Annotated in this window: 55 protein-coding genes; 14 read left to right on the top strand and 41 right to left on the bottom strand. The window is 62.3% G+C overall.

From position 1 onward, the window contains the following. Positions 1-72: 72 nt before the first annotated feature. The 4 genes from RXV90_RS22095 to RXV90_RS22080 all read right to left on the bottom strand — a co-directional run bounded on the left by RXV90_RS22095 (position 73) and on the right by RXV90_RS22080 (position 3631). Entirely contained in the window at positions 73-1443 is a 1371-nt protein-coding gene (locus RXV90_RS22095; protein ID WP_316651909.1) for a glutamate--cysteine ligase, read from the bottom strand. 59 nt (positions 1444-1502) lie between these two features. Then, complete coding sequence (locus RXV90_RS22090; protein WP_316651908.1) at positions 1503-2018, bottom strand: hypothetical protein; 516 nt, start codon at positions 2016-2018, stop codon at positions 1503-1505. A 96-nt stretch (positions 2019-2114) separates the two neighbouring features. Continuing rightward, positions 2115-2909 (bottom strand): hypothetical protein, encoded by a 795-nt coding sequence (locus RXV90_RS22085; RefSeq protein WP_316651907.1) that lies wholly within the window; start codon positions 2907-2909, stop codon positions 2115-2117. Next, positions 2906-3631, bottom strand: a complete 726-nt coding sequence (locus tag RXV90_RS22080; protein WP_316651906.1) for a 16S rRNA (uracil(1498)-N(3))-methyltransferase — start codon at positions 3629-3631, stop codon at positions 2906-2908. The genes RXV90_RS22085 and RXV90_RS22080 overlap by 4 nt, the downstream gene beginning before the upstream one ends. A gap of 13 nt (positions 3632-3644) precedes the next feature. Between RXV90_RS22080 and ubiA the strand changes: the two genes are divergently transcribed. From ubiA to RXV90_RS22065, 3 genes are all read left to right on the top strand, one after another. Next, entirely contained in the window at positions 3645-4628 is a 984-nt protein-coding gene (ubiA, locus tag RXV90_RS22075; protein ID WP_316651905.1) for a 4-hydroxybenzoate octaprenyltransferase, read from the top strand. Between the two features lie 65 nt (positions 4629-4693). Beyond that, complete coding sequence (locus RXV90_RS22070; protein WP_316651903.1) at positions 4694-6577, top strand: OmpA family protein; 1884 nt, start codon at positions 4694-4696, stop codon at positions 6575-6577. Further along, positions 6564-6893, top strand: coding sequence for a hypothetical protein (locus tag RXV90_RS22065; protein WP_316651901.1), 330 nt, complete (start codon positions 6564-6566; stop codon positions 6891-6893). Before RXV90_RS22070 ends, RXV90_RS22065 begins: the two co-directional genes overlap by 14 nt. A 78-nt stretch (positions 6894-6971) precedes the next feature. Here RXV90_RS22065 and RXV90_RS22060 read toward each other — a convergent pair whose 3' ends face one another. From RXV90_RS22060 to argH, 8 genes are read right to left on the bottom strand one after another with little or no spacing between them, the layout of a single operon-like run. Then, positions 6972-7412, bottom strand: coding sequence for a molybdenum cofactor biosynthesis protein MoaE (locus RXV90_RS22060; protein WP_316651899.1), 441 nt, complete (start codon positions 7410-7412; stop codon positions 6972-6974). Between the two features lies 1 nt (position 7413). Further along, positions 7414-7659, bottom strand: a complete 246-nt coding sequence (gene moaD, locus RXV90_RS22055) for a molybdopterin converting factor subunit 1 (RefSeq protein ID WP_316651897.1) — start codon at positions 7657-7659, stop codon at positions 7414-7416. Continuing rightward, on the bottom strand, positions 7659-8339 hold the full coding sequence (gene pgsA / locus RXV90_RS22050; RefSeq protein WP_316651895.1) for a CDP-diacylglycerol--glycerol-3-phosphate 3-phosphatidyltransferase: 681 nt from the start codon (positions 8337-8339) through the stop codon (positions 7659-7661). The genes moaD and pgsA overlap by 1 nt, the downstream gene beginning before the upstream one ends. Positions 8340-8398: 59 nt before the next feature. Next, positions 8399-10921 (bottom strand): TIGR02302 family protein, encoded by a 2523-nt coding sequence (locus RXV90_RS22045; RefSeq protein ID WP_316651893.1) that lies wholly within the window; start codon positions 10919-10921, stop codon positions 8399-8401. Between the two features lie 35 nt (positions 10922-10956). Continuing rightward, positions 10957-12222: a diaminopimelate decarboxylase gene (lysA, locus tag RXV90_RS22040; protein ID WP_316651891.1), complete on the bottom strand. Its 1266-nt coding sequence runs from the start codon at positions 12220-12222 to the stop codon at positions 10957-10959. Next, positions 12222-12539: a DUF2834 domain-containing protein gene (locus RXV90_RS22035; RefSeq protein WP_316651889.1), complete on the bottom strand. Its 318-nt coding sequence runs from the start codon at positions 12537-12539 to the stop codon at positions 12222-12224. Before RXV90_RS22035 ends, lysA begins: the two co-directional genes overlap by 1 nt. Further along, the gene (locus RXV90_RS22030) at positions 12539-12688 is read right to left on the bottom strand and encodes a hypothetical protein (RefSeq protein ID WP_316651887.1); all 150 of its coding nucleotides are present in this window, start codon (positions 12686-12688) and stop codon (positions 12539-12541) included. Before RXV90_RS22030 ends, RXV90_RS22035 begins: the two co-directional genes overlap by 1 nt. Then, on the bottom strand, positions 12685-14076 hold the full coding sequence (gene argH, locus RXV90_RS22025) for an argininosuccinate lyase (RefSeq protein ID WP_316651885.1): 1392 nt from the start codon (positions 14074-14076) through the stop codon (positions 12685-12687). Before argH ends, RXV90_RS22030 begins: the two co-directional genes overlap by 4 nt. 23 nt (positions 14077-14099) lie before the next feature. Here argH and RXV90_RS22020 point away from each other — a divergent pair, with 23 nt between their 5' ends. The 3 genes from RXV90_RS22020 to RXV90_RS22010 all read left to right on the top strand — a co-directional run bounded on the left by RXV90_RS22020 (position 14100) and on the right by RXV90_RS22010 (position 15879). Next, positions 14100-14669, top strand: a complete 570-nt coding sequence (locus RXV90_RS22020; RefSeq protein WP_316651882.1) for a TlpA disulfide reductase family protein — start codon at positions 14100-14102, stop codon at positions 14667-14669. Positions 14670-14755: 86 nt separating this feature from the next. Next, positions 14756-15343, top strand: coding sequence for a YceI family protein (locus RXV90_RS22015; protein WP_316651880.1), 588 nt, complete (start codon positions 14756-14758; stop codon positions 15341-15343). Then, positions 15343-15879, top strand: a complete 537-nt coding sequence (locus tag RXV90_RS22010) for a cytochrome b (protein WP_316651878.1) — start codon at positions 15343-15345, stop codon at positions 15877-15879. Before RXV90_RS22015 ends, RXV90_RS22010 begins: the two co-directional genes overlap by 1 nt. On the opposite strand, the gene RXV90_RS22005 is transcribed toward RXV90_RS22010, so the two are convergent. Beyond that, complete coding sequence (locus RXV90_RS22005) at positions 15876-16445, bottom strand: DNA-3-methyladenine glycosylase I (protein WP_316651876.1); 570 nt, start codon at positions 16443-16445, stop codon at positions 15876-15878. The two genes, RXV90_RS22010 and RXV90_RS22005, sit on opposite strands and share 4 nt — an antisense overlap. A 121-nt stretch (positions 16446-16566) precedes the next feature. On the opposite strand from RXV90_RS22005, the gene RXV90_RS22000 reads away from it, so the two are divergent. The 5 genes from RXV90_RS22000 (at position 16567) to gcvA (ending at position 21589) form a co-directional block, all read left to right on the top strand. After that, complete coding sequence (locus tag RXV90_RS22000; protein ID WP_316651874.1) at positions 16567-17364, top strand: EAL domain-containing protein; 798 nt, start codon at positions 16567-16569, stop codon at positions 17362-17364. A 183-nt stretch (positions 17365-17547) separates the two neighbouring features. Then, the gene (locus RXV90_RS21995; protein WP_316651872.1) at positions 17548-18723 is read left to right on the top strand and encodes an acetyl-CoA C-acetyltransferase; all 1176 of its coding nucleotides are present in this window, start codon (positions 17548-17550) and stop codon (positions 18721-18723) included. A gap of 39 nt (positions 18724-18762) precedes the next feature. Further along, entirely contained in the window at positions 18763-19602 is an 840-nt protein-coding gene (locus RXV90_RS21990; RefSeq protein ID WP_316651870.1) for a patatin-like phospholipase family protein, read from the top strand. A gap of 18 nt (positions 19603-19620) precedes the next feature. Beyond that, on the top strand, positions 19621-20346 hold the full coding sequence (gene phbB, locus RXV90_RS21985; RefSeq protein ID WP_316651867.1) for an acetoacetyl-CoA reductase: 726 nt from the start codon (positions 19621-19623) through the stop codon (positions 20344-20346). A gap of 295 nt (positions 20347-20641) precedes the next feature. After that, a complete protein-coding gene (gcvA, locus tag RXV90_RS21980) occupies positions 20642-21589 on the top strand; it encodes a transcriptional regulator GcvA (protein WP_316651865.1) in 948 nt (315 codons plus the stop codon). Here gcvA and RXV90_RS21975 read toward each other — a convergent pair. The 13 genes from RXV90_RS21975 to RXV90_RS21915 form a co-directional block, all read right to left on the bottom strand. Next, positions 21586-21753: a YdcH family protein gene (locus RXV90_RS21975; RefSeq protein WP_316651862.1), complete on the bottom strand. Its 168-nt coding sequence runs from the start codon at positions 21751-21753 to the stop codon at positions 21586-21588. The genes gcvA and RXV90_RS21975 overlap by 4 nt on opposite strands. Positions 21754-21881: 128 nt before the next feature. Further along, entirely contained in the window at positions 21882-22928 is a 1047-nt protein-coding gene (locus tag RXV90_RS21970; RefSeq protein WP_316651860.1) for an ABC transporter ATP-binding protein, read from the bottom strand. Then, positions 22928-24196 (bottom strand): MGH1-like glycoside hydrolase domain-containing protein, encoded by a 1269-nt coding sequence (locus tag RXV90_RS21965; RefSeq protein ID WP_316651858.1) that lies wholly within the window; start codon positions 24194-24196, stop codon positions 22928-22930. The genes RXV90_RS21970 and RXV90_RS21965 overlap by 1 nt, the downstream gene beginning before the upstream one ends. Next, complete coding sequence (locus tag RXV90_RS21960) at positions 24193-25422, bottom strand: carbohydrate ABC transporter permease (protein WP_316651856.1); 1230 nt, start codon at positions 25420-25422, stop codon at positions 24193-24195. Before RXV90_RS21960 ends, RXV90_RS21965 begins: the two co-directional genes overlap by 4 nt. Further along, positions 25419-26651, bottom strand: coding sequence for a carbohydrate ABC transporter permease (locus tag RXV90_RS21955; protein WP_316651854.1), 1233 nt, complete (start codon positions 26649-26651; stop codon positions 25419-25421). The genes RXV90_RS21960 and RXV90_RS21955 overlap by 4 nt, the downstream gene beginning before the upstream one ends. A 57-nt stretch (positions 26652-26708) precedes the next feature. Then, positions 26709-28067, bottom strand: a complete 1359-nt coding sequence (locus tag RXV90_RS21950) for an ABC transporter substrate-binding protein (RefSeq protein ID WP_316651851.1) — start codon at positions 28065-28067, stop codon at positions 26709-26711. A gap of 28 nt (positions 28068-28095) precedes the next feature. Continuing rightward, complete coding sequence (locus tag RXV90_RS21945) at positions 28096-29169, bottom strand: LacI family DNA-binding transcriptional regulator (protein WP_316651848.1); 1074 nt, start codon at positions 29167-29169, stop codon at positions 28096-28098. Between the two features lie 184 nt (positions 29170-29353). Further along, positions 29354-30535 (bottom strand): UxaA family hydrolase, encoded by a 1182-nt coding sequence (locus tag RXV90_RS21940; RefSeq protein WP_316651847.1) that lies wholly within the window; start codon positions 30533-30535, stop codon positions 29354-29356. A gap of 11 nt (positions 30536-30546) precedes the next feature. After that, positions 30547-30837 carry a UxaA family hydrolase gene (locus tag RXV90_RS21935; RefSeq protein WP_316651845.1) on the bottom strand — a complete coding sequence of 97 codons (291 nt, stop codon included), beginning with the start codon at positions 30835-30837 and terminating at the stop codon, positions 30547-30549. A gap of 17 nt (positions 30838-30854) precedes the next feature. After that, positions 30855-31823, bottom strand: coding sequence for an alcohol dehydrogenase catalytic domain-containing protein (locus tag RXV90_RS21930; RefSeq protein ID WP_316651843.1), 969 nt, complete (start codon positions 31821-31823; stop codon positions 30855-30857). After that, the gene (locus tag RXV90_RS21925; protein WP_316651840.1) at positions 31820-32590 is read right to left on the bottom strand and encodes an SDR family NAD(P)-dependent oxidoreductase; all 771 of its coding nucleotides are present in this window, start codon (positions 32588-32590) and stop codon (positions 31820-31822) included. Before RXV90_RS21925 ends, RXV90_RS21930 begins: the two co-directional genes overlap by 4 nt. Next, entirely contained in the window at positions 32583-33890 is a 1308-nt protein-coding gene (gene hisD / locus RXV90_RS21920) for a histidinol dehydrogenase (protein WP_316651838.1), read from the bottom strand. The genes RXV90_RS21925 and hisD overlap by 8 nt, the downstream gene beginning before the upstream one ends. Before the next feature lie 166 nt (positions 33891-34056). Beyond that, the gene (locus tag RXV90_RS21915) at positions 34057-34977 is read right to left on the bottom strand and encodes a LysR family transcriptional regulator ArgP (RefSeq protein WP_316651836.1); all 921 of its coding nucleotides are present in this window, start codon (positions 34975-34977) and stop codon (positions 34057-34059) included. A gap of 209 nt (positions 34978-35186) precedes the next feature. Between RXV90_RS21915 and RXV90_RS21910 the strand changes: the two genes are divergently transcribed. Next, entirely contained in the window at positions 35187-36134 is a 948-nt protein-coding gene (locus RXV90_RS21910; RefSeq protein WP_316651834.1) for a fatty acid desaturase family protein, read from the top strand. Between the two features lie 173 nt (positions 36135-36307). Here RXV90_RS21910 and RXV90_RS21905 read toward each other — a convergent pair whose 3' ends face one another. From RXV90_RS21905 to RXV90_RS21835, 15 genes are all read right to left on the bottom strand, one after another. Further along, positions 36308-36778 carry a hypothetical protein gene (locus tag RXV90_RS21905; protein ID WP_316651832.1) on the bottom strand — a complete coding sequence of 157 codons (471 nt, stop codon included), beginning with the start codon at positions 36776-36778 and terminating at the stop codon, positions 36308-36310. Between the two features lie 398 nt (positions 36779-37176). Beyond that, complete coding sequence (locus tag RXV90_RS21900) at positions 37177-37644, bottom strand: prepilin peptidase (protein WP_316651830.1); 468 nt, start codon at positions 37642-37644, stop codon at positions 37177-37179. A 12-nt stretch (positions 37645-37656) separates the two neighbouring features. Then, complete coding sequence (locus tag RXV90_RS21895; protein WP_316651828.1) at positions 37657-38487, bottom strand: helix-turn-helix transcriptional regulator; 831 nt, start codon at positions 38485-38487, stop codon at positions 37657-37659. A gap of 231 nt (positions 38488-38718) precedes the next feature. Next, a complete protein-coding gene (locus RXV90_RS21890) occupies positions 38719-39711 on the bottom strand; it encodes a type II secretion system F family protein (RefSeq protein WP_316651826.1) in 993 nt (330 codons plus the stop codon). Between the two features lie 11 nt (positions 39712-39722). Next, entirely contained in the window at positions 39723-40694 is a 972-nt protein-coding gene (locus RXV90_RS21885) for a type II secretion system F family protein (protein WP_316651824.1), read from the bottom strand. Between the two features lie 4 nt (positions 40695-40698). Continuing rightward, positions 40699-42078: a CpaF family protein gene (locus tag RXV90_RS21880; protein ID WP_316651822.1), complete on the bottom strand. Its 1380-nt coding sequence runs from the start codon at positions 42076-42078 to the stop codon at positions 40699-40701. An 11-nt stretch (positions 42079-42089) separates the two neighbouring features. After that, positions 42090-43316, bottom strand: coding sequence for an AAA family ATPase (locus RXV90_RS21875; protein ID WP_316651820.1), 1227 nt, complete (start codon positions 43314-43316; stop codon positions 42090-42092). 21 nt (positions 43317-43337) lie between these two features. Next, the gene (locus RXV90_RS21870; protein ID WP_316651818.1) at positions 43338-44015 is read right to left on the bottom strand and encodes a TadE/TadG family type IV pilus assembly protein; all 678 of its coding nucleotides are present in this window, start codon (positions 44013-44015) and stop codon (positions 43338-43340) included. Beyond that, a complete protein-coding gene (locus RXV90_RS21865) occupies positions 44012-44527 on the bottom strand; it encodes a TadE/TadG family type IV pilus assembly protein (protein WP_316651816.1) in 516 nt (171 codons plus the stop codon). The genes RXV90_RS21870 and RXV90_RS21865 overlap by 4 nt, the downstream gene beginning before the upstream one ends. Further along, positions 44527-46134: a pilus assembly protein TadG-related protein gene (locus RXV90_RS21860; RefSeq protein WP_316651814.1), complete on the bottom strand. Its 1608-nt coding sequence runs from the start codon at positions 46132-46134 to the stop codon at positions 44527-44529. Before RXV90_RS21860 ends, RXV90_RS21865 begins: the two co-directional genes overlap by 1 nt. A gap of 42 nt (positions 46135-46176) precedes the next feature. Next, on the bottom strand, positions 46177-47001 hold the full coding sequence (cpaB, locus tag RXV90_RS21855; RefSeq protein WP_316651811.1) for a Flp pilus assembly protein CpaB: 825 nt from the start codon (positions 46999-47001) through the stop codon (positions 46177-46179). Positions 47002-47121: 120 nt separating this feature from the next. Next, a complete protein-coding gene (locus RXV90_RS21850; RefSeq protein ID WP_316651808.1) occupies positions 47122-47328 on the bottom strand; it encodes a hypothetical protein in 207 nt (68 codons plus the stop codon). Positions 47329-47404: 76 nt separating this feature from the next. Beyond that, a complete protein-coding gene (locus tag RXV90_RS21845; RefSeq protein WP_316651806.1) occupies positions 47405-47671 on the bottom strand; it encodes a hypothetical protein in 267 nt (88 codons plus the stop codon). 99 nt (positions 47672-47770) lie between these two features. Next, on the bottom strand, positions 47771-48991 hold the full coding sequence (locus RXV90_RS21840) for a glycosyltransferase family 87 protein (RefSeq protein ID WP_316651804.1): 1221 nt from the start codon (positions 48989-48991) through the stop codon (positions 47771-47773). 730 nt (positions 48992-49721) lie between these two features. Then, complete coding sequence (locus RXV90_RS21835) at positions 49722-51269, bottom strand: ArnT family glycosyltransferase (RefSeq protein WP_316651802.1); 1548 nt, start codon at positions 51267-51269, stop codon at positions 49722-49724. Positions 51270-51321: 52 nt separating this feature from the next. On the opposite strand from RXV90_RS21835, the gene RXV90_RS21830 reads away from it, so the two are divergent. Together RXV90_RS21830 and RXV90_RS21825 are read left to right on the top strand one after the other, a co-directional pair. Continuing rightward, positions 51322-52338 (top strand): glycosyltransferase family 2 protein, encoded by a 1017-nt coding sequence (locus RXV90_RS21830; RefSeq protein WP_316651800.1) that lies wholly within the window; start codon positions 51322-51324, stop codon positions 52336-52338. Positions 52339-52352: 14 nt separating this feature from the next. Beyond that, positions 52353-53063 (top strand): class I SAM-dependent methyltransferase, encoded by a 711-nt coding sequence (locus tag RXV90_RS21825; protein ID WP_316651798.1) that lies wholly within the window; start codon positions 52353-52355, stop codon positions 53061-53063. Positions 53064-53627: the final 564 nt, after the last annotated feature.

The raw sequence follows: 53627 nt of genomic DNA, 5'->3' as shown, positions 1-53627 counted from the left end.
CTATACTCACCCGAAGAGTGTTGGAACTACTTCAGGGCTGCCGGATATGTCTCAGGTTAAAGGCCGGATGCTTTAGTAGCTGTATTCCGCGAAGACGCGGGTGACGTCGCCGTCCCAGTCGCCGTTGTAATGGGCGATGAGTTCGTCGGCGGGCACCTGGCCCGAGGCGATGCTTTCCTGCAGCGCATTCAGGAAGTGGGATTCGTCGGGGATGAGACCGCCGGCGCCGGGCCGGGCGCGGGCCTTCAGCCCCGCTTCGGCAATGGCCACAGCTTCGCGCGCGAGGTCGTAGAGCTTCACGCCCCCCGCCTCGCCCTGCAGCGCATCGACGGAGGCGGCGACGCGGAGGCCCTGCCGGGTTTCGGCGTCGAGCCCCTTTGCGAGATCCCAGGCCGCATCGAGCGCGTCCGCGTCATAGGTGAGTCCGACCCAGAAGGCCGGAAGCGCGCAGAGCCGCCGCCAGGGGCCGCCGTCGGCGCCGCGCATCTCGATGAATTTCTTGAGCCGCGCCTCGGGGAAGATGGTCGTCAGGTGATCGGCCCAGTCCGAGAGCGTGGGCACCTCGCCGGGAAGGGCGGGGAGCTTTCCGTCGAGGAAATCGCGGAAGGATTGGCCGAGCGCGTCGATATATGTCCCGTCGCGGTAGACGAAATACATCGGCACATCGAGCGCGTAGTCGACATAGCGTTCGAAGCCGAAGCCCTCTTCGAAGACGAAGGGCAGCATGCCGGTGCGGTCCGCGTCGAGATCGCGCCAGATCCGGGAGCGCCAGGATTTGTGCCCGTTGAGCTTGCCCTCGAAGAAGGGCGAGTTGGCGAAGAGCGCGGTGGCCACGGGTTGCAACGCGAGGGCCACGCGCATCTTTTTCACCATGTCCGCCTCGTCAGAGAAGTCGAGGTTCACCTGGACTGTGCAGGTGCGGTACATCATCTGGGTGCCGTGGGTGCCGACGCGGCCCATGTAATCTGTCATCAGCTTGTAGCGGCCCTTGGGCATGCGGGGCATGTCCTCGTGCCGCCAGTGCGGGGCTGCGCCGAGGCCGATGAAGCCCGCGCCGATCTCGTCGGCCACGCTTTGCACCTCGCGAAGGTGGGCGTTCACTTCGTCGCAGGTTTCGTGGATCGTTTCGAGCGGCGCGCCTGAGAGTTCGAGCTGTCCGCCCGGTTCGAGGGAGACGTTTGCGCCGTCCTTCTCGAGCCCGATGATGTTGCCCGCTTCCTCGACCGGGGCCCAGCCGTAGCGGTTACGCAGCCCTTCGAGCATGGCGCGGATCGAACGGGGACCGTCATAGGGCAGGGGTTTCAGCGTGTCGCGGCAATAGCCGAACTTTTCGTGCTCGGTGCCGATGCGCCAGTCAGCCTTCGGCTTACAGCCCGCTTCGAGGTATTCCGCAAGCTGTTCGTGCCGTTCGATCGGCCCGCCGCCGGATTGGGGTATCGACATCGCTGGCGTCCCGCTTCATTCGCCTGAGACCCGCGTCATTGCCTTGCCGGCGCGGGAAGTCAATGCAGGCGCTTGGGTTCGCGTTCCCAAATCACGATCTGCTGAGCGGGGGTGGCGTTGAGTTTTGCCAGCAGATCGCCGGTTTCGATGCCGGGGAGGGCGGCGAAGACATCGAAGAGCGCGTCGGCCCCGGCTGCGTTCACCGGGATGGTGAGTGGATTGCCGCCGCGGTGAAAGACGATCCAGGCCCCTTCGCCGCCGTGGCGGGGATCGAGATCGAGGCGCGTGACCTCGGAGATCGCGGCGATGCCGCCGTCATGGGGCCCGAAATAGGTGAGCTGACCTTCGTCAACCTGCACCATGCCAGAGCCGCCGCCCCCGCGCCGGAAGCGCGCGCGCTGGACGCCGGCGAAGACAAGGAGCGCGCCGCCGATGGTCAGACCAGTGCCGATGATCGTGAGTGCGCCGTTGTCGGTGACAGTCCAGTACGCGCCGAGGCCGGCCGCGGCGGCGCCCGCGAGGGTTTCGCGCCACCGGTGGAGCCACTGGGCGGCTTCTGGTCGGATGAAACTCATGACGCGCGCCGGTCCGGATACGCGCCCCCGTGGGCCAGATTAGAAAGACCAGGCCAAGCTGTCATCGGGGGTGCGCGGCGGGTGGCCTTTTTCCGCTTATCCGTCATAAGGAGCCTTTATGTTTTCGAAGGCCATGGGCGTCAGGTCGACGATCTGGCGGGTGGCGTCGAGGCCGGTTCTGGTGATTGCGGCCTCGTGGAGCGCGCCAGCCTTCGCGAACTGGAGGCCATTCTTCCAGGGTTCCGCCCATTCCCAGCCCTCCATGGGATGGCGGCCATGGACGGGGTGGGTCAAGGCGTAGGCGTTCGAGATGATGCTGCGGTTTCGGGCGCCGACACGGAAGGATAGTTCGAGGGTCCAGCCATGGGGCAGGGCGGTTTCGAGCTGGGTTTCGTAGCGGTCGCCCGCCGTCCGGCGCCAGCCGCGGCGCGCCATCATGGCCGCGAAAAGCCCGCCCATGTGGAAGCCGTCGGTGCCGTGTGGATAGGCGTCTTGCGGGGCGGGGAGCAGGCCCTCTTCGTTCTGGGGCAGCGTGCCGCCGCCGTTCAGGAAGACCCGGCCTTGGGCGGTGAATGCGCCGCCGCCGTGCCACGTCCACCCTTGCGGGAGAAAGACGAGGGCGCGGAGCCAGGGGGCGCGGGAAACGACGGTGTGCCAGCACCCTTCGCGGATCGAGGCGCTTGTGCCGGCGAAATAGATCATGTGCCGCCCGTCGGGCGAGAGATCGGAGCGGTGCTCGTAGATCCGCCCCTTGAGCCACTGTCCGAGGGTGATTTCGTCTGACGCACGATTCCACAGAAGGCTTGCGACCTGGCGGGTGGGGCCGCGGCGGAGGATCACCGCCCGCGCGTTTTCGGTGGCCGTCATGACGTGGAGGCGCGCCGCCGTCATCGCCAGTCCCCGAGTGCCGCCTGCCAGAGGGTGAGGGCGGCGACGGCGGCGGTATCGGCGCGAAGGATGCGGGGGCCGAGGCTGATCGGTTCGGCCGTGTCGAGGGCCGTGATACGGGCGCGTTCGGCGTCGGAGAAGCCGCCTTCCGGGCCGATGAGGATCGCCCATGGGCCGGGGCGGAGGCGCTGGCCCAGATCGAAGGGGGCGGCGCCTGCGCGCGCCTCGTCGCAGAAGAGGAGCCCGCGGTCTTCCGGCCAGCATGAAAGGAGGGCGGGGAGGCGCTGAAGCTCGGCCACCTCGGGCACGTAGGTTGCGCCGCATTGTTCGGCGGCCTCGGTCGCGTGGGCCTGAAGCCTGTCGCGGCGGATGCGCTCGGCGTTCGTGAACTCGGTCTGCACCGGCAGGATGCGCGCCGCGCCCAGTTCGACGGCTTTTTCGACGATGAAATCGGTGCGCGCCTTCTTGATCGGCGCGAAGAGAAGCCAGAGATCGGGCGGAAGGGCGAGGGGGGCTGTCTGTTCGGTGCAGACGAGCCGTCCGTCCCGCTTGCCTTGGCGTACCGCAGTGGCCGCCCAGGCGCCGTCCCGCCCGTTGAAGAGGGTGACCGTGGCACCGGTGTCGAGGCGCATCACGCCGAAGAGGTAATGCGCCTGATCGCGGGTCAGAGGAACCGATTGCTCCGCCCCGAGCGGGTGATCTACATAAAGCCGAACCTGTGCCATGGATCGAGACAGTATGACCGAGACGCCGGAGACACCAGAGAGCCCGGAGCCGTCCGTGGAGGGGCAGGTGGCGGATGCCGTTTCAGGCAACTGGGTGGACCGGTGGGCGCCCAGCTGGGCGCGGCCCTACCTGCGCCTGTCGCGGGCAGACCGGCCGATCGGCACATGGCTTTTGCTGCTGCCCTGCTGGTGGGGATTGTTGCTTGCCGCCGGAACGACGGGGCGCTTCGGCCTTTACGATGCTTGGATCGCACTTGGCTGTGCGATCGGGGCCTTCCTGATGCGGGGTGCGGGGTGTACCTGGAACGACCTGACAGACCGCGAGTTCGACGCGCAGGTAGCGCGGACACGCTCTCGCCCGATCCCTTCGGGGCAGGTGAGCCCGCGGCAGGCCTTCGTCTGGCTGGTGATCCAGTCGCTCTTGGCCTTCTGCATCCTGCTGACGTTCCATCCGACGGCGATTTTCCTTGGCATCGGATCGCTCGCGCTTGTCGCGATCTATCCTTTCGCGAAGCGGTTCACTTGGTGGCCGCAGGTCTTTCTGGGGCTTGCGTTCAGCTGGGGCGCGATCCTGGCCTGGGCGGCGCATACCGGATCGGTCGCCGCGCCTGCGCTTCTGCTTTACGCCAGCGGGATCGCCTGGACGCTGTTCTACGACACGATCTATGCCCATCAGGACAAGGAGGACGACGCGCTGATCGGGGTGAAATCGACGGCGCGGCTGTTCGGAGAAAAGACCCATCGCTGGCTGAGGCATTTCCTCGTCGCCACGGTGGGGCTGATGGGGATTGCGGCGCTGACCGCTTTGTTGGGCAGCGCGTCGCCGCTCGCGCTCGCTGTTGCGCTGGCCGGAACATGGGTGATGGGCTGGCACCTGACCTGGCAGCTGACCCGGCTTGATACCGAGAACCCCGAGATCTGCCTGCGGCTTTTTCGCGCGAACCGGGATGCCGGGTTGATCCCGGTGCTGTTTTTCGCCGCTGCCCTGTTCCTCTGATTGCGCCGGGGCGGCGTGGGGATTAGGAAGGGGAAACTGGCGGAAAAACTGGCCCGAGCAGGCGCATGCCAATCCGATCATACCTTCCCATTGCAATTGCGATGCTTTCGGCGGCGGGCCTGAGCTTCGGCGCCGCGCAGGTGGCCGTCGACCGGGTCGAGACCGGTGCGCGGGTGGGGATTCTGACCGCGCTGACCGATGGCGGGATGAACTGGGCCCGGGTCGAGGTGGACGGGCTTCAGGTGCGGCTGTCGGGCACGGCGCCCGACGAGGCGGCGCGGTTCGCGGCCCTGTCGGCGGCCGGCAAGATCGTCGATGCCACGCGCGTGAGCGACGAGATGACGACCCAGCCGGCGCAGGAGATCGAGGCCCCCGAATTCAAGATCGAGATGCTGCGCAACCTCGACGGGATATCGCTGATCGGGCTGGTGCCTGCGGCCTTCGACCGAGCGGCGCTGTTCGACCGGATCGGGCGGATGTCAAACGGGGCGGTGACCGACCTTCTGGAAGAGGGCAGCTATCCCGTGCCGCGCGGCTGGGATGGCGCGGTTCTTTACGCGATCGAGGCGCTGGAGCGTGTGCCGCGCTCGAAAGTGTCGGTGACGGCGACGCGGATCTCGATCACGGGGATCGTCGATTCGGAGCAGGTGCGCCGGCGGGTGGAGACCGAGCTTGCCCGGCGGGTACCGCCCGGGGTGGAGCTGTCGCTGGATATCTCGGCCCCGCGGCCGGTGATCGCGCCCTTCACGCTGAGGTTCATCGCAAGTGGCGAGACGCGGCGCTTCGACGCCTGCGCCGCAGAGACGCTGGAGTCGCGGGACGCGATTCTGGCCGTGGCGCGAGAGATCGGGGTGCCGGCCAACACGCGATGCCAGATCGGGCTGGGCGCGCCCTCGCTTGAATGGGCCGATGCCGTGTCGCTGGGCCTGCGCGCGCTTGACGGGCTGGGCGACGGGACGATCACCTATTCGGATGCCGATGTGAGCCTCGTGGTGCCTCATACGGTGGAGCCCGCGGCCTTCGACCGCGCGGTGGGCCGGCTGGAGGCGAGCCTGCCGGAAGGGTTTTCGCTGACCTCCGTACGGCGGCCCGCCCCCGAAAGCACCGATACCACCGAGGGCGCCGCAACGCGGGCGCCGGAATTCGTGGGGGTGATCCATGACGACGGCACGGTGGAACTGTCGGGGCGGCTGGCCTCGGATCGGACGCGCAAGGCCGTCGAAAGCTATGCCCATGCCCATTTCGGGGCGCGCACCGTCACCCTGTCGGCGCGGCTGGACGACAGCCTGCCTTCGGGCTGGTCGCTGAGGGCGATGGCCGGGGTGGACGCGCTGGCACATCTGGCCAGTGGCGAAGTCAGGGTCGGGCCCGATACGCTGACGATCACCGGGGAGACCGGGATCGAGGATGCGGCGGCGCGGATTGCGGGGCTTCTGTCGGCGCGGCTTGGATCGGGCGCGAATTACGATATCGATGTGGCCTATGTCGAGGCGCTGGACCCGATGCTGGGGATCCCGACGCCGGAGGAATGCGTGAAGGACCTGAACACGGTGCTGTCGGTGCAGAAGCTGTCCTTCGAGCCCGGATCGGCGACGCTGGACGGCCCGAGCCTGGGGATCATCGACCAGCTCGCCGAAATCCTGAAACTGTGTCAGGAGGTGCCGATCGAGATCGCGGGCCATACCGACAGCCAGGGCCGGGAATCGATGAACCTGAACCTGAGCCAGGAGCGGGCGGATGCGGTGCTGAACGCCATCCTGGCGCGGCGCGTGCTGACGACGAACCTGCGTGCGCAGGGCTATGGCGAGGCTGTGCCGATCGCCGACAATGGCACCGAAGAGGGCCGGGAGGCGAACCGGCGAATCGAGTTCACCCTGATCCTGCCCGAGGAGACCGGAGAGGCGGAGGGCGATGTGGCGCCGGAGGAGGCCGAGAATGAACAGAACTGAATTCGTCGTCGCCACCGCGATCATCCTTTTCGTCGCCTTCATGCTGGGGTGGTTCGCCTACTGGCTGTTGCACAAGCTGACGCGGGTGAATTCGGGAGATCTGAACGAGCTGGACCGGATGGCCCAGCAGCTTCACGACGCCGAGGAGGCGAAGGACGAGGCGATCACCTATATGCAGCAGCGCGAGGCGGAGCTGACGAACCAGCTGGCGCAGACCGAGGCCGAGCTGCGCGCGGCGATGGAGGGGCTGAGGGAAGCGCGGCGCGAGGCCGAGGAATTGCGCACCCATATCGAGCGGCAGAACCAGCTTTTGTAAGGCCTTCGCCGCCCTTCGGGCGGCGACCGAAGCGGGGCTCTGCCCCGCACCCCGGGATATTTACGGCCACATGAAGGCCTACCAGCGCTTGAGCGCGCTTTCGTCCTCATCCTTGGCCGCGACCCAGGCCTCGCCCGCCGCGCCGGTTTCCTTCTTCCAGAAGGGGGCGCGGGATTTCAGGTAATCCATCAGGAAATCGGCCGCCGCGAAGGCCGCCGCGCGGTGCGCCGAGGCGGTGGCGACCATCATGATCGGCTCGCCCGGTTTCAGCGACCCGTGGCGGTGGATCACGAGGACATCGGCGAGATCCCAGCGCGCGCGGGCCTCTTCGGCGATGGTCGCGATCGCCTTTTCCGTCATGCCCGGGTAATGCTCGATCACCATTTCCTTCAGCGTGCCGGCCTCGTCGCGGACCACGCCCGTGAAGCTGACCACCGCGCCGATATCGGTGCGGTCGCGGGTGAAGGCCGTGAGTTCGTGGCCTGGATCGAAGGCGGGCTCCTGTACGGTGATGCGCATCTCAGCCCCCGGTCATCGGCGGGAAGAACGCCACCTCACGCACGCCGTCGAGGGGGGCGTCGAATTCCGCCAGTTCCTGGTCGAGCGCCACGCGGAGCGAGCTGATATCCGCGAAGGCGAGCCGGTAGCGTTCCTCGCGGGCCTTCAGCTCTTCCACCAGATCGGCGACGGTGGCGGCGCGGGTATCGACCGTTTCCTTCGGCAGGCCGATCCGCTCGCGCACCCAGGCGAAATAGAGAACATCCATCAGAGCGGCTCCTTCAGATGCGGCAAGGCCTTGCGGAAGTAATCCCAGCCCGTGAGCAATGTAAGGATTGCGGCGATCCAGAGAAGGCCGACGCCCACCCACCAGGTGAGGTTGGTGAGCGTGAGGTAGGTGTTGAGGCCGACGAGATCGGGCTCCTGCCCGGAGAGCACCCTTTCGACCATATCGGGCCCGAGGCCGTAGGCGAGGGCGAGGAAGTGGTGTTCGAACACGCCCTTGGCGAAGAGCACGGCAATGGCGATCATCTGGGCCGTTGTCTTCCATTTCGCGAGGCCGGTGACCTTGAGCGTGCCCGCGACGTCGCCCAGGAATTCGCGCATGCCGGAGACGAAGATCTCGCGGAAGAGGATGACGGTGGCCGGCAAAAGGATCCAGGGATCCATCACTTCGCGCCCGAAGGAGGAGAGACCGGCAATGACGCAGAGCGCGATCACGACCATCGCCTTGTCGGCGATCGGATCCAGCATCGCGCCAAGCTTGGTTTCCTGTTTCCAGGCGCGGGCGAGATAGCCGTCGAACCAGTCGGTGATCGCGGCGGCGATGAAGAGGACGAGGGCGAACCAATCGGCGATCGGGCGGTTGAAGTAGAGGAACATCACCGCAACGCCCGGGGCTGCGAGGAGCCGCAGCACAGTCAGGATATTCGGGATCGTCCAGCGCATGGCCCGTCAATACAGCGGCGCCCCGGCGGGTGAAAGGGAAGAACGCGCCCGCCGGCGGATCAGAACCGGTCGAGCAGGCGGCGGAGGTAATCGAGTTCCGCCTCGGGACGGGATTGCTCGGCCGAGCGGCGGCGGATCTCGTCGAGGAGATCGCGGGCGCGGCGGTAGATGTCTTCGCCCTGCAGAAGTTCTTCATCGGTGCCGAGGCGGCCATCGGGCCCGGCCTCGCGGCCAAGCGGATCGCGGCGGGCGAGCTGGTTCGCGGTGCCCGCGGCATCGCCCTGCTGGCCCGGCTGGCCCTGCTGCTGGGCCATTGCCTCCCCCAGTTCGCGCATGCCTTCGCGGAGCGCGTCGATGGCCTCCGACTGATCGTCGAGGGCGCCTGCGAAATCTTCGTCGCGGAGCGCCTCTTCGGCGTTCTCCATGGCCCGGCCGGCGCGGTCGAGCGCGTCGCGCGCGGCGTCGCCCTCTTCGGTACCCGCACCGGGGAGGTTCTGCTGCTGGCGGAGGAGTTCGTCACGCAGGGCCTGCTGGCGGTCGGCGAGGCTGCCGCCGGGCTGACCGGGCGCATCGCCTTCGCCCGGCTGGCCCTGTCCGGGCTGCCCCGGCTGGCCGGGTTGGCCCTGCTGACCCTGGCCGAACTGCTGTTGCAGATCGCGGAACGCTTCGTCCGAAAGCCCCTGCTGTTCGCGCAGGGTTTCGGCGAGGCCCTCCATTGCCTGCTGGCCGGGGCTTTGCTGGCCTTCGCCGGGCTGGCCCTGGGCGATCTGCATATTCTCCATCATCTGGCGGAGTTGATCGAGAAGGGCCTGGGCCTCGTCCATGCGGCCCTGTTCCATCAGTTCCTGCAGGCGGTCGAGCATATCCTGAAGCTGGTCGCCCGTGATTTCCTGCATGTTCTGGTTGTCGGAGAGCTTCTGGTCGGGGTTCTGGCCCTGCTGTTCGGCCAGCTGGCGCATGTAGTCTTGCATCGCCTCGCGCAATTCGCGCATGAGTTCGGCGATTTCCTCGTCGGTCGCGCCGTTGCGGATCGCTTCCTGCAGCCGGTCCTGCGCGCGGCGGAGGCGTTCGAGCGCATCCGAAAGATCGCCTTCCTCGATTTCGAGGGCGATGGACCAGAGCACTTCGGCGGTTTCGTCGCGGAGGGTTTCGCTGACCTCGGCGTAGCGGATGGCGGTTTCGAGCCGGCGCACCGCGACACGGAGTTTCATGTAGGTGGTTTCCGAACGGAAGACGTCATCGGGCCGGTAGCTGACCGCGCGCAGGATCTGCGCGACGCGGGCCGAGTTGGAGCGCGACCAGAGAAGATCGCGGCGCTGTTCGATGATTGCCGCCGCCAAGGGATCGAAGAAACGGCGGGCGGGGAGAATGATCGCCTCGGGCGCGCTTGCCCCGGTTTGGCCCGCCGCATCGTCGGCTTCGAGGACCAGCGTGACCGGCAGGCCCGCCCAAGGGTGCTTGGCCATCTCGTCGATCAGCGTTTCCTCGAAATCCGAACGGTCGCCGGTGATCGGCATGGGCAGATCGAGGATCACCGGTTCGCGGCGTTCGGGAATGGCGGCGAGGCCGAAGCGCCGGTCGGCGCTGTCGGGATCGAGGGTGAGGATGGCGCGGCCCGCCACGACGCCGTAATCGTCGCGGGCGGTAAAGGGCTGGCGGAATTCGCCGCCCATGGATTTCTCGAGCGGGGCGGCGATTTCGATTTCCGGCGCGTCGTCTTCGATCACCCGGATATCCCAGGCCTGACCGCCGGGGCCGTCGATCGAGATGCGGCCGGACTGGACGACCTTGAAGGCCTGCGAGGGTTCGCTGGCCGGTGGCAGTTCGCCGGTGCGGGCGGAGACGGTTTCGCCCACCGTGAGCGCGCCGATCTCGCCATAAAGGCGCAGTGTGATTTCACTGCCTTCCGGAATGGCGAGGGAGGGGCGGGTGATGTCGTTGAGATAGAGGCTGGGCCGGCCGGTATAGGCGGGCGGTTCGATCCAGCCTTCCCAGGAGGGCCCTTCGGCGAGCGCGCCGGATCCTGCGCCGGGGGCGAGTTCGGTTACCGTCGAAACGCGCCAGATCGAGCCGAAGATCACCGCCGTCGCGAAGGCGACAAGGGCAACGTAGCGCAGCGCATACGGGTCGCGGTTCGAGATCTTCAGGTCGGGGTTCACCGCTTTCGCGGCTTTCGCGCGTTCGGCCATGCGGGCGACGTGCGCTTTCCACACCGCTTCGGACGCCGCGTCGCCGGTGCCGATCATCTGCTGATCTGTGAGCGCGGAGATCGGGCGGCCCGGCAGGCTGGCATCGAGCCGCGCCATGGCTTCGGCGGAGGAAGGCCATCTGAAGCGCTTTGCCCCGTGCCAGAGGGCCCAGACCGTGCCGCTGACGGCGAGGACCGCCGCAGCCCAGACGAGTTCTAGCGCCATGGTTTCGTGCAGGCCGAGCATCAGTGCCGAGAGCGCAAGCAGCACAACGGTGACGAGCGGCCAGAAAGCGCGGGTGGCGCGTTCAGCGAAAAGGCCGATCTGCGTGAGGCGCAGCGGCCATTTCAGGCGGCAGGCCGCCTCTGTCAGGTGTGGCGTGTTCTTGGTCATCTACTCGCGCCGGTGCTCCGACACGATATAGTGCCTCAGAGCCATTCGGGAATGGTATCGCGGTTTATGATCTCTTCAAAGCCCGGTCTGGCCCGTATGACGGCGAATTGATGCTGATCGACCAGCACTTCGGGGATCAGGGGCCGGGTGTTGTATTCTGAGGACATGACCGCGCCATAGGCGCCGGCGGAGCGGAAGGCCACGAGATCGCCCGCCGAAAGGGGCGCGATGGCGCGGCTTTTGGCGAAGGTATCGCCGGTTTCGCAGACCGGGCCCACGACGTCGTAGATCGCGGGTTCGCCGCCCGGTTCGGGCTCCTTCACAGGTACGATATCGTGCCAGGCGCCATACATGGCCGGGCGGATCAGATCGTTCATCGCCGCGTCGAGAATCAGGAAATCGCGGTCTTCGCCCGATTTCACGTAGATTACGCCCGAGACGAGGAGGCCCGCGTTGCCGGAGATGAGGCGCCCCGGCTCGATCTCGATCTCGCAGCCGAGATCGCCGACGGTGCGCCTGATCAGCGCACCATACTCCATGGGAAGCGGCGGGGCGGTGTTCGAGCGTTCATAGGGAATGCCCAGCCCCCCGCCGAGGTCGAGCCTGCGGATATCGTGGCCGTCGGCGCGGAGAGTGCGGGTGAGATCGGCCACCTTCAGATAGGCCTGTTCGAAGGGTTCGAGATCGGTGAGTTGGGAGCCGATGTGAACATCGATCCCGACCACCTCGATCCCCGGGAGGGCGGCGGCCTGGGCATAGACCTGGCGCGCCCGTGAGATCGGGATCCCGAACTTGTTTTCCGCCTTCCCGGTGGCGATCTTTTCGTGGGTGCGCGCATCGACATCGGGGTTGACGCGGATCGTGACGGGCGCCTTCATGCCGAGGCTTTCGGCAATGCCCGAGAGAAGCGCCAGTTCCGGTTCGCTTTCGACGTTGAACTGGCGGATGCCGCCTTCGAGGGCGAGGCGCATTTCCTCGCCCGTCTTGCCGACGCCGGAGAAGACGATGCGCTCGCCCGGTACGCCTGCGGCCCTAGCGCGGCGGTATTCGCCGCCCGAGACGACATCCATGCCGGCGCCGAGATCGCCCATGATCTTCAGCACCGCCTGGTTCGAGTTCGACTTCATGGCGTAGCAGATCAGGTGATCGGTGCCGTCGAGCGCCTCGTCGAAGAGCGTGTAGTGGCGCGTGAGCGTGGCGCGGGAATAGACGTAGAAGGGGGTGCCTACCTCTGCCGCGATTTCGGGCAGGGGCACGTCCTCGGCATGGAGAATGCCGTTTCTGTACAGGAAGTGATCCATCAGGTCTTGGGCCGGCTGCGCAGGAAGATGTAGAGCGGCAGGCCGCAGGAGACGCCGATGCAATAGGTGGCCGGGATCGCGATGAGGCCGAGCCACATGCGCCGCGCGATGCATTCGACGAGGACCCAGACGGTGAGCGCGATGGCCGCGATAGTCAGATCCCAGACGAGGCCGGTGGTGGAGGCGTTCACGTACCACGCGTCGATCAGGCCAGAGAGCCCGGTGCCGGTCTCGCGCATGTAGCCGAGGAAATAGTACATCGGGTGAATGGCGCCCCAGACCGCGAGGGCGAGGAAGACGAAGCGGAACCGTTCCATCAGAGCACCCCTTCGACGTTGATGCCTTCGGTGATGCGGATGCTGGGTTCGGGCGCCGGCGCGCCGGAGTCGAAGGGTTCGGGCGCGCCGTCGGCGCCGCAGCCCGCAAGGCAGGCGGCGAGGAGGCAGGCGAAGAGGGCGCGGGTCATCCGAGGGCGTCCTTCCAGCGGGCGATCTGGGCGCGAACCTGATCCGGCGCCGTTCCGCCATAGGAGGTGCGGCTTGCCACCGAATTGTCCACCCCGAGGACGGTGTAGACGGCTTCGGTGATCCCGGTATGTTCGGCCTGCATCTCTTCAAGCGAGAGATCGGGAAGATCGCAGCCCTTCGCCTCGGCCCTGGCGACGAGGGCGCCAGTGACGTGATGCGCCTCGCGGAACGGCAGGCCCAGTTCGCGCACGAGCCAGTCCGCGAGGTCGGTCGCCGTTGAGAAGCCCGAGCTTGCGGCGGCCCGCAATGCGTCGGGTTGCGCCGTCAGATCGGAGATCATGCCTTCCATGGCGGCGAGCGACAGAAGGTAGTTGTCGGCCGCGTCGAAGACCTGTTCCTTGTCTTCCTGCATATCCTTCGAATAGGCGAGCGGCAGGCCCTTCATCACCGTGAAAAGCGCGACCGTCGCGCCGAGGATGCGGCCGATCTTGGCGCGGATCAGTTCAGCGGCGTCCGGGTTCTTCTTCTGCGGCATGATCGAGGAGCCGGTGGAAAACCTGTCGGACATCGAGACGAAGCGGAACTGGGCCGACGACCAGATCACCAGTTCTTCTGAAAGCCGCGAGAGGTGCACCGCCGAGATCGCCGCGGCGGAGAGAAATTCGAGCGCGAAGTCGCGCGAGGAGACGGCATCGAGCGAGTTCGCCATGGGGCGGTCGAACCCGAGGGCTTCCGCCGTGGCCTGCCGGTCGATCGGAAAGGAGGTGCCCGCAAGCGCCGCCGCGCCGAGGGGGCATTCGTTCAGGCGTGTCCGAGCATCGCGGAAGCGCGCGCGGTCGCGGGCGAACATTTCGACATAGGCCATCATGTGGTGGCCCCAGGTGACAGGCTGCGCCGTCTGTAGGTGGGTGAAGCCCGGCATGACCCAGTCTGCCCCCGCCTCAGCCTGCGCAAGACAGGCGCGCATGAGTGCGGAGAGCGCGGCCTCGGCATCGTCGATCCGGTCGCGGACCCAGAGCCGGAAATCGGTGGCGACCTGATCGTTCCGCGAACGCGCGGTGTGCAGCCGCCCTGCCGGTTCGCCGATCAGTGCTTTGAGCCGGGCCTCGACATTCATGTGGATGTCTTCGAGGGCTGTCGAAAACACGAAGCTGCCGCCCTCGATCTCTGACAAGACCGTGAGCAGGCCTTCCCGGATCGCCTCGGCATCGCTAGCATCTATGATGCCCTGAGCGGCGAGCATCGCCGCATGGGCCCGGGAGCCTGCGATGTCCTGGGCGGCCAAGCGGCGGTCGAACCCGATCGAGGCGTTGATTGCCTCCATGATCGCGTCGGGGCCGCCCTGAAAGCGCCCTCCCCACATCGTGTTAGCGGTCGTCTCGGCCATGTTTTTCGAGTCCCGGAGGGATAATGAAGCTGTTCTGGTCCGCCGTCCTCTACACGGCCCTCGCAATCGGTGCAAACGCCGCGGATATCGCCGCGCTCGAGGCCATGCGCGAAGACAGCATGCGGAAACTTCTGTTCCACGGCGAACCGCAGACCGAGGTGAGTGAGGCCTTGTTCACCGACCCGGGCGGGGCGGAGTACCGGCTGGCGGACTGGCGCGGGAAGTACGTGCTGGTGAATTTCTGGGCGACTTGGTGCGCGCCCTGCCGGAAGGAGATGCCGGCGCTCGATGCGTTGCAGAAGGAATTCCAGGGTGAGGCGTTCGAAGTGGTGACGCTGGCCACCGGACGGAATGCGCTGGGCGGGATCAACCGCTTCTTTGAGGAGGAAGGGATTGAGGCCCTGCCGATTCTCCTCGACCCTTCGCAGGCCGTTGCCCGTGACATGGGGGTGCTGGGCCTGCCGATTTCGGTGATCCTGGACCCGGAAGGGCGTGAAATCGCCCGATTGCGCGGGGACGCCGAGTGGTATTCGGACAGCGCGCGCGCGATCATCGGGGCGCTTGTCGAATCGCATGGTGGCACCGGGGGCTAGGCCAGGACCGGCCCCTCAAGGAACGGCACCAGCGGGAGACGGGACGGACGACCGAACGCATCGGCCGGGCATTCAGGAGGCTGAAGATGACTGCGGCGATCCCCTTGAGAGCTTTCCTTGTCTTGTTTCTGATTAGTGCAGCGCCGATGGGCTGGGCCGCGCCGGTGCTTTACGTGCTGGACGGCGATACCTCGCGCGTTGGGTTTTCCGTCGATTTCGGGCCCGATGAGATCACCGGCCGTTTTCCGGTGGCCGATGCGCAACTGACGCTGGATTTCGACAAGGTGTCGAACACTTCGGTCAGTGTGACGCTTGATGCCGAGGGCGCATCGGCGAGCTTTCCGTTCGCGGCGCAGGCGCTGAAGGGGCCCTCGATTCTCTACACCAAGAAATACCCCTCGATCGCCTTCGAAAGCACCTCCGTCGAGGGAAGCACGGCCGGGGCGCTGGTTCAGGGAGACCTGACCATTCGCGGTGTGACGCGGCCGGTGGCGCTTCAGGCGGGGCTGTTCCGCCGGGCAGGCACCGATCCCCGGGATTTCAGCAGGCTTTTCATCCGGTTGACCGGAGCGGTAAGCCGCAGTGCATTTGGGGCCTCCGGGTGGCCTGACGCCGTATCGGACGAGGTTCGCATCGATATTCTGGCCGAGGTTGCCCGGGTGGACGCCAAGTGATGTTCAGGAATACGGCGGAGGGCTATGGCCTTGTCAGCCGTGTGCTGCACTGGGCCATCGCGGCAGGCGTTGTGGGCATGATGATTTTCGGGACGCGGATCGCGGCGATGGAGCCTTCCTTGTCGAACTACTGGTTGTACGGGGTGCACAAGTCTTTCGGACTGACGATTCTGGGCCTCGTTCTGATCCGGCTTGTCTGGCATCGAATAAGCCCCGTGCCGGAGCCCGCGGGCATGGCGGGCACCTGGCAGCACGGGCTGGCGCGGGGGGTGCACATTCTTCTTTACCTCTTCCTCCTTGCCATCCCGGTGAGCGGCTGGGTGGCGAGTTCGGCGACGGGGATCGATACGGTCTTTTTCAATATTGTGGTGATGCCGGCCATCGCGCCGCCGAGCGAGGTGGTGGCGGCCTGGGGGTTCGCCGTGCACGGGGCGCTGTGGAAGGGCCTTCTGGCGCTTATCGCGCTGCACGTTGCCGGGGCGCTGCGGCACGGGTTCGGGCCCGGGAGCGCGCTTCGCCGGATGGGCCGGGGTTAGGCGCCGGGGCGCAGTTCGGCATGTCGGAAGCATCCGGTCACGTGATCGTTCACCATGCCGGTGGCCTGCATGAAGGCGTAGACGATTGTCGGCCCGCAGAATTTGAACCCGCGTGCCTTCAGATCCTTCGAGATTGTCTTGGAGAGCGGGGTTTCGGCGGGTACCTCGCCCATGGTGGCGAAGCTGTTCTGGATCGGCGCGCCGTCGCAGAAGTTCCAGAGGTAGCGGTCGAAGCCCTGGTCTTCCTCGATCGCGAGAAAAGCGCGGGCGTTGCCGATGGTGGCCTCGATCTTGCCGCGGTGGCGGACGATGCCGGGATCCTGCAGAAGCCGCGCGATGTCGGGTTCGCCCCAGGTGGCGATGATCGCCGGGTCGAAGCCTTCGAAGGCGGCGCGGAAGCCATCACGCTTGCGGAGAATGGTGATCCAGGCGAGGCCCGCCTGGAACCCATCGAGGATCAGCTTTTCCCAAAGCGCGCGGCTGTCCCATTCGGGGACGCCCCATTCCTTGTCGTGGTAGGCGACGTAAAGCGGATTGTCGCCGCACCAGCTGCACCGTCCCGTCATGTGGTTGCTCCCGGCCAGGTTTTTCGTGGTGTAGAGCATTTGGAACAAAATAGAAACATTTTCCCCTTACGACTGAGTCGGAGGCCACGGAACGGCCCCATGCGGCAGAAGGCGCGTTACGGTGATACAGCTTGATCTTTTTTCCGACCCCGCCCTGCGTTCGGCCCTGCCGTCGCCGTTCGACGGGGCGGCGGCGGATGCACGGGCCATGGTGGAGCGGGCGGTGGAAGCTGGGGATGTGCACCTGGCCTATCAGCCTGTCGTCGCCTCGGGTGCGCCGGGTGCGCCGGCCTTTTTCGAGGGGCTTGTGCGGATCCGGGACGGGGCCGGGGCGTCGATGCCCGCAGGCGCGTTCATCGAGGCGATCGAACCCTGGGAAATCGGGCGGACCGTCGATTGCCTTGCGCTGCGCGCTGGCCTTGCCGCGTTGCGGACAGATCCCGGCCTGACGCTGTCGATCAACCTTTCGGCGCGGTCTTTCGCCTATCCCCGGTGGGGGCAGACGCTGATCGAGGGGCTGAAGGGCGTGGCCGACGTGAAGGGGCGGCTGATTCTCGAGATCACCGAAAGTTCTGCCATGGGGATGCCGGGGGCTGTGGCGCGGGCGATGCAGGGGCTGCGCGCGCGCGGCGTGCGCTTCGCGATGGATGATTTCGGGGCCGGGTGCACGTCGTTCCGGTATCTGAAGGCGTTCCGCTTCGAGATCCTCAAGATCGACGGGCAGTTCATCGGCGGGATTCACGCCGATGGGGCAAACAGGGCGATGACGCGGGCCTTTACCGATGTCGCGCGGCATTTCGGCATGGCGACGGTTGCGGAGAAGGTGGAGGATGCGCGTGACGCGGCCTATCTGGCAGGCGCCGGGATCGATTATCTGCAAGGTTACCTTTACGGCCGCCCCGCGCCGCGGCTGAACTGATCCGGCGCACCCCATCGGGTTCGGGCCGGTGCATGGCCGGTATGCGCCGGTGCGCACCGTGACACACTGTCCATTGCGACTATTTTGCTCAGATAATAGGAAGTGCGGCGAGCCGGCGGGGCTGTCGTAGTATTTCTGGCCTCCGCCTCGATACATCGCCCATTTCGGGAGAGGAGCGAAATCATGACCAATGTCGTCATCGCGTCAGCCGCACGCACACCGGTAGGAAGTTTCGGAGGAGCGTTCGCGAACACGCCGGCCCATGATCTGGGGGCCGCCGTCCTTGAAGCGATCGTGGAGCGCGCGGGGATCGACAAGGCGGAGGTTTCCGAAACCATCCTGGGCCAGGTGCTGACCGGCGGGCAGGGGCAGAACCCTGCGCGCCAGGCCCATGTCAACGCGGGCCTGCCGATCGAGAGCGCGGCCTGGGGCATCAACCAGGTGTGCGGGTCAGGCCTGAGGGCCGTGGCGCTGGGCGCCCAGCACATCCAGCTTGGCGATGCCGATATCGTGGCCGCGGGCGGGCAGGAAAACATGTCGATGAGCCCCCACGTGGCGAACCTGCGGAACGGCCACAAGATGGGCGACATGAAGTTCATCGATTCGATGATCAAGGACGGGCTTTGGGACGCGTTCAACGGCTATCACATGGGCCAGACGGCGGAGAATGTCGCTGAGAAATGGCAGATCAGCCGGGATCAGCAGGACGAATTCGCCGTCGCCTCGCAGAACAAAGCGGAAGCGGCGCAGAAAGCCGGAAAGTTCGACGACGAGATCGTGGCGTACACGGTGAAGACCCGGAAGGGCGACATCGTGGTGGACAAGGACGAATACATCCGCCACGGCGCGACGCTGGAGGCGATGCAGAAGCTGCGCCCGGCCTTCACGAAGGAAGGCAGCGTGACCGCAGCCAATGCCTCGGGCATCAATGACGGCGCGGCGGGCGTTCTTCTGATGTCGGCGGAAAATGCCGAGAAGCGCGGGATCGAGCCCCTGGCGCGGATCGCCTCCTACGCCACCGCGGGTCTTGACCCGTCGATCATGGGCGTCGGGCCAATCCACGCCTCGCGCAAGGCGCTCGAGAAAGCCGGCTGGTCGGTGAGCGACCTCGACCTCGTCGAAGCGAACGAGGCGTTTGCGGCGCAGGCCTGCGCCGTCAACAAGGACATGGGCTGGGATCCGGCGATCGTGAACGTGAACGGCGGCGCTATCGCGATCGGCCACCCGATCGGCGCGTCGGGCGCGCGGGTTCTGAACACGCTTCTTTTCGAAATGAAGCGCCGCGACGCGAAGAAGGGCCTCGCCACGCTTTGCATTGGCGGCGGCATGGGTGTTGCGCTTTGCGTCGAACGTCCGTGAGACGGCAGGGGGCGCCAGTGATGGCGCCTCCGCACCCCCATGGATCGCCCGCCTGAGTTCAGCCAGATCGTCTTTTCCGGTGGTGGCACGCGTTGCTTCTGGCAGGGCGGCTTTCTGGACGTTGTGCGCGATCCGCTTGCGCTTGATCCCGTTCGGGTTTCGAGCGTTTCCGGGGGCGTTCTTTCGGCCGTTGGGTTCATCTCGCATAGTGGCGAGCGCATCCGGGATATCATGATGCGGCACTTTGCCGAGCAGGACACGAACGTAACCTGGCACGATGCCGTGACCGATGATGGGGTGTCGCCGCATCAGCGGGTGTATCGCAGCGTCGTCGACGAGGCGCTGAGCGCCGAAGTGGTGGCGGCCGTCCGCGACGGGCCTGAGTTTCACGCGCTGCTTGCCCATCCGCCGCGGGATTCGGACCATCCGCTGGTCGCTTCGCTGATGGCGCTGGCCTATGAGGCGGAGCTTCACTTGGTGAATGCGCCGCATTTCGACTGGGCCGAGGCGCTGGGCCTCGGGGCGAGGCTGGTGGATGCGCGGGGCGCCGCGCGGGCGGGCCGGCTGAACGAGCTTGTCTGTGCCGCGGCGGTCATTCCGCCCGTCTTCGAGATCGCCGAATGGGACGGACGCCCGGTGATCGACGGGGGCATGGCCGACCAGGCGCCATTGCCGCCCGGCGATGAGGGCCCTACCCTTGTGGTCCTGACCCGGGACTATGAGCGGGTGCCGGACCATCCCGATCGGCTGTATGTCGCGCCGTCGCGGGAGACGCCGGCGGACAAGATCGATTTCACCGACCCCGAAAAGGTCGCCGCGACGTGGGAGTGCGGGGCCCGGGACGGACGCAAGTTTCTTGAACGCATGAACATGAACTGACGGAAGGAGATAGACATCATGGGACGTGTTGCACTGGTTACCGGAGGCTCGCGCGGCATCGGCGCGGCGATTTCGAAGGCGCTGAAGGACGCGGGCTGCACCGTCGTCGCCACCTATGGCGGCAATGACGAGGCGGCTTCGAAGTTCACCGAGGAAACCGGGATCAAGACCTACAAGTGGTCGGTCGGGGATTACGAGGCCTGCAAGGCGGGCATCGCGCAGGTGGAGGCCGAGGTCGGGCCGGTGGAAATCCTGGTGAACAACGCTGGGATCACGCGGGACGCGCCGTTCCACAAGATGACGCCCGAGCAGTGGCACCAGGTGATCGACACGAACCTGACGGGCGTGTTCAACATGACCCATAACGTCTGGGGCGGGATGCGCGAGCGGAAGTTCGGGCGGATCGTGACGATTTCGTCGATCAACGGCCAGAAGGGGCAGTTCGCGCAGGCGAACTATGCCGCATCGAAGGCTGGTGACATCGGCTTCACCAAGGCGCTGGCGCAGGAAGGTGCGCGGGCCGGGATCACGGTGAATGTGGTGGCGCCGGGGTATATCAACACTGAAATGATGTCGACGATCCCGGAAAAGGTGATGAACGAGGTGATCCTGCCGCAGATCCCGGTGGGCCGCCTGGGCGAGGCAGAGGAGATCGCACGCTGCGTTGCGTTCCTGGCTTCCGACGATGCGGGGTTCATCACCGGATCGACGATTTCCGCCAATGGTGGGCAGTACCTCGCCTGACGGGGTATCGCGAGGACGAAAGAAGGGCCGGTCGCAGGACCGGCCCTTTTCAGTTGCGCCTGTGGGGAGAAAATCAGGCGCGACGGGAATGGAAGACACGGGTCAGGAGCGCCGAAAAGGCGTCGGCACGGGCCTTGCGGCCGGCTTCGAGGGCATCGCGGGTGCGGAGCATGGTGGCGGGTTCGTACATCGGGGCTCTCCAAGGCTTCAGTGTTGTTTAACTGAACCCAATATGAGATATTGAAGTGCGGGGCGCAAACGAGGGTTTCTCTGGCTTCAGTTAAGAATATTTTGAATGAATGACCGTCTGCCTCCCCTGACTGCGTTGCGTGCCTTCGAGGCCGCGGCGCGGCATATGTCGTTTTCCGGCGCGGCGCAGGAGCTGAACGTGACGCCTGCGGCCCTGTCGTTTCAGATCAAGTCGCTGGAGGAGCATCTGGGTGCGCCACTGTTCCGGCGCCTGAACCGGGCAGTGGAGTTGACCGAAGCAGGGCGCGCGCTGGCGCCCGGGGCGTCAGACGGGTTTGCCGCACTTACCGCGGCGTGGCGCGCGGCGCGCCGCTCGACAGAAACCGGCGTGATCACGGTGACGGCGGGCCCGGCCTTTACCGCGAAGTGGCTGGCGCCCCGGATGTTCAAGTTCGCAGTCGCGCATCCCGAGATTGAACTCAGGTTTTCGGCAAGCCTTCGGATCATGGATTTCGACCGGGATGAAATCGATGTGGCGATCCGGTTCGGCTATTCCGACGATGACGGGCTGTTTTCGCGGCCGATCATCCGCGAATGGCTGACGCCGATGATGGCGCCGGAGCTGGCGGAGAAGCTTTCCTCGCCCCAGGATCTGCGGGAGGTGACGCTGCTGCACCAGGACGACACGCGTTTTCTGAAGCCGCCGATCGACTGGCCGGCCTGGTTCCGGGCGGCGGGGCTGGGGGAGGCGCCAAGCGGTGGCCCGCGCTTCAGCCAGGCCGATCACGCCATTGACGCGGCGCTGGGCGGCGGTGGGGCTGTTCTGGGACGTATCTCTCTTGCATCTGCCGCCCTTGCGGACGGTCAGCTTGTGGCGCCCTTCGATCCTTGTATCACGACCGAGGCGCATTACCGGTTCGTCTGCCCCGCAGGGGCTGAGACACGGCCACAGATCGCGGCCTTTCTGGAGTGGATCGAGGCCGAGACGGCCGAAATCCAAGGTCACGCCGAGGGGCGTGTCTTTGTTCCGGCCGCCGAAATCGCCGCCGGTTAGGCGCTTTCAAGCCGTTCGATCTGTTCTTTCAATCGGAGTTTCTGCTTCTTGAGCTCTGTGATCGTAAGGTCCGGAACACCCAAACTTTTCTGAGCGTCTTCAACCTGTTCCGACAATGTTGCGTGCTTTTTCCGGAGTTCCTCGAGGTGTGAACCCAAGCTCATCGGCGTCCTCCTTCTTTTGTTGATGGGCCCAGTCCAGCACAGAAAGTGAGTCGTGTCACGTCTTCCGGTATCGGCCCCCAATGATGCGCAGGGTGGCACCCAAGGTGTTAACAAGTGGTTAGCACGTGTCAGATGGCCTTTCCGTCGCTGTCGAAGAAAGAGAGGCGGTTGCCGGGTGCGCCAAGCCCCACGGTTTCGCATTCCCTGACGGGGGTGTCGCCGTCGGTGCGCACAGTGATCCGCCCCGCCGGGCCCGCGTCGACGATAAGATAGGTGTCGGCACCGAGGTATTCGGCGACGTCCACCGTGCCGTCGATCATGCCGGTGCCCGGTGCCCCGATCTCGATATGTTCGGGGCGTACGCCCATCTTCGTGGCAGGCCGGGCGCCGGAATAGCTGCCGCCCCGTCCGCCGGGGAGGGTGAAGGCGCCATCCGCCGTCACGCAGTCGACGATGTTCATCTTGGGCGAGCCGATGAACTGCGCCACGAAGAGGTTGGCTGGGCGTTCGTACAGTTCGCGCGGAGTGCCGACCTGCGCGATGGTGCCATATTCGAGCACCACGATCCGGTCGGCGAGGGTCATCGCCTCCACCTGATCGTGGGTGACGTAGATCATCGTGCGCTTGAGGTTCTGGTGCAGCTTCGCGATCTCGTAGCGCATTTCGACGCGAAGCGCGGCATCGAGGTTCGACAAGGGTTCGTCGAAAAGAAACGCTGTCGGATCGCGCACGATGGAGCGCCCGATGGCGACGCGCTGGCGCTGGCCGCCGGACAGCGCCTTGGGGCGGCGGTCAAGATAGTCCTCGAGTTTCAGGATGCGGGCGGCCTCGCCTACCTTGGCCTCGATCTCGGCCCTGGGCGCGCCGGCGGTCTTGAGCGAGAAGCCCATGTTCTCGCCCACCGTCATGTGCGGGTAGAGGGCGTAGGACTGGAACACCATCGTGAGGCCACGCTTCGAGGGCGGATCGGCCGTCTTGTCATCACCATCGATCAGAAGCGCGCCACGCGAGATGTCTTCAAGCCCGCCGATCATCCTCAGAAGCGTGGATTTTCCGCAGCCCGAGGGGCCGACGAAGACGACGAATTCGCCGTCATCGATATCGAGGTCGATGCCCTTGATGATCTGGAGGTCGCCGAACCATTTCTCGACATGTCTGAGTGTGATCGCGCCCATCAGTCTTGTCCCGCCGATGGCGAGGCCCAGGCCAGCCAGACCGCCGCCGTCCATGTGAAATTCGCGCCTCCCGCCGGATGCCCATCAGTCGGATCGAAGTACTCATAGAACCCACCCGACCGGATCAGCTCCTCGGTCTCGCACCGCAGCCGCTCGGCCAGACCTGTCCGGCCGGTTTCGGTCAGCCCCCGCGCGATCAGCGCATTGACCACCGGCCATGACGGGCCACGCCAGTACCGCCGGGGCTCGAAACCAGAGGCCTCTGGATCGGCGGACGGGATACCGTACCTCACGCCATTCCAGGCCTTCAGAAGCCTTTCCTCAAGCCCTTCATGCTCGACCCGTGCGTAATAGGCCAGGAAAGCCGCCGAACTCAGGTTGTCCGCAAACCGCGCGGTTCGCAGATCCCTGGCGTCATAGGCGCCGAGAGACGGGTTCCACAGCCCCTCTGCCCCGGCGCGCAAGGTCGCGGCCATATCCTCGACTTCACCGGTATCGAGACCCAACTCGCGGCCAATTGCCGCCAGATCGTCATTGGCGCGCAAAAGGATGAAATGCATTCCCGGATCGGCGATCAGGAACGGCCCGTCATCGTAGATCGTCTGGTCGTCCCAGTTGCAGGCCTTGCCGAATTGTAGGATCGCCAGGTAGCGGTCGTAGTCCGCCTTACCCGGGCGCATCGCGGCATCCACATGGCCCAGATCCCGGCGTTCGTAGGCCCCCACTTTCGAGCCATCGACATTCGCCATGCCCATATCCCAGTCCGGGCAGTTGTCGCGCCCCGATTCCCATGGGTGCGTAACCGCCACCATCCCGTCGACGACGCGCCAGCGGTCGAACCAGCGATGCCAGTCGACCATCTTGGGATAGAGCGCGGCAAGCCGTTCGCGCCCCGCTTCGGGATCGGCTTCGTATATCCAGCGAGACAGCGTCGCCGCGACGGGCGGCTGGCTGATGCCCGAGGATGGAATCGGCCCCATGCCCTCGGTCCCCCAGACGCTGGGGCCAGGGAAATAGCCGGGATCGTCTTGGTGAAACAGGATGTGCGGCACCATGCCGGTGTCCCACTGACCCGAGAACAGAGTCTCGAGTTCTCTCCACGCTCGCTCGATGTCGAAGCTCGAGAAGCCCCAAGCGGCGAAGGCGCTGTCCCAGTTCCACTGGTAGGGGTAGAGCCCTGCCGTGGGCATGGTGTAGCCGCCCCTGTCATTGCCGCGCAGGATCGCGCGGGCCTGATCGTCGAGTGGGATATGATCCTGCGCACTCATCCTTTGACACTCCCGGCCGTCAGTCCTTTGGTCATGAAACGCTCAAGCCCGAGGAAGATCACCATGATGGGCACGGTTGCGATCACAGCCCCCGCCATCAGGTGCTGGCGGGGGATTTCCGAGGAGTTGAGCGAGGCGATGCCACGCGTGAGCGTGAATTTCGATGGGTCGTCGAGCAGCATGAACGCCAGCAGGAATTCGTTCCAGGCGATCATGAAGACGTAGAGCGAGACAGAGGCCAGCGCGGGCAGCGAGAGGGGCAGAGTGATCTTCCAGATCACAGCGAGGCGCGAGAGGCCGTCCATCAGCCCCGCTTCCTCAATCTCGGCGGGCAGGCCGCGGAAGTAGCCCTGCAGCATGTAGAGCGCGACCGGGATCGTGGTGACGGGGTAGATGAGCAGGATGCCGAAGATCGTGTTGCGGAGGCCGGCCATGCTGAAGGCGATGTAAATGGGTAGCGCCAGGACGATCATCGGGACCATGTAGATCAGGAGGATTGAGCGCGAGAAGGCCGCGCGTCCCCGGAAGCGCAGGCGCGCCACCGCATAGGCGCCTGGGATCGAGAAGGCGAGCGTCAGGAGCACCGTCAGGACGGAGACGTAGAAGGATGTCCAGAGGTAGCTGCCGAAGTTGAAGTCGGTGAAAAGCTCTTCATAGCTTCTGAAGAGGGACCAGCCCTGCGAGAGGTCGATGGAGAAATCGAGCGGGTTGGCCATGAGCTCGGCCTGGTTCTTCAGGCTGGTCATCACCATGACGTAGAAGGGGATGGCGACGATGGCGGTGAAGAAGATGTAGCCGAAGCCTGTAAGGAAGCGGATCACCGCGGCCTCGAATTCGTGCCGCGTGGCGCGGCCGAAGGGCAGGTCGCTGAGGATCTTTCGGAGTGAGACGGCCGTGGCCGCGAGGAAGGCGACCCAGGTGAGCGCGAGGGCGGTCGTGCCAAGCCCCTCGAAGGCGACGATCGCCGGGGAAAGGGCATAGAATGCGAGGGCAGGGACCACGGCGGTAATAGCGCTGAGCAGAAGGTGGCGCGCCCGGTCTTCGGCCCCCACGGGCAGAAGGGCAAGGCCTAGCCAGCCGCCGAGGAGGAGCGACGGCAGGAGCACGGGCCTCAGCCCCTCACCTGTGGAGAGGCTGACGATAATGCAGGCCACCACCGCCAGCGTGAAGGCCCAGAGCGCGCCGATGAGCGGCCCGGCGACGTATCCGTAGCGCAGGGCGCTCATAGCCCTTCCTCCCGGCTGACGTATTTGAAGAAGACGACCGAGAACAGGATCAGGCAGAGGAAGATCACGACCGCCACCGCCGCGCCTGCCCCGATATTGGAGACCGCGAAGGCCTGTTCATAGACGTTGACCGTGAGGGTGCGGGTTCCAGCATTGCCGCCTGTCAGAAGGAAGATGTCGTCGAACTTGTTGAACGTCCAGATGAAGCGCAGCAGGAAGAGGACCGAGAGGATGCCGAGAAGCTGGGGCAGCGAGAGATACCAGAATTTCTGGAAGGGTGAGGCGCCGTCCATGTCGGCGGCCTCGTACATGTCGCTGTCGATCGACTGCATCCGCGCGAGGATGAAGAGGAACGAGAGCGGGAAGTAGCGCCAGATCTCGAAAACCGTGACCATAATGAGGGCGAGCGGCCTTTCCCCGAAGAAATTGATGGCTTCGGTCGTGACGCCCATTTGCACGAGAAGCGCGTTGGCCGAGCCCGAAAAGGGATCGAAGAGGATGATCCAGGCGAAGGCGACCGCGATTACCGGTGCCACGTAGGGAAAGAGGTAGAGGCCGCGGAGGATGCCCTGGCCGCGAAATTCCTTGTTGAGCAGCATCGCCGCGAAAAGGCCGAAGACGAGCGCGCCCACGGTGCCGAAGACCGTGTAGAAGATGGTGACGCCAAGGACGCCCCAGAATTCGTCACCATCGAAGATGCGAGCGAAGTTTTCGCCTGTGAATTCGAAGTTGGTGAGGATGTTCTTGCCCGCGCCGGTCATCGCGGGAACGGAAGCTTCGGCGGCTTCTTCGATGGCGTCCTCGTTGCCCTGAAGCGTCACGGAGATCTCGATCTCGTCGCGGGCGCCGCCGTCGAGCGTGCCGAGATCGCAGGAGAGTGCCATGCCGGCAAGGGTGCAGCGGTCGTCCACCGTCACGGCCGTCAGCCCGTCGGGCAGCGTGTCGGCGAGCGTGACGTTCGAGATCACCTCGGATTGCGAGGAATTGCGGATCCGGTACTGGATGCGCAGATCGTCGCCTGAGCCGCGCAGTGCCTCGCGCACCACCGGGGCAGGCGGCCTCAGATCGGCGAGCCCCACGGGTTTGACGCTGATCCAGAAGATCGCGATGAGCGGCAGGATCACCACCGCCGAGACGATGGCAATCGTCGGCAGGAGGAGGCCCCAGGCAAGCCGCGCCTCGCGCTGCTGGAGTGCCCCCGTGCCGGTTGGCGGGGTCAGATCCGTCATGGCGATCTCCGGGATCGGTGGGCCGGGCGGCAGCGGGGCTGCCGCCCGGGTGTGGGGTTACTCGATCGCGCCGAGCTCTGCGTTCATCTTGGCCACGGCTTCGGAGGCGCCGATATCGCCGTCGATATACTCGCGGACGATCCGGTTGATGGCCTGGCTGTTGATGATCTTGGAGGCAAGCGCCAGCTGGCCGTCGGCCACGCCCCAGCGCTGGGCGACATCGAGGCCGCCCACGATTTCGTCGATCATCGAGGCGGCGTAGAGCTCGGAAAGCGGGGCCTTGCGATCGACGCCCACGTCGAGCTTCGACCAGGCATCGACGAAGGCCGTCGGGTTATCGGCGGTGCCGCGGCGAACCGGGAACTTGCCTTCGGGCGCGATCGACAGCGTCTGGGTATAACCCTGATCCATCGAGAACTGCACGAACTGCTGGGCCTCGTCGATGTCGGCATCGGCCGTGATCCCGAAGTAGCGCACGTCGCCCCAGGCCGCGCCATCGGGGTTCGACGGCCCGGCGAAGTTGGTAACGATGCCTGTGGCTGCTGCGAGATCCCGCGAGGTCGGATCGTCGTTGATCGTCGGCGGTGCGCTGTCGCGGAGGCCCGCGAGTTCATCGAGGATGAAGGGCGACCAGATGATCATCGCCGCGTCACCCGCGAAGTAGAGCGTGCGCGACTGATCCCAGTAGAGTTCGCCCGGGGGCGAAGCTTCGGCGATAGCCTTGTAGAATTCGAGCACTTCGGTGGTTTTCGCCTCGTCGAAGCCGGTGAAGCCGTCGGGCCCTACCGGCGTTGCGCCGTTGGCGAGGAAGACGTGTTCGAGCACCTGGCTCATGAAGTTCTCGTCAACCTTGGTGGCGGCGACGAAACCGAACATCTCGGGCGGGTTGTGGAGCTTTTCGATTGCCGCCAGCACGTTGGCGTAGGTGGTGGGCGCTTCGAGGCCGCTTTCGTCAAAAAGATCCTTCCGGTAGACGATCATCTGCGTCCAGCCGTCGACGGGCACGCTTGCCCAGCCGCCGTCGGTCTTCGCCATGTCGAGAGCGCCCGGGGCGAAGGTGTCGGTGCCGAGCGCCTCGATCACCTCGGTGGCCGCTTCGGCGTCGAGAATGCCGGCCTCGACCCAGGGCAGGGCGTATTGCAGGGTGTGATAGATGACATCGGGCAGATCGCCCGCTGCGAAGGCCGCCGTGGCGCGGGTGCCGAGATCGCTTTCGGTGACCGGGATCACCTCGACCGCGATGCCGGTATCGGCTTCGAAGGCCGTGGCCATTTCCTGCTGCTTGGCAAGGCGTTCGGGCTGTTCCTCGGTCGTCCAGAAGCGGATGTCGGCGGATGCCGCCGCCGCGGTCAGCGCAAGTCCCATCGAGGCCGTCGCGAGAAGGCGGGGTATCAGTCTTACGTTGCGATTTTTCATGGTCTTCCTCCCTGAAGTCTGGATTGGCTCAGTCTGTGGTCGGGGGCGCGGAGAGCATTCGCGCCAGTGCTTCGGATCTGTGTGCGGGCGGGCCGTCGGAACCGCCCACGCGCAGGTCGGCCTCGGCTGTTTCGCGCAAAGTTTCGGGGGCGGCGCCGCCGATGCGGCGGATCAGGAGTTCGGCAAGGCGTGCGCCGGCCATGCGGCTATCGACATGGAAGGTGGTGAGCGGCGGATCGACGAAGCCGCCTTCCGGGATCCCGTCATAGGAGATGATCGAAAGGTCGCGCCCGATCCGGAGGCCGAGGCGCTGGGCCGCGTCGTAGGCGCCGAGGGCGGCGGCGTCGACGGCGAAGACGATGGCGGTGGGCGGGCCGGGTTCGGCCAGGAGGCTTTCGACCGCCGCGGCCCCCGCTTGCCGTGTCATCGCGTTCCGGCGGATGAGGGTGGGGTCTTGGGGGAAGCCGTGGCTGTCGAGCCCGGCGAGAAAGCCGCCCTCGCGAAGCCGGCTGAAGTTGTATTCCGTGCCGCCGTTCACGAAGCCGATGCGCGTGTGGCCGTGGCCCGCCAGACGCGCGACCGCGGCGCGCATGGCGTCTTCGCCGAGGATATCGAACCAGGCGCAGCCGTCGGGGTCTTCGACGCGACCATAGAGGACGAAGGGCACGTCCATCTCGCGGAGAAGGCGCATGCGTGCATCCTGTGCGAATGTGCGGGGCAGGATGAAGCCGTCGGCCTTGCGTTCATCGACGAGGCGTTCGAGCGTTGTCAGCATCTCGGCGCCGCCGGGCGAGGTGGAGAGTGTCAGCGTCCAGGACTCTGCGCTGAGAGCGCGGGTGATGCCGGCGAGGAAATCCGACAGGAACGGGCGCTGCGCGCCCGGCACGTCGGTTTGCAGGACTAGGCCGATGGCGCGGCTGCGGCCGGTGCGGATCGCCTGGGCCTGGGCGAGGGGGCGATAGCCCATGCGCTGGGCCTGCGCCTGCACCCGGACGCGTGTGGAAGGAGAGATATCGGGATAGCCGTTCAGCGCCCGGCTGACCGTGCCTTTCGTCAGCCCGAGGGCATCGGCGACCTGCGAAATCGTGACACGCGCGCGCAATGGGCGCGCCCCGTCAGTGCGGATCTGGCTTGCCAATTGTTGAGTCCTCCCGAATCGCAGTGTCAGTTACGAAACCGGTTTCGGCAACAGGCATGCGTCAGCGCCTGACGGCGGCAGCATCTTCGGAGGACAGGAGGGGAAAAAAGGCGCGCCGGGACGGGCCCGGCGCGCAGGTGGCCTGAAATCAGGCGCTTCTGTAGAGTTTGGTCATCGAGAATTCCCGGTGACCCAATGCTTCGGCTGCCGTGTGGCGGCCATTGGCGGTGCGGCGGATCATTTCGATCAGCGCGTCGCCTGCTTCGTCGATCGTCATTTCGCGGCGAAGGATGCCGGAGACGTCGACATCGACATGTTCGCTCATGGTACGGACGGTCCGCGGGTTCGCGGTGATCTTGATCACCGGAACGATCGGGTTGCCGACCACGTTGCCCTGGCCCGTCGGGAAGGTGTGAATCACCGCGCCGCCCGCCGCCATTAGCGTCACGCATTCCGCGGCCGCCGAGGACGAATCCATGAAGTAGAGGCCGTTGCCCGAGGCCGGTGCTTCCGCCGGGCCAAGGATGTCAATGTACTGCGACGTGCGGCCGATCTTCTCGAGGTTGCCCAGTGCCTTTTCCTCGATCGTGGTGAGGCCGCCTTCGATGTTGCCCTTGGTGGGCTGGCTGTCGGAGAGGTCATCGGTCTGGTGGGCGAAGATGACGTCGTCCTGGTAGGCCTTCCACATCTTGTACCAGCGCTCGCCGACCTCTTCGTTGATCGCGCGTTTCTGGCAGATGTGCTCGGCACCCGTGATCTCGGACGTTTCGCCGAAGAAGCCGGTGATCCCTTCGGGCAGCAGCTTGTCGTACATGTTGCCGACCGTGGGGCAAGAGCCCAGGCCCGTCGTCGTGTCGCTTTCGCCGCATTTCGTCGAGACCCAGAGCTCGGAGACCGAGCATTCCTCGCGCTCGAGTTCGGTGGCCCAGTGCACGAATTCCTTCGCCTTCCAGCTAGCGGCGCGGATCGTTTCGAAATCGCCGTTCTGTTCGATCGAGAATTCCGCCACCGGCTTGCCGGTTTCGCGGATGCCGTCGGCGATGCGCTTCGTCCAGCCCGGTTCGATGCCGATCACGACCACGGCGGCGACGTTCGGGTTGGCGCCGGTGCCGATCATGGTGCGGAAGTGCAGTTCGAGATCTTCACCGAACTGAAGCCGCCCGTAGGCGTGCGGGATGGCGAGCGTGCCTTTGACGTTGTTTGCAACGGCCTCGACGGCAGCGTTGGAAATATCGTCGACCGGCAGGATGACGACGTGGTTGCGGACGCCGACGCGGCCGTTTTCGCGCCGGTATCCCTTGAAGGTGATGTTTCCGTATTTCGAGCTCATCGCGTCGATCCTTACCAGCGCTTGGTTTTGCAGTTGTGGGTATGGACGTGGCCGCCCTGCGGGATGTCGGCGATGATCTTGCCGATGTCCTCGCCGTATTTCATGGCCGTGTCGCCTTCCTTCAGATCCTTCAGCGCGATCTTGTGCCCGATCGGCACGTCGGCGCCCGCGGTCAGGCGGAAGGTCGAGTTGTCGTGGGTCACACAGCACAGCATGTCGGTGCCGGCCGTGAGACCCTCCACCACGACCACACCGACGTTGTCGGCATGTTCATGGACGAGAAGGTGCGGGATTTCAGCCATCTGAGGTCTCCTGTCAGTCAAGGCTTGAGTATGATCTTCGGGGCCGCCACGGCGCCCGAGCGGATATCGGCGAAGGCGCGCGCGCCGTCGGAAAGCGGCCGCGTCTCGACCCAGTCGAGTATGCCGAGCCGTCCGTCGAACATCGCGGCCGCGGTGTCACGGAAATCCTGCGCCGTATAGGTGTAGGTTCCGATGAAGGAGATTTCCTGCAGCGTCATGCGGCGGATATCAAGCCCGCCGGCAGAGCTGCCGAGCCCGATGTGGACGATGACGCCGCCCGGGGCCACGAGGGCCGATGCCTGGGCGCGGGTGGGTTCGATCCCGACGCCGTCGATCACGATGTTGAAGCGGCCATCCGCGGGCACGGCGTCTGGGGTCGTGACTTCGAATTCCGCGCGGTCCTTCAGATAGGCGCTGCGCACCGCGTTGGGCTCGACAAGCGTGACGTCTGCAATGCCCTGCGCCTTGAGGCTCAAGGCTGCGCCGACACCGATTGCGCCGCCGCCTATCACGAGCGCGGGGCCCGCCGCGCCGGCGGCGCGCGCCATCCGCACCGCGTGCCAGCCGCAGGCAATCGGTTCGGCCAGGGCCGCCTGATCGGGGGTGACGTGATCCGGGACGGGCACGAGATTGCGTTCCGGAAGTGAGACCATTTCGGCAAACCCGCCCTCGCGGGGCGGCATGGAGATGATCTGGCGCGTGGTGCAAAGGTTGTCGCGGCCTTCGCGGCAGTAGCGGCATGTACCGCAGGTGACGAGCGGGTTGATGGTGACACGCGCGCCGGAATCACCGCGCAGCCCGGCCACTTCGTGACCGAGGATCAGCGGCGCCGGCCGCCGTTCGTCATGGCCGAGATAGGCGTGCATGTCGGAGCCGCAGATGCCGACGCTTTCAACCGAAATGACCGGCGCGCCATCCATGGGCGCGGGATCTGCCGCATCCTCGTACGCGAGGGTTTCGGGGCCTTTGTAGACAAGTGCCTTCATTTCGCGGTGAACCCCCCGTCGACCATGAGGATCTGGCCGGTCACGTAGTCGGACGCCCGGCTGCAGAGGAAAAGAAGCGGGCCGTCGATATCCTCGGGCGCGCCGTTGCGGCCCATGCAGGTCTGATCGGCAAGCTTGCCGGCAAGCGCCTCGTTTTCGAAGACGCGGGCCGTGAGTTCGGTGCGGAAAAAGCCGGGGCCGAGCGCGTTCGCCGTGATCCCCGCACCCGACCAGGCCTCGGCCATGGCGCGGGTCATCTGGGCGACGCCGCCTTTGCTGGCGCCGTAGGCGATGCCGCCCGGGAAGGCGCGGAAGGATTGGAGGGAGGCAAAGTTGACGATCCGGCCCCAGCCCTTCTCGCGCATGGCGGGAACGAAGCACTGGCTGAGAAAGAAGGGGGCGGTGAGGTTGACCGCAAGCGTCTTGTCCCAGCCTTCCGGGGTTACGTCATCGGCCGGTTCGCGAGTGTTGAGCCCGGCGGCATGGATTACGATATCGGGGGCGCCGTAGGGAGCGGCGATCCGGTCGGCGAGGGCGGCGAGCCCGTCGCGATCGGCCACGTCGCCGGTGACGGCGGCTGTCTGGCCCCCGGCTTCCGCCTGCCACGCGTCGAGCGCATCGGCGCGGCGGGCGACGCCCACCACGCGCGCCCCGGCTTCCGCCAGCACCGTTGCCGCGCGCCGTCCGAGCCCTGAGCTTGCGCCCGTGACGCAGGCGACGCGGCCCGCGACGCCGAAGAGGCTGGCAGAGGCGGCGTCGTCAGCCATCGGCGGAGAGATCGAATGTCTCGTCCGGGAAGTACTTCTTCAGACGGATGTCGGCGGTCCGGGCGTGGCCTTCCATGCCTTCGAGGCGCGCGATCCGGGCTGTCGCCTCTGCCACGGGTTTCGCGCCTTCGCGCGTTGCCCGCTGCCAGGTGACGATCTTCATGTACTTGTGGACCGAGAGGCCGCCCGTATAGCTGGCCGCGCCTGAAGTGGGCAGCACGTGGTTCGTGCCAGAGGCCTTGTCGCCGAAGGCGACGGTGGTTTCCTCGCCCAGGAAGAGGGAGCCGTAGCAGGAAAGCCGGTCGAGCCACCAGTCGAGGTCTTTGGCCTGGACCGTCAGGTGTTCGGGCGCGTAGTCGTCCGAGCAGGCCGCCATCTCCTCGCGGTCGCCGCAGAGGATCACCTCGGCATAATCGCGCCACGCGGCGGTGGCGTTGTCGCGGTTCACCTCGGGCAGATCGTCGATCAGGCGCGGTACGATTTCCATCACCTCTTCGGCAAGAGGCCGGTGATCGGTGACGAGCCAGACCGGCGAGTTGTACCCATGTTCCGCCTGGCCGACGAGATCGGTGGCGACGACCATCGCGTCAGCCGTCTTGTCGGCGAGGATGAGGCTGTCGGTAGGGCCGGCAATCATGTCGATGCCAACGCGGCCGAAGAGCATGCGCTTGGCTTCGGCCACGAACTGGTTGCCGGGGCCGACGAGGATGTTGGCCTTGGGCAGGCCGAAAAGCCCGAAGGTCATGGCCGCGACGCCCTGGACGCCGCCCATGGCAAGGATCTTGTCGGCGCCGCAGACATGGGCGGCGTAGATGATGGCCGGAGCAATGCCCACGTCGGGGCGCGGCGGGGAGCAGGCGACGATATGCTTGCAGCCCGCGACCTTGGCCGTCGTGACCGTCATGATGGCGCTTGCGATGTGGCTGTAGCGGCCGCCCGGGACATAGCAGCCAGCCGCGTTTACCGGGATTGCCTTCTGGCCTGCGATGAGGCCCGGCACCACCTCGGTTTCGAAATCCGCGACGGTGGAGAGTTGCGCCTCGGCGAATTTCTTGACGTTCGCGTGGCTGAACTGGATGTCGCGCTTGAGCTTTTCCGGCACGAGATCAGCTGCTGCCGCGATCGCTGCGTCGGACAAGAGGATCTCACCTTCGTACTTGTCGAACTTCGCGGCGTATTCGAGGGCCGCCGCATCCCCGCCCGCTTCGATATCGTCCAGGATCCCGCGGACGATACGCTTTGTCTCTGATGCATCGCTCTTCGACGTGAGTGTTGCCTTCTTTAGGTACTCTCGGGGCATGTGGGCATCCTGATCTGAGTAGCGGAATGGTACATGGCGCGTCGCCAGCCGTCCGAAACGGGGCGAGTCGGCATCTATGTAAGCGCTTACATCGGCGCACGCAATCACTGTTAGCGGTAGCGCCGGGAAAATCCTGCGTCAGGGAGCGGAATGGGCCAGCGCGCGGTCAGTCGGGCCGGAAGGTGTCGGGCGCAAGGTGGATCATCGCCTCCTCCAAAACCAGATCGCCGAGACGGCGAAGGATTTCGCTCGCCTGGGTGCTGGCCTGCCAATGCAGGGCGACGCGGACCGCTTTGCCTGGAATGAGCTCGATCAGATCACCCGTCTCGATCCGAGGTGCTGCGTCAATGCTGGGCAAGAGGCCCCAGGCTACGCCCCTGAGGCAGCAGGCAAGATAGCCCTCGTAGGAGGGGATCATATGGGTGGAGACCTGCGCCGCCTCGCCGAAGCACAACATCATCCACTGCTCCTGGATTGTATCCTTCCGGTCGAAGGCGAGGACGACCGACTCGCGGATGGCATCCAGATCGACGCCGCCGGAAAAGTGTTCGCTGTGGTATTCGGGCGAGGCGACGGCAAGATAATCCATCGATCCGAGAGAGACGCGCCGGCAGCCCTGTACCGGTTTCTCGCTGGCTGTGACCACGGCGAGCGCATCGCCCGACTTGAGGCTTTGCTCCGTATGTTCCTGATCGTCGGGGATGATGTCGAAACGCACACTGAGTTCATCGACCGCGCGGCGGATCACGCCGGGAAACCAGGTGGCGAGGCTGTCGTTGTTGACGGAGATCCGGATCGTCGCGGCGGAGGCCCCCGAGGATCCCGCAAGCGCGCTCATCCGGTCGCTGAGTTCGTGTTGCAGAAGCGTCACCTGTTCGATGTGACGGCAAAGCTGCAATCCCGCCTCTGTCGGGACGCAGGGGCGGCCCCGGACGATCAGGACAGAGCCGACCTTTTCCTCAAGCTGTTTGATTCGCTGGCTGACCGCCGATTGGGTGACGTTGAGTGATCTTGCGGCAGCGTCGAACCTGCCTTCTCTGACAACTGCAGCGAGAGCGACGAGTGCATCGTAGTCAAATTGCAACATATGGAGCGCGCCTAAAATTAGATCGGCTTATTCTTTTTGGCCGTCGTTTCAAATTGTACGTAACTTTATCCACAGATGTACAGAAGTTTGTAAATCTGCATTAGCCAGCCTGATTGGTATTTCCGCAACCCACAGGTGTTGCTCGGAAACAATATTCTCTTCTGGGTTTGACTGTTTCAATTTCGTGGTCTGACAACTCGGGGGGGCTGATGTCTGGTAAAAGTGTTCGTGAGCGGTTCATGCGGTGCTTCGTCGGTATGGAGCGCTACTCTCGCTGGGCCGCCTGGGCCATGGTCGCGCTATACGTCCTACAGGCGATCGCGGGCATGGCGGTGGGAGCCTATCTGCTATCGCTGCCGGTGACGGTCGGAACAGTCGCGCTGATGGTGCTTACTGCGCTTTTCATCGGGACGCGGCTGCGCGGGCTGAACAATATCGTGCACGAGTGCTGTCACTCGACCTTCTCGGGACATCGGGAGGACAACGTCCGGATCGGAAAGTTCTGTTCGGCGCTGCTGACCGGGTGTTTCAGGCAGTACAAGGACGATCACCTGTCGCATCACGCGCATCTCGGCGATTACGCCCATGACGCCGAGCTTGCGGTGATCGAGAAATTCCGTCTGCACGACCCGCTGACCCTGAAAACCATTCTGCGGCATTTCGTGACGCCCCTGTTCGGCCGTCATCTGCCGGCCTACTCAGGCATCAACTTTTCGCGCGACGACGGGCGGTTCTGGTTCGGTGTGAAGATCGCGTTTCTTGTCGCGATTGCGGTTTTCTCAGTCTTCTATCCGCTGGTGTCGATCTTCTTCGTGCTGATCCCGCTGTTCTATGTTTTCCCGACGCTGAACTTCTGGACCGACTGCCTCGATCATGCGGGGCTCGTGGGTTCTGATGACGAGCTGACGGCGTCGCGCAATGTGCTGGCGCCCGCGCCTATCCGGCTTCTGTTCTTTCCGCGGAATGACTGCTTTCACCTGGTGCACCACCTGTTCCCGCAGGTGCCGGCGCGCCACCTCGACAAGGCGCACGAGGCCCTGTGTGCCGATCCCGATTACGCGGCCAAGCCGATGGCGGCGCGGCCTGCGCATCTGGGGTTCGCAAACATGCTTTCCGGTTCCTTGGCGCCGCTCCAGACCGTTGATGCGGGCAAATAGGCCAATGGGGGTGGCCTGCCCCGGCTCAACCACCGGATCGATGCCAATGGAGTAAAGAGTAAGGGGTCGCCAATGGCGACCCCGTTTACTATCCGGATGCGCGAAGGCCCCGGTCAAAAAAATCTTCTGTCAATCTGGCTTGGTTTGGTTGAGTGGAATGGCTGATGGCGATGTCAGTTTCTGGTGTGGAGGCGGACGCGCATGTGGTGATGCGCGCCTGCCCTGTCCACGGTCACTTTGGCCGCTGTGATGCCCGAGGTTCTTGCCGTCCGAAGAACGAGAGACTGCAAGAGGTAGATATGTTCGCTGAGAGAGGCCTCTGTTTTTCCCGCGACCATGTCTTCCAGATGGAGAATGTCGAACGCATCGCGACCAAGGTAATGCGTCAGTTCCATCATTGCCGCGAGTGTTTTCATGGTCCCCTGTCCCTCGAGGTCCATGACATCCGCGGCCATCAGATTGAGCGGCCGTTCCGGCCAGCTCAGATTGGCGAGGTCCCGTAATTCGCCGGTTTCCGCAGCCCGCGTTTTCAGCGGCTGCGATGCGGGTCCGTCAAGCGTTGCTCCAGCCGGGAACCCTGCGCAAGCACGGATCTGATGCGGCCCTTCCTGAACCGTCAGTTTGGTATGAGCGATCTGCATCATGTCCGTGTCCTATTCGTTCGTGTGTTCCGAGGAACCGTTTTTTTGCTTTCATCAGTTTAGCGAATGCAAGGTTAACGGCTGAGCGCTTTATTGTTCCCGGGCAGGCGCCAATGCGGGGGCAGGAGGCCGGACTATCGAATGCCGTTTTGGAGAATGTGGCAGCAATTGGGCATCTGCGAAATAGGCCCTAATTGCGCATTAGCGGATCTGAATTCGCGTGGGTTTCCCTGGGGATTTCCCGGCGGGGTGATTCGCGTATCGGCACGGCCTGGGAGCTTGCCGAAGAAGGCTGCAGGCGCGTCGCGTGCCCGTGGCGGGAAAGAGAAGGGGCGCCGTGGTGGCGCCCCTGAGCCGTTTGTGGAGCTTGACAGCGTGCCGGTCTGCCGACCGGCGGCAAATCAGCCGAAGGCCTGAACGACATATGGGTGGATGATGCCCGAGAGCGCGATGGAGATGCCCATCGGGAATGTGCCCGTCTCGCGCAGCGAGACCCATTCGGTGTTTGCGGGCCAGGGGATCGTCCGCAGTGTCAGGATCAGGGCGATCCCCGCAAGCATGGAGGCTGAGAACCCGAGCCCGTAGAGGGACAGCGTTCCACTGGGGATGAACAGGAAAAGGACCGACAGGATCTTGATATCCCCGCCGCCGAACCAGCGCATCATGAAGGCGCCGATGCCGAGGACGAAGACGATTGCGGCCATCATCAGGCGGGCGACGATTTCGGAACCGGGAAGCAGCGGCATCGTCAGTACGAAGATCGCGAGGCCGGCCAGGCTTATCCAGTTGGGAATGCGCATGAGGCGCATGTCGAAGAAGGCCACGAACACGAGAAGGGGGGCCAGCAAAAGCAGTGGGATCAGTTCCATGAAGTCGGGCTCCTACGCGACTGCGTCTCTGAGCTTTTCGATTTCCGGGATCGGAGAAAGAAGCTTGTAGAGGAGTTCGGAATGGCTGTTCGTCCCCGTCTTCAGATAAACGCTTCTGAGATGGGAGCGCAGGGTCGAACGCGAGATCCTGAGTTCGTCGATGATATGCTGTTTCGACAGGCCGCGGCTCAGCAGAAGGCATACGCGGAATTCAGCACGGCTCAGCTTGGCGGGATTGTCGCAGCCGAGGATCGGCGCAGAGGTTCCCGTATTGTCCGGTGCCTTGCGGCGGAGCATGGCATCGGTGAAGAGACCGGGTTTCCGGTTTGCCCAGGTCCGGGTGAGCGTCGACACCACCGTGTTGAGGATCGCATAGCCATCGGGGCCAAGCGGGTTGGCGAAGTGGAACTCGAGGAAATCGAGTGACTTGTCGGAGGTCGCGATCGGCACCACCGCCAGTTCGGTCAGCCGGCGCTTCGAGTGGAAATCGGTCAGGGCCGGGTCATGATCGGCGACCATGGACTTGAACCAGACGCTGCCCGGTTTGGCGCTCACGAAATAATTGCCCAGCATCGTACGGGCGAAGGACCGGTCGAGCCGCGGTGCCGACGTCTTCTGCGGAAGCTTGTCGTAGACGATCGAGACGCTTTCGCCGTAGGTGTCGCGCGAAGAGCGCGACAGCGCGATGGCTTCTGCGTTCACTCCTTCCGCAAGGAGCTGCAGCGCCTCGTTCAGCGTGTCTTTCCCTTGAAGGCACTCGCACCAAGTTGCGATCGCGCCAATGATCCCCAAATCGCCCGGATTAAGCGACCCAAAGGGACTATTACCGTACACTTGTCCCATCACGCACCCCTACTTCCGGACCCCCATCCGGTATGGTTACTGCTCGGGATGCCTCAGTTTTGTGGCCGTTTTTCGACCTTGCGCCCAAGTATTTGGGCGATGCCGATTTGTGTCAACAGTTGGGCTCAACTTGGTCAGAATCCGGCAAACATTCAACCCATAGTTGTAATTTGACGTTCGGTTGTGATGCTCTGGATCCACAACTGTTGCCGGATCGACCGATTGTTCGCCTCACTCGATGTAGAAGCGAAAGTAGCGAAGGACCGTGGGCCCGATCGAGAGAAGAATCAACGAGGGCAACATGAGGGAGGCCAGGACAAGCGACATCTTGACCGGAAGCTTGTTCGCCATCTCCTGCGCCTTTGTTTCGCGGTAGTCGCGCATTTCCTTGGCGTAGGTGGTCAGGGCCTCGGACATAGATGTGCCGAACTGTATTGACTGGTGCACAACGTTGGCGAAGGAATGGACGACCTCGACACCGCAGCGATCCGCCATGTCGCGCATAGCGCGCTGACGATCCCGCCCGGCGGCGACCTGGCGCTGCACTGTCAGGAATTCGAAGGCGATCTCTGGCGAGACCTCCGCCAGTTCGTTCCCGACGCGGGTCATCGCGGCATCGAAGCCGAGGCCGGCCTCCACCGAGACCTGCAGCAGGTCGAGCGCGTTGGGGAACGTCTCCTGAATGCGCAGCTTGCGTTCCTTGATCCGGCTGCCCAGCCAGGCGGCTGGAAGCTGGTATCCAGCCAGCGTGAGGGCAATGACCGCGAAGATGATGGTCTCGTTCGACATGTTCGCAACGCCGTCGGCACCCGGGATCGAAATCCCCGGGGTCCGTCCGACAAAGAGCAGAGTGACGAGGATCATCGGAAACAGCAGACCGAGGAAGATGCGGATCGCAATGAACTTGCGCATCGTTGCCGGGTGCGGAAAACCCGCCTGAGCAAGTTGCCGCTGAAGTTCCGACCGCTTCCCTTCATCAGCGGGGATGAAGGTCTTGAGAAAGCCCTTCGGGTCAAATTCCGGGCCCTGCAAGATGCCGCGGTTCTGCCGGTTCTGCAGTTTGACGTTCGCCGCCGCGATGCGATCCGCCGCCGGATCCTTGGATGTGACCGACGAGGTTAAGCCGTAGAAGATCAGGAAGCATGCGACCGCGACGCCGAGCATGATGATCAGGTCCGTTTCACCGTCGAAGCGTAGGATCAGTTCATTAATAAAATCTTGCATATAACCAATCCTCAGATCCGGAAGTTAACGAGTTTACGAAGGATCAGCGCGTTCAGGACGACGCAAGTGATGATGAACGCGGCTGCGGGAATGAAGAGAGGATCATCCATGACGCCCCGGTAGTAGTTGGGCGTCGTGATCATGGTCCAGGTGAAGATAAACACCGGGATGATAGAGAGGATCCAAGCGGTCATCCTGCCTTCCGCCGAGATCGCCTTGATCTTGTTGCGCAGAGCTATCCGGGCCCGGATTACCTGGCTCAGGATCGCCACGACGCGGGCGAGATCACCGCCAGTTCCATGCTGGATGCCGACGCTCGCGGAAAGATAATGCACATCTTCGAGATCGACACGGCTCGAGAAGTCGACGAACGCATCCGTCAGATCGTCGCCGAAGCTGACCTGGTCGAAGATGATACCGAATTCCGTTCCGACGGGATCGGGCATTTCGGCGGCAACGGCCTGGACTGAGGTGTTGAGCGGGTGGCCCACACGCAGGCCGCGCGCCAGCAGATCAAGCGCATCGGGAAGCTGCATCGTGAGCTTCTTCATCCGCTCTTTCGCCTTAGATTTGACCCATACAACGGGCAGGAACATGCCGATGAGGAAACCCGTGCCGAGTGCGATATAGGCGTTCGCCATCGTTAGGCCGACCACGACCGTGCCGAAAGTCAGCAGCATGCAGACCAGCACGAATTTCTTCGGCTTGATGATGAGGCCGGCTTGCTGAAGGTCGCGTTCGAAGTTTCCGATGAACGGCAGCCTTGTCAGCCGTCCGCCGGAGTCGCGGGGCTTCAGAACTTCGAGAATTTCCTCGGTGGTCGCCCCTTTCTCGATCATCTTCATGCGCCGGCTTCTCGCCTCTGCCGCATTTTCCGATCTGCTCAGGATCTGGATAATCCCGGTGAATGCCAGGAACACGCCCAGCGCGACCCCGACATAGATGACGTAGAGAGCGTCGTTGCTTTCGAGAAATGCTTCCACTGGATTATCCCATCGATGTGAGTTTCAGGGCAGACACGTCGACGCCGGCAGCGACGAGATGATCCCAGTGACGCGGGCGGATGCCAGTCGGCTTGAATTCGCCGAGGACTTCGCCGTCATCCGACATGCCGGTGCGGTGGAAGATGAAAATGTCCTGCATGGTGACGACATCGCCTTCCATCCCGGTGATCTCCGAGATGCTGACCACCCGGCGGCGGCCGTCCGAGAGACGGGCGAGCTGCACGACGAAGTGGAGACCCGATGCGATCTGTGTCCGGATCGCACCCAGCGGCATGTCGATGCCCATCATCGTGACCATCTGTTCGAGACGGCCAAGGGCGTCACGGGCGCTGTTAGCGTGAACCGTTGTCATCGACCCGTCATGGCCAGTGTTCATGGCCTGCAGCATGTCAAAGGTTTCCGCGCCGCGCACCTCGCCCACGATGATCCGGTCGGGGCGCATACGCAGCGCGTTCCGCACCAACTCGCGCTGGGTGACCGCGCCGCCACCAGAAGGGTTCGCGGGGCGGGTTTCGAGGCGGACGACGTGTTCCTGCTGCATCTGCAGTTCGGCCGCGTCTTCGATCGTGACGATCCGTTCCCTATTGTTGATATTCGCAGACATGGCGTTCAGCATGGTCGTCTTACCGGAACCGGTGCCACCGGAGATCAGGATGTTGAGCCGGGAGTTCACCAGACCCTTCAGAAGGTCTGAGGCCGTCTGCGACATCGCCCCTGCCGAGACCAGACGCTCCATCGTATAGGGCATCTTGGCGAATTTTCGGATCGACATGGATGGGCCGTCGATTGCGCAGGGCCGGATGATGGCGTTCACACGGCTGCCATCCTCGAGACGGGCATCGACCCAGGGGTTTGATTCATCGACGCGGCGGCCGACGCGCGAGACAATCTTGTCGATGATCCGCAGGAGGTGCTTTTCATCACTGAAGCGCACCTTGGTCTTTTCCAGGATGCCAGAGCGTTCCACGAACACGCTGTCATGGCCGTTGACGAGGATGTCGTTCACGGTCGGGTCTTCAAGCAGCGGCTCGAGAGGGCCGAGGCCGAGAACCTCGTTCATTAGGTCGTCCACCACCCGCTGGAAGTCCTTCGACTTGAGCGGGGTGCGCTCCGATGTGACGACCTCGGTGACGAGGGCGGCCACTTCGCGCCGCAGATCTTCGGGAACGACTTTGTCGATCACGGCGTAGTTCAGCCGGTCGAGAAGAGCTTCGTGAAGACGGCTCTTGAGTTCCAGGAGCTTGATCAGATCACGGTCTTCCTGGCTCAGATCGTCCTCGGGCCGGAAGGCAGCAACCTCGGGCTTGAGGGCGATGACGTTTGCCTCTGCTTCAGGGGCACGCTTGTTGAAGTTCTTGAACATTGATCAGCTCCTCAGGCCTGGTGCTTGTCTTCGGTGTCGCTGGAAGAGTTCGCCAGCGCTGCGATGGTGGCCTGCCCGAGGCGGCCGATGGATTTCGCAAGGGCAGACCGTCGGGCAACGGCTGTCAGCGGGACGCCGCGGTCGAGCGCCTCGCGCGCTGCGCTTGGGTCTTCTGGGATCCAGTGCAAGAAGGGACGTTCGAGAAGTTTCGAAGCTTCAGCGTGGTGCCGCTTCTGCACGAGCGGCTTCTTCTCGTGGTTGATGACGATGTCGATCTGAAGATCGAGCTTGTCCTCGGTGTAGAAATCGATAAGGCGGCGCGCCTGGCGTATCGACGGAACGGCGCTGTCGGTGACGAGCAGCATCCGGTCGGTGGCATCTAGAAGCGGGGCCAGCCAGTCCACGAGCGCTCGGGGCAAGTCGAGTACGACGTAGTCGAACCGCTCCTTAAGGATTGAAATCAAGGATTCGACATGCTCGGGCTTGAGCGCCTCGAGCGGGGCAAACTTGTCGGGGGCGGCCAGGACGTGAAGGCCCGAGTCCATCTTCGTCAGCGACTGTTCGACCATCATGGCGTCGATCTCGCCGCCATCGACGGCCACGTTGTAGAGGAGGTTGGCCGGCGGCACCTCGAGGAACGAGCCCACTGCGCCGAATTGAATGTCGAGGTCGACGATCACGACACGGTTGGCTTCGGTCTTGCGGCCCTGGCGCGTCTGAAGACTGTCGGCGAGGTTGACCGCCACCGTCGTAGAGCCGACGCCGCCGCGGGCCTGGGTCACCGTGATCACCTTGCCAAGTTCGAGGCGCATCCCGGAGCGCGCGCCTTCGATAGCTGCAGCTTCGCGCTGCTGGATCAGGTTGTTGACGTAGCCGCGCAGTTCATCGGCGGAGATCGAGTCGGGGAAGACCTCCTTCACGCCGGCGGCCGTAAGCTTGCGCACATCGGCGAGCGAGGTCGAATCGCTTGCGATGGCCACGATCTCGGCCTTGTTGCGGCTGGATTTCTTGATCTCTTCGATCGCCTTCAGATCCTGCTCCACGTCTCCTTCGGAGCGGAAGAAGATGACGTCGTGCACTTTTGCGAGGGCGTGAGACGACCCGTTCAGCTCTGTAAGCGTCGCATTGCGTTCATCGAACGCAACGTTCGACATCGTCGCGAGCGCTTCCCGTAACGCGGGGGTGGCATCGGGGTTCTTCGTAACGAGAACGATTGATTTGTTGGAAGCCTTGCTCATGACACTTTCCTTCCTGAAAAACTATCCACCGGTACCGAGATTGAGGTCTTCTCCCGGCATGGTCACGCCCATGACGGGGAAGGCGAAACCTTCGTCGGAAAACCCGTCGAGTGTTGTGTTGGGGGTTGCGCCGACCAGTTGGGAAAACCGGCCGAGCGGTGTGAGGAACCGAAACCGCGCCCCAGTAAGTTCTACGGTCACTTGTGGTGTGTACGGCCCGCCAAGAAACCCGAGATTGGAATCATAGGCGTAAGTAAACTCGATATCATCTATTTGCGTCCCCGGAGGGAACGCGGCTCCGACAATATCCCAGATCTCCTGCGCCGTCTGATAACCCAGCGACTTAGGGTCGATTGTGCCTGCGGTACACGTTACCGGCGGCTCAACCCTGCAAGGGCTCGATGGATCGCTACAATTCGTACCGAACTGCGGTGTCGGAAGCGACACGTCGGGCGCGCGCGCGAAATGATCGGGCGGAATGGGACATACGGCAGGGCGCACGACCGCGATGCGGGTCGCAATGTGCATCGCGCGTTCTGCGTGATAGTAGTGCAGCAAGAAACGACCGAAATCGAGGGAACCGAGGAACAGCAGGAGGAAGATGATGATCGCCAGGGCAAACTCGACAAGGGTCGTGCCGTCTTCTTCCTGGGCAAAGCGGTTTGCCCGGTTTCTGATATGCGCAAGAACACCAATCATATTCCGTAGATCCTGCTTCTGTCGGTCACGGTTGTATTGATCGTCGAGAGATCACCACCGGCAAATCTGAATATTCCAGCGAATGGAAAGCGGATTGTCAGGGGTGCGGTTACTTCAGCGATTGGCGCCTCGCCTCCACGGTAGGAGTTGTCCGCGCTGCACGTGTAACTGACGGTCACCGTTCCGACCGTAATTCCGTTCGGGAACAGACGCTGGGCCTGAACGGTTTGCTTAACCATGGTATCCGCCGAGCTGACAACCGACGCTGGAATGCTTCCTCCGGTGATGCACAGATCCCGTGGGGCGACCCTGGCGACGTATCGGGAGGTATCCCGGACCCCAGCGATGACTGCCTGGTAGCTCCACATCATCCGTCCTCCCTCGATGATCATTGCGAAGAGCATCAGGAACACGGGGAGCAGGATCGCCAGTTCGACCAATGCCGCGCCGTCGTCTTCGCGACGGAACCGCGCGGCAAGGCGTGAGAGGTATGTAGGAGAAAGCCGCATCATCAATCCACCAACTGAGGCACTTCACGGAAGATCGACGTCTGGTAGGGATCGTTAGACGGGATAACTTCGATGATCTCGCCCCAAATGTCCAAACTACTCGAGTCAACGTCTACGGGCTCTGTGATGAAGAAACGGATTACCATCTCCGATCTGACCCCAGTTTCGGAGCCGTTTATCCCAGAATACCCGTCATGAGCGCCGCAGTAGACACCAGCAGCCAGCATTTCACGACGTTCAGCGCCTACTGGGCCCGAGGACGTTGCGGGGGTATTGCACTGGGGAAGGCCGGATTGCTCCACCGGCGAGCCGGCGTGCGGTATTCCACCTGTCCCAGTCAGATTATCGATTTCTGCTACGTAGATGTCATATCGATTGGCCGCCAGGATTGAGGCTGCATCTGCGAAGCCAAGTGCTGTTACGGCATTGTCGACTGAACCATAATTCTTTTCTAAATATGCAGTTACGTCCCATGTATTTGGCTCGCCAAAACGACCGGACGGATCGAAGTCATTTCCAACCTGGCAATCGCCGTCGTAGAAGCACTCGTCGCGCGGGAACCCCATGGTTTCTGTGTCAATAGAAGGGTCCAGTTCGGTCAAGTCGACGAAATCATTCTTCTTGAGGCACTTACCGGTTTGTTCCTCGAGGCTATTGTGAACCTGGTTACTCGTTATAATCGGTGCCGGGGCGTAAATATTTTCAGGATGCTGGTCTGCATTGTTCATCGAGTCCCAATACCGATCGAAGCGGGTGTTGATTGAGTTGCCAGTTATGCCTTTCTTCTTCCCAGTTTCGGTGTTGAATGTATTATCTTTTATGCAGCCGGCAATCGGCCCCATTGCTCCAAGGACGCACCGTAGTAGGGGGCCGGTGCCCTTTCCAATAAGGTCTCCACACGGGCCCGATGGATTGATTTGAAGAGATTCTTCGCTGATGAACCCCCAGTTGCCGGCACCCCAGCGATCACCGGCGTCACCGGCCACCAAAAGAATTTGCGCACCTGGCTGAAGGTTAGATTCGTCCCCTGGCGTCGTTGTACCATCTGCATTCTCCTTCTCAGGTAGGCAGAAGAAGATCTGCAAGGCGTTACAGGTGTAACTACTCATTCCCGCAACCGCGAAGGCATTTGCAGTGTTGTTTGGTGGGGTGCCGCCAGTCATCGCAGCAAACGCATTTGCGAAAGTGAGCGGGACCGTCTGTTGTGTGACCTGAACACGCACATATTCGGCGTCTTCGTCACCAAGAGCGACAAATTGTGTTGCTCCGAGTAACTTGTCGGGCAGGTTGTTGTGGAACGTGATCGTGAAATCCGCCGCGCCGCTCAGGAGGTGCCCGCCGGAGCCATAGGTCTGGAAATCCTGGATCAGGTCCTCGGCGGCCTGTGTCGCGCGATCCCTTGCGCCTAGCTCGCCGTCAAGCTCGCCCGCCGCCGCCAATGCCACGTGGTCAGCATATGATTGAAGCTCTGAGCGAGTGACCCCGATCCGACCCATGTCGAACGACATGGCCACCAGCCCGAAGAGGAGGATGAACATCACACCCCACAGTACAAGCGTGGCGCCCTCTTCATCTTCCATGAAGGTGTCGATCTGCCGGATCGGTTTCATCGCACTCGTTCCTCTAATGACTATACCAACCGGATTCCCGTCTCAGTTGCCGCTGTAGCCGTAGATCGTGGGATCTTCCTCGGTCACGTTGAGTGCGCGGCGTACGCGTATCGTCGGCTTCGGCTGATCTTCAGGAAGAGGCGAAAGCGGCTGGATGACGTCGCTCAGCTTAATGGACTCCAGCGGCTTATCCTCCTCAGCTTCGAGTGTCCGAAGCGTCAGGCTCAGGCGGCCTGCGGATTGTGCGAGTGCAAGCGTCTGGCCCTGTTCCGGCGTCACCTCGACGGTCACCGTGCGGGTCACCTTTGGAGCATCGGTTTGCTCATTTGCATTCTGGTCAACGCCGATGATGCGAATATTTTGCAAAATCGTGATGGCGCGGAGATTTGATCCACCACCTTGCGTGAGAACGATATCCACAAAATCGCCAGGCGTCACAAACCCACCGACAGCGGTCGTGGCATTCACGCTGATGGCCATAGCGCGATTATTCTTACCGATCGTCTGCGTGATCGTGATTTTCTCACCAAATTCTGACACCTTGTTCACCAGAATAGGCTCCCCCTGAGACATGGCGCGACGTGCGCGACGGGGTGCGCCATTTTGGGCTGGCAAGAGTTCCTCGAACGTATTGAATACCCCAGCTGGGACCGCATCTACTGGCCAGGAGATGGACGTTAGCATGTGAGCCTCGATGGGCTGGCCAAACTCGATATCGCGGCTGGCTACGATAACGTCGACGATCGCGCCTTGCTCGGCGAGTGCCGCCTCTGCACGTTGGGCTTCGAGAAAATCGCGGGCCATGTAGGCCGACGCGCCTGCTAGGGCGAGGCCGACTACAGCCGTGAAGATGGAACTCAGTCTCATGGTCTGTGTCCTCAGGTTTTGGTGTGCCGGTAAAGGGAACTGGCAGGCGGATTATATACTTGGGTAATTCGATGCGGTTGCAGCGACCCCAAGTTGGGATCGCTGCAATGAACTTTCTAATCAGCCGCCGTCTCCAGTCGTCCCACCACAGAGCGCTGTGCCAGCGCCAGCCGTGGTCGTGGTCGGCATACAGTCGCCGGCGGTGTCCATCGACGAGTTGATGTTCGAGGACAGACCAGCGAGGCCAAGAACGCCCACGCCAACTGCAACAGCAACCGCAACGCCGTATTCAACGAGGGTCACGCCACGCTCGTCGCGGGCAAACATTTTGAAGAACTTCATCATTTTTTCGTCACTCCAGTTCAGTGATCGCCACCTAAACGAGGTGGCAGACAGAGAGCCGTCATTTGGTACTCGTGACAGCATTGTGATCGTACGCAGGTGCGCCGGAGCCGCGCATCGTCCCGATGTATGGAAAATACAACCTTAAGATGAATTGCACCGCCGCGCGGCGATTTTCGAACACGCGAGCGCCACGAAGCTGCCCCATTTGTGGCTCGAAAGAGGCCACCGCCGTCAATTTTGCCTTCAACCCAGAGGGAATCGGTAGTGACGGATGAGCCATTCCGAGGATTCCCGAAACAATCAAAAAATCCGCCAGGAATTTCACGCGGTTCCGTGACCAATCCCGCATGGCGGCCTGAAGAAATCCGCATCTTTATGAAAGATTTTAGCTTTCTCGCGCTCTGCCAGTGGACCGGGCGCGCTCCTATGCCTTTGCGGCGTGATTGGCCATGTGCCGCGCACGGCGCCAGATGGCGATGACCGGGCAAATCAGCAGCACCGGTGCGACCGGCAGCTCGAGATGCTTTGCGAGATGGATCACGATGGGCGCGAAATGCCCAACAGCGAGAAGCGGCACTTCGTAGGGAAGGAACCCTGTTCTGCGTGCCTCTTTCCAGGCGATCAGCGATCCGGCGAGGACAAGCGCCCAGTCATAGGTGAAGCTGTGGGGGGCGACGAAAAGCGATGCGCTCATAAGAAAGGCGAGAACGATCCGGTCCGGCGCGCCGGCCCTGCACAGCCCGACCAGAAGCCCGGCGATCAGCACCGCCACCGCCACATGGCAGGTAATTCCGATCCAGAGGGGTGCCCCAAGAAGCGTGAGACCAGCGAGGATCGAGGCCGACAGTGGGGCGGGCAGCCGGTTTTCGCCCAGATGCTCCCGCGCGCGAAGAAGGCCGTTCTGAAAGAAATGGATCCAGCCCTCCGTTCCGAAGGCCCAGGCCGATAGGGCAATGAGCGCCAGGCTCAGCGCAACCGCCAATCCGATCACGCGCCATTTGGCCCGGGCCAAGAGGAAAACCGGCCACAGCACACCCAGATGGGGCTTAACGGTCATAGCGGCCAGAGCGGCGCCTGCAAGAAATGGGCGGCGGTCGAGGAACCGCACAGCCAATAGGCAGAGCCCGGCGATCAGGAGCCCGTTCTGCGCAAGCAGTGCGTTAAGCGCGATCACAGGCGACGCCATGACGATCCAGAAATCGTGGCGATCCGTGATCCAGGGGCGGACGGCAACTGCAAAAAGCAGGGCGGTGAGCGCAAAAAACAACGCTCCGGCAAACGTCAGAGGAAGGAACGCCGTCCAAAAGACCGCGAACATGTAGGTTGGCGGATAGAACCAAGGCGCGTAATAGGCCTCCCAGCCCAGGTATCCGCCCTGGATCTGCCGCAAGGTCGCATCGTCGTAGGCCAAGGCGAAATTGCCCTCCAATGTCAGTTCTGCAGCAGAGTAGAATGCGATGAAGTCGATGAACGGAGCGAAATTGCCGACCCCAATCATCCGTCCGCCGACGCTGATGCCGATGATGATGAGGTAGGCGATGAAGATCAGCTTTGGATAGACCTTGAGCGGCCGCGGTAGCTCCTCAGGCCGTTCTTCAACTAGTGCTGGTCGCACGTCTTCTCCCCGAGCATCCATATCGGTCATCAGTTAATGCTTCCCGACCTCGCCAGCCAGATGGCTTACGGGCAGGGTGGATAATATCGGTTGTTTCGTCAGCTTAAAGTTTTTGCGGGCAATAGTGCTATGGGCAAGGGCAACCAATTCGGCGTCGCCCTGATTTCATCTCATGTGTTCCCGAAGCTGCGCGTATGGGCGAACCCAATTGATTGAGAGGCAAGCCTTTTAGTTCGCCACCCATGAGGCGATCGGTGGCCAAAGCAATCTACCTTAGCTGACAGACGCACAGACGGCACATCGTGAACCCTACTTCCCGATGTCCTAAAGTAAGTCCACACTCTACAGAAATGATCGATGCTACCTGTCTCCACCAGGCCCACGAGGCGGAGACGAGTCTGCGGCAAAAGGGTGCAAGGAAGCATGGTCGGCCGTGCGAATGGTTGCATAAATACCACATTACTTGCCGCTACGGCCGGCGAACGGCGCTGAAAGAGTGCCGTCAAGTCGCTACGCGCCGCGCCCGCTGCCCAAAGATCTTCCTCTCCGTCACTACCTTCGCCGTAGCCGCTATCTTCCTGGCTCTAAAATTTGTTGTTCGGGTGCCTTTGTTTTTATTGAAGATTCGATGTTTGCAAACGGATGCCATCGTTCGTGTTGGAAGTTGCAGAAGCCCAGTAACTGTGGAGGTCGGGTCTCCGACAGCGCAATATTTTCGATTCCGCTTCGTTCAGAGGAGCCGATCCCAACACATCCCGGACTAACGACTCTCCTTAAGGCCCCAGATCTCAAATCGATCAATTGAGTCAACAATTACATACGACGCTTTCAAAAATGAGGCCAAAGCCGGAAATTCATCAATCATCTGACGAGAATCGCGTATCTCCCCGGTAACCCAGGGTGTGGCGTCGCGGTACTGCAAAACAAAGAGTTCCGGTGGATCGCGGTTGAGACGGGCCATCAAATCCGCCGTATAACGGCCATCATAGTAGTTGACTACAAAAGGCCAAGAATAAGGATATCGGTGTAGTGGAGGTTGCCGCACATGAAAATAAAGCATCGTTTCGTAACCCCATAAAAAGAAGTTATCCTTTGGGCCTAACATACCGTTGAGGCGGTCTGCGGCAGCTTCGATTGCTGGAGAGGAGAAGTCCTCCGCCACATGATCGGCCGCAACTGTCATCTCCAACGTTTCATCATACTGAGCGACTGCAGGCAGAAGCATATCTGACCAGGGCAGCAATGACAAAATGAACGCCCCTGAGAAACTGACGAATAGTTCTCTGCGGAACTTAACGTGAGGGACCCGAGCTCCAATATTTACTAAAATCTGCCAATTGAGGACAGTAGAAGATGTCATGGCAATTAGTAGCGGCAACGAGTGATAAGGGAAGCCCTTTCCCTGAACCCAGTAAGAGACCATGCCTGTAATGATCCAGATGCCGAGAATAATATTGGCAGTATTAAATTTCATCAAAATTAGATTCCTAATCAAAAACCAAACTGAAATAAAAACAAGCAAACCGACAACCTTTGAACCTGAGAGCGCGTAAATAATGCCTCCAATCATTGCATCGGTTTGGGCTTTCCAGCTGGATGCATACACAAAAACGTAGCTTTGTATGGAGAAAAAATCAAAGATTGAACCCATAAGGGCCAAAGTCAAGCAGCAGATTGCCAGGGCCAGAATGCCCCCGAATAAAAAGAAAAAGAAATCTTTTAATCTAAAGACGAAACGAACATCATCAATAATGAATGGCGCAAAAACCGCCAACGCTGCGGTGCCAATTGTGTACTTTGTCGCAAATGAAAGGCCTAAAATAAATCCGGCCAGTGTAAACCAGATAATCCTTCGCCGCATCCATCCATTGAGTAACGCAAGGAAGAAAAAAACCAGGAGAAAGCCTGCCCAGCCATCCGTTTGTGCTCGCGTCCAGAAATCTAGATTGTAGTATGCTGAAATAAAGGTCAGGGCGGCAAGAATACTTGGTACGGTGTTTAGCTCCATGCGCAGCAACAATAGAAAGATGCCATAGGCTGTTCCACATACAGCTATCAGGTCGAGCAATCGTATGGAACTGGCGTAGTGCCCAAATGCCAACTGAGAAAAAGCATGTATTGCAGTTGTTATGGGAGGTTTAACATTGTAGACTTCAGAATATGTGGGCAAGCCTTCAATCAGCGCGTACCCGATCGTTGCATGGATGCCCTGGTCTCTGCCAAATGGTTCGAACAAGGTCCAATATCCAGCCAGCAAGGTAAATATAGCTAGTGCTAGAAGCAGTTGCAGGTGACGCTGGATTGCCACGTCGTCTCCTTATTTACGTGGGACAGTCAAGTTCAGTTCGGCGCGTTCGAGAATGTGTGGAGAGAGCAAAAAAATGCATGTCCAGCCAAAGGGCTCCGAGAACCAAAGTCCCTCAGTCCAAGAAGGGCGCCTAGATCTGTCCATAGTGGTCCCGTTTCTGAATGAGCGAGAAACGCTGAAACCGCTCTATGAACAAATCTCAGCGGTGCTTTCGGAGTTGAAAGTGTCCTTCGAAGTGATCTTTGTCAACGACGGAAGCAACGACGGAAGCCGCGAGGTGGTTGCAGAGATTGCGAGCAGCAATGACAATGTGCTGACACTGAATTTCAGGCGGAACTTCGGTAAGGCTGCCGCCCTATCGGCAGGGTTCGAGCGCGCAAAGGGCGCGATTGTGATTACTATGGACGCGGACCTGCAAGATGATCCTAATGAGATCCCAAAGTTCCTTGATGCAATCCAAAAAGGAGCGGATGTTGTAAGCGGATGGAAAAGAGTTCGAAACGATCCCTTAAGCAAAACATTGCCGTCGAGAATCTTTAACGGGCTCACCGCGACCATATTTGACATCAAGCTGCATGACATCAATTGCGGATTTAAGGCTTACCGTCGTGAAGCCTTACGTCATCTCAACTTATATGGAGAGCTTCACCGGTTCACTCCGGCCCTCTTAGCAGGTGCCGGCTTCAGTATTGCAGAAGTTGAGGTGCAGCACCATGCTCGGGAGTTCGGTAGATCAAAGTACGGTTGGACACGCTTCATTAAAGGCTTGCTGGATCTAAGTACAGTTCTACTCCTAACGAGATATGGAGCGCGCCCACTACACTTCTTTGCATTAGCAGGATTGCCGCTACTTATCCTCGGTTCAGCATTTGTCATTTATCTCAGTGCACTATGGTTGGTTGGGTTAGGTCCGATTGGTACGCGGCCTCTTCTTCAGATTGGCATTCTGTTTATTGTCACCGGCGTTCAATTTCTGGGTATTGGACTGGTTGCAGAACTACTCCGTGCCTCTAATACCAGTCAGGGCGAGCAGTACATAATCGACACTTCTGGAGAACCCTCCGAATGACACCAGGTATTCTGATGCGAAAGGTCTATGTCCTTGGAATGCGAAGTGTAAGGGCCGTTCTGAGAGCTGTTGGATTGCTTAATTTCTTGGAGGATTCAAAGAATGTACGAATTACTTGGATACGTTCTCTGTTTGCAATTTATGATTTTGAAGATATGAAAATCATCGGCTTACCATGGTGGACGTTCAGCGGAATCAATGCGGTAGAAAAGTTCCTTGGTCAAGAAAAATCGAAGCGAGTATTTGAGTGGGGAAGCGGTGTGAGTACAATATGGCTCTCAGAGAGGAGTAAATATGTAGTCTCAGTTGAGTTTGACACACAATGGTTCGAACGTATTTCTAAGGAAATAAAAGAAAAAAATAACATTGACTATCGTATGGTTCAAGCTGAGGCGCACGGGAATGTCGAATCTAACAAGAGAGGATTCTCCGACAAATATTTTGACGCTTATGTCGGGGCCATCTCCAGAGAGCCTGAGCCATTCGATTTAATTGTAATAGATGGGCGTGCACGAGAAAGATGTCTTGAGGCAGCAATTCCACATCTCAAGGCAGGTGGCATTATTCTTTTCGATGACACCAGCCGTCAGAGATATATAGAGGCCATTTCGAATTCAGGACTCCCGGCAAAAAGATTTAATGGCTTGGCAGTAAGCCTTCCATATCCTGGTTCGACTACATTGATAGCTCGCGAAGAAGAGGTTCTCAACGGTTTGATGAAATGAGAAAAATATTGTACATCATCAGTAGAAATGTTGCGGCCATAACAAGTGACATGGACAGAGAATTAACGCGTATTCCCTCGAATGTGAGAAGAGCAGAGGCTGTGGCGCGAAGGGCGAAAAATCTCAGTGAAACTGTCGGTTTTCCAAACTTTCTAGATTCCCATGATTGAAGAATCCAGGATCCAAGAAATATGGCGCCTCCAGTCAAGCCGATAAATTCGGCTTCAAGATTCACAAAAAGTTGATTGATCTCCTGGAGCATTGCTGTTCCCTTCACGCTCCTGCCCATCCTTTGATAACCCTTTGAGTATTCCAAAGTTTAGGATCAATGTCCATTATCACCGTCAAAATCAAGACATGAGCGGAGGTGACACTTGAGGTGGGGGGGCTTAATCTTCAAGTCAAATAAATCCTTCCATTCGATATGTACGAAATTCTTTCGAAATCCTTGCGCAATTCCGACCAGTTGTGGTGCGATAGTTAGGGGCAGGACCCATTGATCAGCTGCTGTGCTTGTGATTCACCGGCGAAAAACGAGCGGTAACATGAGCAATCTCTTCTGGC

The organism is Ovoidimarina sediminis (genome assembly GCF_032586175.1).
Taxonomy (GTDB): Bacteria; Pseudomonadota; Alphaproteobacteria; order Rhodobacterales; family Rhodobacteraceae; genus Ovoidimarina; species Ovoidimarina sediminis.
The sequence above is the reverse complement of the archived record's forward strand: the minus strand, read 5'-3'. Positions and strand labels throughout refer to the sequence as shown.

Coding starts and splice junctions, on each gene's coding strand:
- RXV90_RS22095 (WP_316651909.1), bottom strand. CDS start 1,443: ATGTCGATACCCCAATCCGGCGGCGGGCCGATCGAACGGCACGAACAG.
- RXV90_RS22090 (WP_316651908.1), bottom strand. CDS start 2,018: ATGAGTTTCATCCGACCAGAAGCCGCCCAGTGGCTCCACCGGTGGCGC.
- RXV90_RS22085 (WP_316651907.1), bottom strand. CDS start 2,909: ATGACGGCGGCGCGCCTCCACGTCATGACGGCCACCGAAAACGCGCGG.
- RXV90_RS22080 (WP_316651906.1), bottom strand. CDS start 3,631: ATGGCACAGGTTCGGCTTTATGTAGATCACCCGCTCGGGGCGGAGCAA.
- ubiA (WP_316651905.1), top strand. CDS start 3,645: ATGACCGAGACGCCGGAGACACCAGAGAGCCCGGAGCCGTCCGTGGAG.
- RXV90_RS22070 (WP_316651903.1), top strand. CDS start 4,694: ATGCCAATCCGATCATACCTTCCCATTGCAATTGCGATGCTTTCGGCG.
- RXV90_RS22065 (WP_316651901.1), top strand. CDS start 6,564: ATGAACAGAACTGAATTCGTCGTCGCCACCGCGATCATCCTTTTCGTC.
- RXV90_RS22060 (WP_316651899.1), bottom strand. CDS start 7,412: ATGCGCATCACCGTACAGGAGCCCGCCTTCGATCCAGGCCACGAACTC.
- moaD (WP_316651897.1), bottom strand. CDS start 7,659: ATGGATGTTCTCTATTTCGCCTGGGTGCGCGAGCGGATCGGCCTGCCG.
- pgsA (WP_316651895.1), bottom strand. CDS start 8,339: ATGCGCTGGACGATCCCGAATATCCTGACTGTGCTGCGGCTCCTCGCA.
- RXV90_RS22045 (WP_316651893.1), bottom strand. CDS start 10,921: ATGACCAAGAACACGCCACACCTGACAGAGGCGGCCTGCCGCCTGAAA.
- lysA (WP_316651891.1), bottom strand. CDS start 12,222: ATGGATCACTTCCTGTACAGAAACGGCATTCTCCATGCCGAGGACGTG.
- RXV90_RS22035 (WP_316651889.1), bottom strand. CDS start 12,539: ATGGAACGGTTCCGCTTCGTCTTCCTCGCCCTCGCGGTCTGGGGCGCC.
- RXV90_RS22030 (WP_316651887.1), bottom strand. CDS start 12,688: ATGACCCGCGCCCTCTTCGCCTGCCTCCTCGCCGCCTGCCTTGCGGGC.
- argH (WP_316651885.1), bottom strand. CDS start 14,076: ATGGCCGAGACGACCGCTAACACGATGTGGGGAGGGCGCTTTCAGGGC.
- RXV90_RS22020 (WP_316651882.1), top strand. CDS start 14,100: ATGAAGCTGTTCTGGTCCGCCGTCCTCTACACGGCCCTCGCAATCGGT.
- RXV90_RS22015 (WP_316651880.1), top strand. CDS start 14,756: ATGACTGCGGCGATCCCCTTGAGAGCTTTCCTTGTCTTGTTTCTGATT.
- RXV90_RS22010 (WP_316651878.1), top strand. CDS start 15,343: ATGTTCAGGAATACGGCGGAGGGCTATGGCCTTGTCAGCCGTGTGCTG.
- RXV90_RS22005 (WP_316651876.1), bottom strand. CDS start 16,445: ATGACGGGACGGTGCAGCTGGTGCGGCGACAATCCGCTTTACGTCGCC.
- RXV90_RS21995 (WP_316651872.1), top strand. CDS start 17,548: ATGACCAATGTCGTCATCGCGTCAGCCGCACGCACACCGGTAGGAAGT.
- RXV90_RS21990 (WP_316651870.1), top strand. CDS start 18,763: ATGGATCGCCCGCCTGAGTTCAGCCAGATCGTCTTTTCCGGTGGTGGC.
- phbB (WP_316651867.1), top strand. CDS start 19,621: ATGGGACGTGTTGCACTGGTTACCGGAGGCTCGCGCGGCATCGGCGCG.
- gcvA (WP_316651865.1), top strand. CDS start 20,642: ATGAATGACCGTCTGCCTCCCCTGACTGCGTTGCGTGCCTTCGAGGCC.
- RXV90_RS21975 (WP_316651862.1), bottom strand. CDS start 21,753: ATGAGCTTGGGTTCACACCTCGAGGAACTCCGGAAAAAGCACGCAACA.
- RXV90_RS21970 (WP_316651860.1), bottom strand. CDS start 22,928: ATGGGCGCGATCACACTCAGACATGTCGAGAAATGGTTCGGCGACCTC.
- RXV90_RS21965 (WP_316651858.1), bottom strand. CDS start 24,196: ATGAGTGCGCAGGATCATATCCCACTCGACGATCAGGCCCGCGCGATC.
- RXV90_RS21960 (WP_316651856.1), bottom strand. CDS start 25,422: ATGAGCGCCCTGCGCTACGGATACGTCGCCGGGCCGCTCATCGGCGCG.
- RXV90_RS21955 (WP_316651854.1), bottom strand. CDS start 26,651: ATGACGGATCTGACCCCGCCAACCGGCACGGGGGCACTCCAGCAGCGC.
- RXV90_RS21950 (WP_316651851.1), bottom strand. CDS start 28,067: ATGAAAAATCGCAACGTAAGACTGATACCCCGCCTTCTCGCGACGGCC.
- RXV90_RS21940 (WP_316651847.1), bottom strand. CDS start 30,535: ATGAGCTCGAAATACGGAAACATCACCTTCAAGGGATACCGGCGCGAA.
- RXV90_RS21935 (WP_316651845.1), bottom strand. CDS start 30,837: ATGGCTGAAATCCCGCACCTTCTCGTCCATGAACATGCCGACAACGTC.
- RXV90_RS21930 (WP_316651843.1), bottom strand. CDS start 31,823: ATGAAGGCACTTGTCTACAAAGGCCCCGAAACCCTCGCGTACGAGGAT.
- RXV90_RS21925 (WP_316651840.1), bottom strand. CDS start 32,590: ATGGCTGACGACGCCGCCTCTGCCAGCCTCTTCGGCGTCGCGGGCCGC.
- hisD (WP_316651838.1), bottom strand. CDS start 33,890: ATGCCCCGAGAGTACCTAAAGAAGGCAACACTCACGTCGAAGAGCGAT.
- RXV90_RS21915 (WP_316651836.1), bottom strand. CDS start 34,977: ATGTTGCAATTTGACTACGATGCACTCGTCGCTCTCGCTGCAGTTGTC.
- RXV90_RS21910 (WP_316651834.1), top strand. CDS start 35,187: ATGTCTGGTAAAAGTGTTCGTGAGCGGTTCATGCGGTGCTTCGTCGGT.
- RXV90_RS21905 (WP_316651832.1), bottom strand. CDS start 36,778: ATGATGCAGATCGCTCATACCAAACTGACGGTTCAGGAAGGGCCGCAT.
- RXV90_RS21900 (WP_316651830.1), bottom strand. CDS start 37,644: ATGGAACTGATCCCACTGCTTTTGCTGGCCCCCCTTCTCGTGTTCGTG.
- RXV90_RS21895 (WP_316651828.1), bottom strand. CDS start 38,487: ATGGGACAAGTGTACGGTAATAGTCCCTTTGGGTCGCTTAATCCGGGC.
- RXV90_RS21890 (WP_316651826.1), bottom strand. CDS start 39,711: ATGCAAGATTTTATTAATGAACTGATCCTACGCTTCGACGGTGAAACG.
- RXV90_RS21880 (WP_316651822.1), bottom strand. CDS start 42,078: ATGTTCAAGAACTTCAACAAGCGTGCCCCTGAAGCAGAGGCAAACGTC.
- RXV90_RS21875 (WP_316651820.1), bottom strand. CDS start 43,316: ATGAGCAAGGCTTCCAACAAATCAATCGTTCTCGTTACGAAGAACCCC.
- RXV90_RS21870 (WP_316651818.1), bottom strand. CDS start 44,015: ATGATTGGTGTTCTTGCGCATATCAGAAACCGGGCAAACCGCTTTGCC.
- RXV90_RS21865 (WP_316651816.1), bottom strand. CDS start 44,527: ATGATGCGGCTTTCTCCTACATACCTCTCACGCCTTGCCGCGCGGTTC.
- RXV90_RS21860 (WP_316651814.1), bottom strand. CDS start 46,134: ATGAAACCGATCCGGCAGATCGACACCTTCATGGAAGATGAAGAGGGC.
- cpaB (WP_316651811.1), bottom strand. CDS start 47,001: ATGAGACTGAGTTCCATCTTCACGGCTGTAGTCGGCCTCGCCCTAGCA.
- RXV90_RS21850 (WP_316651808.1), bottom strand. CDS start 47,328: ATGTTTGCCCGCGACGAGCGTGGCGTGACCCTCGTTGAATACGGCGTT.
- RXV90_RS21840 (WP_316651804.1), bottom strand. CDS start 48,991: ATGACCGATATGGATGCTCGGGGAGAAGACGTGCGACCAGCACTAGTT.
- RXV90_RS21830 (WP_316651800.1), top strand. CDS start 51,322: ATGTGTGGAGAGAGCAAAAAAATGCATGTCCAGCCAAAGGGCTCCGAG.
- RXV90_RS21825 (WP_316651798.1), top strand. CDS start 52,353: ATGCGAAAGGTCTATGTCCTTGGAATGCGAAGTGTAAGGGCCGTTCTG.